Here is a 41,391-nt window from a genome sequence, read left to right on the forward strand (position 1 = left end):
ATCTCCAACTTTCTTTTTATATAAAAAAGAATAAAACTTACTCTTAGAGATGACTCACATTTTATTCACGCTGAGCTACTTATAGTTGAAAAGTATAGTTTTCGATGAAGAGGATAAAATGAAAGTAAAAACGCTATTAAGTCTATCTGTATTGTCTATTTCATTAAGCACTTTAAGCTTCCCCACCTTTGCAAACATACCAAAAGCAGTTGATAAAATTGATATAAATCAATATGTAGGTAAATGGTATGAAATTGCACATTTACCGATGTATTTTCAACGTCAATGTGTGAGTGATACCAGCGCTAAATATGCAATTAAAGCTGACAATACAATATCGGTACTTAATAGTTGTCGTACTGCTTCTGGAGAAATGAAAAGTTCAGAGGGCGTAGCCTATCCACAAAATCAGGGAAAAAGTCAGTTGAAAGTGAGCTTTTTACCAAAAGGATTACGTTGGTTACCATTTACCAAAGGCGATTATTGGGTATTGAGAGTTGATCCAGATTATAAAGTTGCTTTGGTTGGCGGACCATCAACAAAGTATTTATGGATACTTTCAAAAACTCCAACAATCGATGAAGCTACTTATCAATCCTATTTACAAACCGCCAAACAGCAAGGTTATGATTTAAGTAATTTAATTAAAACAACTCATACTTCACCATAATCGATTCAGTCAGGTGTGATTGTTCACATCTGACTTCGCTTTTCGCTTAGCAAGCTGTTTACATTTTTGGGAACAGAAGTTCACATCACCCCAGCTTCTTTCCCATTTTTTTCGCCATGTGAAAGGGCGTAAACAATAAGCACAAATTTTTTCAGGTAAATGAAGTTTCTTATGCATGATTAGAGTTCTTCGATACGTTTTTGTAGACCATCCGCATGAGTCAAAATTGTATTTTGATCATCTTGGCTAAGCTTATCCCATTGTTTATACATCATTGACATTCTGTGATTGGAGCTAAAGAAAACACGGTGTTTGGTTAAGAAATTCCAGTATAAGCTATTGAAAGGACAGCTATCTTGTTCAGTTTTGGTTTTGACATTGTAGTGGCAGTTCTGACAGTAGTTAGACATACGGTGAATATAGTTGCCTGAAGCTGCATAAGGTTTACTTGCCACGAGACCACCATCTGCAAACAAAACCATACCGTGAGTATTAGGTAACTGCACCCATTCAAAAGCATCTGCATAAACACTGAGATACCAATCATTCACTTGTTTAGGTGAAATACCATTTAATAAAGTAAAGTTCCCAATCACCATTAATCGTTGTATGTGATGGGCATAAGCATTTTCCAAAGAATTTCTTAAAGCTTCACGCAAACATAGTATTTTAGTTTCAGCTGTCCAGAAATAATGAGGAAGGTTACGATCTGCCTGTAACTCATTTAAATCAGGATAAGTTGGCATTTTTAACCAATATATTCCTCGAATAAATTCACGCCAACCTAAAATTTGACGGATGAAACCTTCAGCAGCGTTTAGCGGAACATGATGATCAAAGTATGCTTGTTGCGCAGCATCACAGGCTTCTTTTGGAGAAAGTAGACCACAATTTAGATAAGGAGAAAGCAGACTGTGAAAGAGATAATCCTTTCCACTAACCATTGCATCTTGATATTGGCCAAAATGAATTAATTGATAATCAATAAAATATTGGAGTGCTTCTAGGGCTTGTTGTCGAGTCGTTGCCCAGTTGAAATGATTGATCTGACCGATATGTTCTTTAAATTCTCTTTTAACTAATTCAATGACATCTAAGTCAATTTGGTCTCGATCAAACTCTAGAGTTGAGGGGATTGGATCATTCTTATTCCAAGCTTGTCTATTTTCGATATCATAATTCCATCTCCCACCGATTGGCTCATTACCATTCATTAAGTAACCGGTTTGTTGTCTTAGCTTTCGATAGAAAAATTCCATGCGTAAGGTTTTGGTATTTGAAGCCCAGTTGCGAAAGGCTTGGGGAGAACAGAAAAAACGATCGTCATTAAGGATTTGTACTGGGATTTGAAGTTGCTTAGACCATGTGGTTTCAATCGCTTGTTGTAATCGAAATTCACCACTTTCTGTGATGATCAATGCATCAGCTGGATTTTTTTCTAATTGTGCTTGGATAAAATCAATAAATCCTTGAGCAGCTTGTGTACGGTCAAATGTTTGATAACGAATCTTCCAACCTTGTGCTTTTAATGATTTTGCAAAATGGCGCATTGCACTGAAAATAAATGCGATTTTTTGAGGGTGGTGCTGCACATAGGTAGCTTCTTCAACCAACTCTGCCATCAAAATGAGATCTTGATCTTTATCAAGCACTTTTAGTGTGGCAATTTGCTCTGAAAGCTGATCTCCTAAGATTAAGCCGTACCGCATAAGCTCGTCACCAGTAGAAAATTTTAATATAGGTGCAGTACTGTAAAATCCTTGTGAATATAAGATCCTTGAATAACTTGTTGTTTAAAAATGATTCATTCAAACAATCGAATTTTAAAAATTCTGATTAAAGCTAAATAAATTATTTTTTGACTTAATATTAAATTAAGTTTTCTCGCATATTCTAAAAATGCAGCATGATAGTTCAAGCATGGCAACACCTTTGGCCACATCTCACGATGTGGTTTTTTTCGGCTACTTAATTTTACATAGAAATCTAATCCTTAGAAATTAACTCAATTTCGTATTTAATTTATATAACTATTAGAAAATTAGGGATTACTCAATCTTTCTTTTTTAGTGTATCTTTATTAAGCGATATGTTTGCAAGAATATATCGAATTCTGAGGATGAGGTCGTTTCATTGGTGATGATACAAAAATACCGATATGCTTTGGCCATATGCGTTGGCTTATTTAGCCACACACAAGCATTTGCGGTGGATAAAGTTACAGTATATGCAGCTGCAAGTTTAACCAATGCGATCAATGAATTAGATGTGATCTATGAGCAGAAAAATAAAGTTCAAATCCAAACATCTTATGCAGGTTCATCAACTTTAGCCAAACAAATTGAAGCAGGTGCGCCAGCTGATATTTTTATATCAGCAGATGTTCAATGGATGGATTATTTGCAAAAAAAACAGTTGGTATCGGCAAATGATCGCGTGAATTTATTGGGTAATCGTTTGGTAGTGATTGCTCCCAAAGCTCGTCCAATCAAATTAAAAATGGATAAAAGTTTTGATTTCACTAGGGTTGCTCAAGGTAAATGGTGTACAGGTGATACCAAGAGTGTACCTGTTGGGAAATATGCAAAGCAGGCTTTGACGTCGATCGGCTGGCGGGATAAGGTTTCAACTCGTCTAGTGGAAACAGAAGATGTACGTGCAGCCTTAAACTTTGTGGCACATGGTGAATGTCAGTTAGGGATTGTTTACGCTACTGATGCAGCGATCAGCAAAAATGTCATCATCGTTGGAACATTTCCAGAAAAAACACACCAAGCTATTATTTATCCAATAGGTTTAGTAAAGAAGAATACAGAGTCAATGAATTTCTATAAGTTTTTACAAAGCAGTCAGGCAACAAAAGTATTTAAAAAATATGGTTTTAGCGTACTTAAGTAATTAAATGATGATTCTGACTCCTGAAGAACTTGAGGTGTTGCTACTGTCATCTAAAGTGGCAGCAGCATGTCTGATTGTGAGTTTAATTCCAGCAATTTTGATTGCTTGGATTTTAGCTAGGAAAGAGTTCTGTGGTAAATCACTATTTGAAACACTGGTTTTCTTACCTTTAGTGTTACCACCAGTTGTACCTGGTTATTTGTTACTTCAAATTTTTGGCAATCGAGGCATCATAGGACAATATCTAGCACCACTAGGATTGGAGTTTGCGTTTAATTGGAAAGGGGCTGTGTTGGCATCTGCGGTAATGGGCTTTCCTTTACTCGTACAATCAATTCGATTGGCGATTGAACTAGTGGATCAGCGTTTAGAAATGGCTGCAAAAACTTTAGGGGCTTCTGCATTCGGCACGTTTATGCAGGTAACTTTGCCACTTGCAAGTAGCGGAATTTTGGTGGGAAGTATTTTATGTTTTTGCCGAAGTTTAGGTGAGTTTGGCGCAACGATTACCTTCGTGGGGAATATTGCCAGTGAAACTCGTACTTTGCCTTTAGCCATGTATAGTTTGATGCAGCAACCTGATACTGAAGCAGCAGTTTGGCGTTTAATTATCTTATCCTTATCCGTAGCTTTCTTTGCTTTATGGTTTGCGCAATGGTTCAATCGTTATCAGAAAAATAAACGTGGTCGTTAAGCATGATTGATTGTCATATCCAACTTACCCAAGGACAATTTTCTCTAGATCAACGCTTTCAATCTGATCAGTCTGTGATTGGTTTATTTGGCGCTTCAGGTTCAGGAAAAACCACGATTTTGCATAGTATTGCTGGGTTGATTAAACCTCAATCAGGTTGGATTAAAATACAGAATCAAACATGGTTTGATCGGGCACAGAACATTAACCTGAGTACACAACAGCGTCGGATTGGTTTGGTATTTCAGGATGCACAGTTATTTCCTCATAAAAATGTAATGCAGAATCTACTGTTTGGCTTCAAACATATTCGCCCCGAGCAGCGACAGTTTGAACTCGACTATATTGTTGAATTGCTTAAATTGGAGCATTTAACTGAAAGGATGCCGATTAAGCTCTCAGGAGGGGAAAAACAACGTGTTGCTCTTGGTCGTGCCTTACTGTACTCACCACAATTATTATTATTAGATGAACCACTTTCTGCTCTTGATTCCGCGCACAAAAAAGAAATTATTCCTTTCTTTCAAAAAATCAAAGTAGAGCTCAAAATTCCGATGCTGTATGTGAGTCATGATAAATCAGAAATCGAACAACTCACTCACGAGATTTGGTATCTATAAATAACGTTGTAATAAAGCAAGAAACTTTTGTATTTCTTCTTCATTAATATGTTCAGCATCCTTTAGTACGTGTTCTTTTAAGTGTTGTTCAATTAATTGATTCATTAAACCATTTACAGCACCTTTAACCGCGGCGACTTGCTGTAAAACTTCGATACATGAACTCTCTGGATCGGTTAATGATTTTTCAACCGCGGTAATTTGTCCTTGAATGCGCTTCACTCGATTTAGAATTTTTTTGTCATGGTGTAGATGAGACATACATTTTTCCTGAAAAAATATATACTGAGGGGGAGTATATTTTAAAGTTAAAGCAAATGCAGCATACTAGCCTAGAAAGACGCCATTCTCATCAATTTGATCAGGGAAATCCTTTAGCCCAGAAAAAGATTTTGATCGCCACAATTTTGACCGCTGTGATGATGATCTTAGAAATCTTAGGGGGATGGATTTTTAATTCGATGGCGTTACTGGCTAATGGTTGGCATATGAGTTCCCACATGCTAGCACTAGGTTTGGCTTATTTTGCTTATCGAATGGCTCGACAGTATGCAAGTGACTCCCGATTTAGTTTTGGAACATGGAAAATAGAAATTTTAGCGGGCTATAGCAGTGCTATTTTATTGATGGTCGTTGCGCTACTGATGGGGATTCAGTCGATTGAACGATTATTTAATCCCGTTACGATTCATTTCAATGAAGCGATTCCAATCGCGGTTGTAGGTTTAGTTATAAACCTAGTTTGTGCATGGTTATTACATGATGGTGGACATGAGCATCACCATCATCATTCACATGATCACCATCACGATGATCATCAGCATACACACGATCACCATCATCACCATGATTTAAATCAAAAAGCCGCATTTTTGCATGTAGTGGCAGATGCTGTGACTTCAGTGCTCGCAATTATTGCTTTATTTGCTGCAAAATATTTTAGCTGGAATTTTCTAGATGCCTTGCTTGGAATTATTGGTGCATTACTGGTTGCCAAATGGTCTTGGGGATTAATTCAAGAAACAGGTAAAACCTTATTAGATGCTGAAATGGGGCACCCCGTGGTACAAGAAATAAAGGATGTAATTGCTCAACTTCCACAGGTAGAAATCACAGACCTACATGTATGGAAAGTTGGTAAAGGCAAATTCTCTTGTATTTTAGGATTGGAAACATCGATAGCTGATTTGACTCCTGATCAAGTCAAACGTGAGCTATCCATACATGAAGAAATTGTACATGCCTCAGTTGAAATTCATCATATTTAATATTTCTGAGACTGAAGCTAGAGTCGAATAATTCAACTCTAGCTCAATAGTTTAAACAAAGAGATATAGGATCAAACCACAAACTGCTGAAGCAAAGATCACGTAAAGAACATTAATCTGAAATTTAAAGAGTGCGATCATCGCTGCAACGGTAATGATTGCCGCTTCGTAATTAAATGCATGATCAAAACCATTTGGCCATAGCACGTGATAGCTAAAGAATAGAGCAAGATTAAGAATGACACCTACAACAGCAGCGGTGATCGCAGTGAGTGGTGCGGTAAACTTAAGCTCGTTATGTGTAGATTCAATTAGTGGTGCGCCAGCGAAAATAAAAACGAAGGAAAAGAGAAATGTAAACCAAGTAACAATTACTGCACCCACGGCACCTGCAAGAAACAAATGCTCAGTTCCGAGTAAAGCTTGATTAAAACCACCCAAGAAGCCCACAAATGCGACAACCATAATTAATGGGCCAGGTGTACTTTCTCCGAGAGCCAATCCATCAATCATTTGAGTGGGGTTTAACCATCCGTAATAATTTACTGCACCTTGGTAGACATAAGGCAGCACAGCATATGCTCCACCAAAGGTAAGCAAGGCTGCTTTAGTAAAGAACCATGCCATTTGAGTATAAGCGTGTTGCCAGCCTAGGCTGAAGGTCAACAGTAAGATCGGAATACACCATAAAAATGCTGCGATAAGAACAATTTTAGCGAGATTCGCCCAGCGAAAAATAGCATGGGCTGGTGGTGGTGTATTGTCATCAATCAGTGCTGCACCATAATTTTTTTGATTACTTTGATGAGATGCTTGCTGACTAAATAAATGTGGCTGCTTTTTACTGAGTAAATATCCAAGTATTGCGGCACTGAATACAATCAATGGAAATGGGATATTAAAGAAAAATATTGCGATAAATGCAGCGGCTGCAATAAGCCATAAGAATTTATTCTTCAGTGAACGACTACCTATACGATAAGTTGCATGAAAGACAATTGCCGTGACTGCTGGTTTAATTCCATAAAATAAACCTGCAATAATTGGGACATCTCCAAACTGTACATAAATCCATGACAAGGCAATCAGGATAAACAACGAGGGTAGTACAAATAGAATGCCTGCTACTAAACCACCTAAAGTACGGTGCATTAACCAACCGATGTAGATGGCAAGTTGCTGAGCTTCAGGTCCAGGCAACAACATACAATAGTTGAGTGCATGTAAAAATCGTTTTTCAGAGATCCAGCGCTTTTGTTCAACTAGCTCCTGATGCATCACTGCAATTTGACCTGCGGGTCCACCAAAACTAATAAATCCAAGTTTTAGCCAAAATAAAAAGGCTTGCCAAAAAGGAACGTGGTCAGGTGCGGTTGTTGCATCAGATGGTTGCATAATCATTCTCAAATAGAGCGTTTATTTTTTGAATATCGCGAGTTTATTGCACATCATATGAAGGTGATGATTCTAGATGAATCCAATTTATTTCTTTATATATTTTATTGATTTGATAATTCAAATTGATGACTTTTCTTAAATTTATTTCACGTCTAAAGATCAAAGGATCTAGCTTATATATCTTTAAATTGCATAAACAACGCATTTTTTCTTATTTTTAATCATAAAGTGTGACGCATACCATAAGCCTATATTATTGAAAGATCATCTAATTATGGGCATCAAGAACACCAAGCCATTGATTGTAACAGCGATCGTCCTTGTGGCGATTGTTGCTTTTATTATCTTTCAAAATCAAAAAGATGCTGCACCATCTCAGTCTAAAAATAACAAAGCTGTTGTGATTGCCTATCAAACAGGTGTGGATCCGACCAAGGTTGCACAGGCAAATGGAGCATATGAACGTGATACTAATCAAGCAATTCAATGGCGTAAATTTGATGCTGGTTCAGATGTAGTTAATGCATTGGCTTCGGGTGATGTTGTGATCGGCAATATCGGTTCTAGCCCTCTAGCTGCTGCTGCAAGTCGTGATTTACCAATAGAAGTCTTTCTGGTGACGGCTAAATTAGGCGGTTCTGAGGCACTAGTGGTCAGCAACAAATCAGGCATTAACAATCCGCAAGATTTGATTGGTAAAACCATTGCTGTGCCATTCGTTTCAACCACGCATTATAGCTTATTGTCAGCACTCAAGCATTGGAATATTGCGGATAACCAAGTCAAGATTATTAACTTACGTCCACCAGTAATCACAGCAGCTTGGGAGCGTGGTGATATTGATGCGACCTATGTTTGGGAACCTGCCTTAAGCAAAGTTAAAGCGACTGGTCATGTCTTAACAGACTCGAAACAAGTCGGCGAGTGGGGCGCACCAACCTATGATTTATGGGTGGTTCGTAAAGATTTCGCTGAAAAAATCCTGAGTTCTTAAAAGCCTTCGTGAGAACCAGCTTAAAGCAAATTGAAAGCTATAACCAAGATCCTAAAGCATTTGAGCAAAATGCTGACAATATTCAGAAAATCGCACAATTGACGGGTTCTGATGCCAAAGATATTCCATTGCTTCTTTCAGGAAATATATACCTTGATCGTCAGCAGCAACAAGCCACTTTATCGGGTGAATTTGCAGAGAACATTTTCGATACAGCCACTTTCTTAAAAAGCCAAGGCAAGGTGGATCAAGTAAAACCTGACTATCAAGCCAATGTCACCACTCAATTCTTACAACCATAGGAGATCGAAATGAGCGTATTAGCTGCTGAGCATCTTCATTTAACTTTTCCAAACCAGACCGTGCCTGTATTGCAAGATATTAATCTCAAAATTGAAGAGGGCACTTTGACGGTAATTTTGGGTGAGTCTGGTTGTGGAAAAATCACATTACTGAATATTTTGGCTGGTTTTCAAAAACCAAGTTCAGGACAGATCAAACTTGATGATGAAGTATTAACGACACCTGATGCTCGCCGTGCAGTGGTGTTCCAAGATCATGCGCTATTACCATGGTTAAATGTCTCTGAAAATATTGGTTTTGCTTTACAACTTAAGGGTTTAAAAGAACAACATATTCATCAGCAAGTTGAATCCATCCTGAAGATAGTAGGTTTGAGCCATGTTGCACAAGCCAATATTTGGGAACTGTCAGGTGGTATGAAACAGCGCGTTGGTATTGCACGTGCCTTGATCAGCCATGCAGCCTTTATTTTATTAGATGAACCTTTTGCTGCGCTGGATGCATTTACCCGTGAAACCATGCAGCAGTTGGTGTTGGATTTATGGATTCAACAAAATAAATCTTTTTTCCTCATCACCCATGACATTGAAGAAGCGTTATTACTCAGCAATCAACTGGTATTGATGACAGCTCGTCCAGGAAAGATCGTTGAAACTTTAAAACTAGATTTTGCAGAGCGTTATAAGCAAGGCGAATCGATTCGTACAATTAAATCCGATCCAAAATTTATTCAATTACGTGAGCAATTGTTTGAACGCCTACGTGTACAGAAACAAGCAGGGTATGAGGTGACTGTATGACGGGACAAGCAAAAAATACAGCCTTTGAGCTAAGTAACACAGCAGAGTTTGCACAAATTGACCCGAAAAAATCAGCTTCAAGACAAAATGCTGTAGGTGATTTTCTCGCGCGTCATCGTAGTTTGGTGCTGAGTTTATCGAGCGTTATCAGTGTGCTGGTGATCTGGTATTTGATCACTGCTTTAAAAATTGTTCCAAGTTTGTTTTTGCCAAGCCCACAAGCGGTATGGCAGAAGTTTCTCGAAGTCAGTCAACAAGGCTTTATGAAAGCGACTTTATGGCAACATTTAGCCGCCAGTATTTCTCGTGTCTTATTGGCTTTAGTTGCTGCAATTGCAATTGGTGTGCCTTTAGGTTTATGGATGGGTTTGAACAAATGGGTGCGCGCGGTACTTGATCCTTTGGTTGAGCTGTTACGTCCGATACCACCTCTAGCCTATTTGCCATTATTGGTGATTTGGTTTGGGATTGGTGAAACCACTAAAGTGCTTTTGATTTTCTTTTCCATCCTTGCACCAGTTATTATCAGTAGCACTCATGGCGTAATCAGTCATCAGCTCAATCGTGAGCGTGCAGCCTTATCTTTAGGCGCAAGCCAATCGCAAGTGTTTTGGCATGTGATTCTGCCGACGGCCTTACCGCATATCTTAACGGGTATTCGTATTGGTTTAGGTGTGGGCTGGTCGACTCTAGTGGCTTCGGAATTAGTTGCAGCAGATCGTGGTATTGGTTTTATGGTGCAGTCAGCAGCTCAATTCTTGATTACCGATACTGTGGTTCTCGGCATTATTGTTATTGCGATCGTTGCAGTGAGTTTTGAGTTGGTTACAGAAGCAACTCTCTCCTTGGTATGGTCAACAGTTATAAGTGTGAGTAGTAGAAGATGACGTTAAATATTGAAGTTATTAAACCAACCATTGGTGCAATTATTCACGATGTTGATTTAAATACGGTTGATGAAAATACCACACAACAAATTCAACAGGCTTTGCTGGATCATCATGTAATTTTCTTCCGCAATCAGCAGCTTGCACCTCAGGCTCAAGCTGAACTTGCACGTGGCTTTGGCTCTTTACATATTCATCCTATTTTCCCGACAGTAGAAAATGTGCCTGAAATTATTGTTCTAGACAGTTGGAAGCAAGATTTACGTGACAACGAGCTTTGGCATACTGATGTGACTTTCAGTCAAAATCCGCCATTAGGGTGTGTCTTGCAAGCCATCAAGATTCCACCTGTAGGTGGTGATACATTGTGCTCGAGTGGGGTAGCCGCATTTGCTGCATTGGATCAAAGCTTGCAACAAAAGTTAAAAGGTTTAACGGCCACACACGATATTCGTCAGTCTTTCCCGATTGAACGTTTTGCGCATAATGATGTTGAGCGTAAGAAATTGGAGGAAACCTTCAAACGTAATCCACCCGTTGTTCATCCTGTGGTGAGAACCCATCCTGTGACAGGACAGCCGATTTTGTTTGTGAGCGAAGGTTTCACCACACGTATTAATGAGCTAGATGAATCAGAAAGTGCTGAGTTATTGCAATATCTATTCGCCCACGCGACTCATGAGCAGTTTCATTTACGTTGGCAATGGCAAGAAGGCGATGTGGCGATTTGGGATAATCGTTGCACACAGCATAAGGCTTTATTTGATTATGGTGATGCGCATCGAATTATGCACCGCGCCACCATTAATGGTGATGCACCGTTTTATCAAGCTGCAAGTTAATTAATAAATTTAAAAAATGAAAAAACCTTGTGCAAAATCACAAGGTTTTTTTTCGAAGCTTTGTTTATTACTGTTTGACGATCAACACAGGGATATGTGATTCGGTCAATACAGCACGTGCTACGCTACCGAGTAATAAACGTTTAACGCCAGTACGACCATGAGAACCCATAATAATTAAGTCAGCGCCGACTTCCTCTGCGACAAAGATAATCCCTTCGCTTGCAGGACCATGATGTATTTTGGTGGTTACTTGAATTCCATCACGGGTAAATGACTGAGCGATATCTTGCAACTGTGTTTTAGCATGCGCCTCTGCTTGCATAAAATGCTCTGTAATTGCGGGTGCAACTTGATAGAAATCCACGCCCACATATGGATCAACCGCAACAACACTCAATACCGTGACCTTTGCCCCAGATAATTTAGCTAAAGACAGTGCATGCTCAACGGCTGCATAAGAAATTGGAGAGTCATCAACTGCAACTAAAATATTTTGATAAGACATATTTGCTCCTTATTGTTTATCGTTGTAAAAAGATAAAGTTATATTATGTTGATAGCATATTGAACGTCGTCTAGCAAATTAGATCATGATCAAAAATGTATGATAAAACTGAAAATATTGCTCCAATACAGTAAATTCTACAGCAAAATAGAGATATAACAAAATATCGGTATTTTTGTAATTTACTTTAAAACTCACATGACTGTTTGCTTCTTTTTATTAATCAAACTTTAACCTAAAGGAATCTCAGTGTTACTCAATTTAGAAGCATTTAAACAGCAGAAGTTTGATCAGGTTGCTGCGAAAATCATGGCTGACCCTGATCAATATCTGGGATTTGATTCTGTTTCCGATTTTTATAAAGCAGAATGGTTGGATGAGTTTCCGCAAGGTACGACGTGGTCTGCGACGGGCTTAGATGATGGGGCAGAGCAATTTTACGCTATCATAGAGTATGGGCGACACTATCTATATATCAGTCGAACTGAAAAGGTCACTGTAAAACTTGGCATGCGACATGACTACAATAAAAATAATTAATCCGAGCAGTCATCTATTTTAGAGTGAACAGCCTTTGCGATTTTTATCTCAATGTTATACTTCCGAGTAGAGATGAAATCCCAAATAAAACGAAACGGAAATTTTAAAATGGCGCATCAATTTACGGTTAATGAAACAATTCACGGTGTTTCAATTGAAGATTTTACACGATTAGTTGCTCAAACCTCATTGCATGAAGCGGTGTGTAAACGTATCCCTGGCGATAACCTCGAAATTCTTGAATCAAATGTAAATGGTGATATTTATACTTTGCGTCGTGAATATAATCTTGACGTCAGCATTCCAGATGTTGCTAAAAAATTATTAAAAAATGCATTCCGCTTAAAACGTTCAGATATCACTAATCTTAAAAATCTAACTTCGACTGTAGAACTTGGCGCAAACCTTCCTTTAGAGGCAAAAGCTGAACGTAAAGTTACAGGTAATAGTGAAAAAGTAGATATTTCATTGACTTGGAATGTGAAAGTAAAAGTACCTTTGATTGGCGGTATGCTTGAAAAGCACGCTGAAGGCGAAATTCGTAAATTTAGCAAACTTGAAATTGAAATCGTAGAAGATGAATTAAAGAAACAACTTTAATTTAAGCTGAAAATAAAACTCCCCTGAATCGACTGATCTAAAGAAGAAAGGTTTGATGAAGGGGAGTTTTTTTATTGTCTAGAAGCGCAGAAAATAAGGAACTATGGAAAGTATTAGCCCAATCATACTGATCATAGTTGTACTCTCAATAAAATAAGTAAATAGCATAAGCAATAAGCCACAGATCAGAGGCACAGTCATTTTCTGCCTCTTACCATATATAAAATAGCCTAAGCCAATCGAACTAAAAAGAATACTCAAATAAAGTGGTAGTGCATTCATGCCAATTCCCTATGCTTTTTTATTAGAAAATATTATGACAAGATTCTTAAATGAAAATGATAGAAGCCAAATTCATTATCCAATAGTATCAATCTAAGTTCGATTTAAAAATTATAAGGTTCTGTGATGAGTGTAATTTTGCCAGTAGCGCAACGCGGTGAAGAGATTTTAAAAATTAAAGCAGCTTTAGTCTCAGATGCAGAGTTTAATAGTGAATGGTTGTTGCAACTGGCTTCTGCGATGCATGCAACGATGTTGGAGCGTAATGGTGTTGGAATTGCTGCACCACAGGTTTATATCTCCAAGCGTATAATTATCGTGGCATCTCGTCCCAATCCTCGTTATCCCGATGCGCCTGAAATGGATGCTGTGGTGATGGTTAATCCTGAGATTTTGGAGTTTTCTCAAGCGACTTGTTTGGGGGAAGAGGGATGTTTAAGTGTTCCTGATGAGCGTGGGCAAGTGCAACGAGCACAGAGTATCAAAGTCCGTTATCACACTTTACAAGGTGAGGTGATTGAAACAACATTTGATGGTTTTCCTGCACGTATTGTTCAACATGAAGTTGATCATTTAGATGGTGTGTTGTTTGTAGAGCGTTTGAGTGCTTAGAAGTTAAATTAATAATGAAGCCTTACAATAAAAACTTAAAACTTCCATCACGAGATTTACGAAGCAACATGACTGATGCAGAACAATTGCTATGGTCAAGATTGCGCCGTAAACAGATTTTAGGATTACAGTTCTATCGACAGAAACCTTTATTAAATTATATTGTGGATTTTTATTGTCCAGCAGTGAATTTAGTTATTGAATGTGATGGTGGACAACACTATACCCAAGATGGGTTGGAAGCAGACAGAAGTCGAGACCGTGCTTTAAACGAGCTTGAACTTGTGACATTAAGGTTTAGTAATCATCTGATTTTGACCGAAATAGATGCAGTAGTAGAGCAGGTTTATTGTATTGCTGAGCAAAGATTAGAATCTCCCTTTGATAAAAGGGGACTTTAGTGTGAATTGGATGAATACCGCGGATTCGTGCTACTCCCTCCTTTTTAAAGGAGGGTTGGGGAGGATTTATTGAAAAAATAGGTCGATATAATTATTTGTAATATATTGAATTCACTATGTTAAGGAAATTAAAGGTGGTTATTTAAATGTTGATTTGTAAAATGTGTATTGAAAAGAAATTACCACCTTATAAATATAGAAAAAATGATTTTGAGCTTAGCTTTTGTGAAGAATGCCAGAGTGAAACTCAACATTTAGATTATGAAATTTTTAAAAATAAATTATTCGATGTGATATCTACTAACTATAAATTTTTAAGTGATCTACCTTATAGATCTGGCTGGTTTTATGAAGGAAATCAGGAAGATGGAGTAAGTGATTTTTATAATCTTATTGAATGGCTTGAGCTAGATGAAGAACTAACAGAAAAATTAGCTGAGGATGGTTATAAGCAGTTTGGTAATGAGTTATTGGTAATGTATGACGACTCCTTAGAAGAATATGAGGGGTGTAATAAAGAATTTGAGTGGGAACGCATTCAAAAAAGCTTTAAACATGAATTTAGATTTTTTAATACCAAACTAAAGGATTTTTTAGATCATACATTTGAATACTTGCTAGATAACCGAAATATCAATCAATCACTTTTGAATATTATCCCAGTAAATACTATTTTATATCGTGGTAGAAGTTTTGATAGCCTTAAAGATCTAATGAAAGAAGTTAATAAGGATAATTTAACAATAGAAGTGGAAACAGAAAATGAAATAATAGCAAAAAATATTAGGGATAAATTTGGGTTAGTACCTTCATTCTTAGCTAGTGATCAACGAATGACACCTTTTGGGATATCTGCTCTATATTTATCTACAGAGAAAATGGCATGTGTCGCTGAAATTAGAGCTTTAGTTGGACAATATGTAGGTATTGCACAATTTTCTAATAGAATAGAACTGAAATTATTAAATCTAAATAAATTAGCAGAGGGTTTGTATCCTCATCATTTAGATGAAAACTATTTAGAAAAACTAGATGTTTATGTATTTTTCAAAAAACTCATAGCAAGTGTATCTAAGCCAAAACTTGAGAGTGGAAAATTTGATTATTTGATAAGCCAATACTTTTTTGAATACTTGAGAGTGAAATTTGGAGATCAGATTCAGGGGATATTTTTGAAATCAGTTCAATTACCTACAGCAGATAATATCATCTTATTTCCAGAGGTTACAGATGAAGGAATTGATAGTTCTTTTTCAGCAGGAAATAATAACATTTATTTTTCATGGAATAAGGAATCAAGGTCTGGTTTAAGTATTTCACAAGTTAAATCAATAGCAATTACAACTGAGATTGAATATATCTCTCATCCAAGAATGAAAAAATCAACTTACTGGATTTAATCCCTCCCAACCTCCCTTTGAAAAGGGAGGAGCAGTCACGAAACTAATTGAATCAAATGACATCCCCCTCTTTTAAAAGAGGGGTTAGGGGAGATTATTTAAACAATTGAATCATCTAAATTCGGCGCTAACCAGCGTTTCGCTTCATCGAGAGTCCAACCTTTACGCTTTGCATAATCTTCAAGCTGATCTTGAGAGATTTTGCCAACGTTAAAGTATTCACTTTGAGGATGTGAATAATAGAAACCACTTACTGATGAAGGCGGCATCATGGCAAAGTGTTCAGTCAACTTCGTACCAATCTTCGCTTCTGAACCTAACCAATCAAATAATACTGCTTTTTCAGAGTGTTCAGGACAAGCAGGGTAACCTGGAGCAGGACGAATACCGACATATTTTTCTTTGATCAGTTCTTCATTACTCAACGTTTCATCTGCTTTATAGCCCCAGAACTCTTTACGGATACGTTCATGTAAATGTTCAGCGAAAGCTTCTGCAAAACGATCCGCTAAAGACTGAATCAGAATCGCTGAATAGTCATCACCTTTGGCTTTATATTCATTTGCCAATTCTTCTGCACCAAAGATCGACACCGTAAAACCACCGAGATAATCTTCAGGTTGTTCAGAAGGCTTAATATAATCCGCCAAAGACAAGTTTGGTTTACCTGTCACTTTGTCTGATTGCTGACGTACGTGCTCAAAGGTATGAGTGCGATTTTGACCTGATTCATCAAATACGCTGACGGTATCTGCACCAGTACGCTGAGCAGGGTATAAGCCAAATACAGCACGGGCATCGAAACGTTTATTTTCAATGATGTCTTTCAGCATCGCTTGCGCTTGATTATAAAGATCAGTCGCTGCTTCACCGACCACTTCATCTTCTAAGATTTTCGGGAATTTACCCGCCAAACTCCAAGAGATAAAGAATGGTGTCCAGTCAAAATATTCAACTAAGGTTTCAAGCGGATAATTCTTAATAACTTGTGTACCCAAAGCATTTGGTTTTGGTGGTACATAGTTATTATCAATTTTAAAACCGTTTTCGACTGATTCTGCATAACTCAATTTTGCAGCTTTCGGTTGCTTATTTGCTAAGCGTTCACGAATCTTGGCATATTCAGCACGATGCTCTGCAATAAAGTTACCGCGCATTTCAGGAGAAAGTAGGGTGGTTGCGACACCCACTGCACGTGAAGCATCCGCGACGTAAATTACAGCATCATTTGAATATTGAGGATCAATTTTAACTGCGGTATGTGCTTTTGATGTGGTTGCACCGCCGATCAATAAAGGAATATTAAAACCTTTACGTTGCATTTCTTTCGCAACAAAGACCATTTCATCCAAAGAAGGGGTGATCAAACCTGACAAACCAATGATGTCACATTTCTCATCTATTGCCGTTTGCAGAATTTTTTCTGCAGGTACCATTACGCCGAGGTCAACGATGTCATAACCATTACAACCCAAGACAACACCCACAATATTTTTACCAATATCGTGTACGTCACCTTTAACCGTTGCCATCAGGACTTTACCTTTAGATTGTCCTTCTGACTTCTCAGCTTCAATGTATGGGTTGAGCCATGCTACAGCTTGTTTCATGACGCGTGCAGATTTAACGACTTGAGGAAGGAACATTTTTCCTGAACCAAACAGGTCACCGACCACGTTCATGCCGTCCATTAATGGGCCTTCGATCACATCAAGCGGACGTTTTGATTTTAAACGTGCCTCTTCAGTATCTTGATCGATATACGTGGTAATACCTTTAACTAAAGCGTATTCAAGACGTTTTTCGACAGACTCATTACGCCATTCAAGATTTTCAGCTTCTTTGGTAGCACCCGCTTGACCACGATATTTTTCAGCAACTTCTAGGAGTTTTTCAGTTGCTGCTTGACCTGTCTCACCTTGATTTTGGTTAAGTACAACATCCTCAACAGCATCTTTCAGCTCTTTATTGATATCGTCATAAATCGCCATCTGACCAGCGTTTACGATACCCATAGTCATGCCTTGTTTGATGGCATGATAGAGGAATACTGAGTGAATCGCTTCGCGTACAGGTTCATTACCACGGAATGAGAACGAAACGTTAGAAACACCACCTGAAATCATGGCATGTGGTAAGTTTTGTTTGATCCAACCAGTCGCTTCAATAAAGTCTACGGCATAGTTATTGTGTTCTTCGATCCCTGTTGCCACTGCAAACACGTTTGGATCGAAAATAATATCTTCAGCTGGATAGCCAACTTCATTGACTAAAATGTCATAAGAGCGTTTACAAATTTCACGCTTACGTTCAGCGGTATCTGCCTGACCAACTTCGTCAAAAGCCATGACAATAACTGCTGCACCGTACTGACGGCAAAGGCGAGCTTTTTCGACAAACTCGTCATAACCTTCTTTTAAGGAAATCGAGTTTACAACGGGTTTACCTTGAACACATTTTAGACCTGCTTCAATGATTTCCCATTTCGATGAGTCAATCATGATTGGCACACGAGAAATATCAGGTTCTGAAGCGACAAGGTTCAGGAAATGCACCATCGCACCTTGCGAATCGAGCATCCCTTCATCCATGTTGATATCAATGATCTGTGCACCAGCTTCAACCTGTTGCTGAGCGACTTCTAGAGCTTCTGCAAAGTTTTCTTCACGGATGAGACGAAGGAATTTTTTTGAACCTGTGACGTTGGTACGTTCACCGACATTGACGAATAGAGAATCATCATAAATGTTAAATGGTTCTAAACCACTTAAACGGCAGGCTGGTTTGGTTTCAGGAATTTGACGTGGCTTGATATCTTTAACTGCGTTATAGATCGCACGGATATGATCTGGTGTGGTACCACAGCAACCACCTGTAATATTGATTAAACCACTTTCAGCAAATTCTTTGATGAACGCTGCTGTTTGTTCAGGCGTTTCGTCATATTCACCAAAGGCATTTGGTAAACCTGCGTTTGGATGGGCAGAAACAAAGGTATCAGCTACATCAGCAATGGTTTTAACGTGTGGACGCATCGCGTCTGCACCGAGCGCACAGTTAAAACCAATTGACAGCAAATCACCATGACGCACTGAGTTCCAGAATGCTTCAGCAGTTTGACCTGTCAATGTACGACCTGAGGCATCTGTGATCGTACCTGAAATCATTAACGGAAGTTCATAACCGATTTGCTTAAACACTTCCTTAACCGCAAAGATTGCCGCTTTACAGTTCAATGTATCGAAAACTGTTTCGATTAATAGAATGTCAGCACCACCTTCAATTAAGGCGTGTGTTGCTTCGATATAATTTTCTTTGAGTTCATCGAAAGTAATATTACGGAATGCTGGATCATTGACGTTCGGTGAGATCGAACATGTACGTGATGTCGGGCCGAGCACACCTGCCACGAATCGTGGTTTATCTGGGGTAGAGTATTTATCACACGCCGCTCTCGCGAGACGTGCTGCTTCACGGTTGATCTCAGGTACAAGATCTTCCATGTGATAATCTGACATTGAAACACGTGTACCATTGAAGCTGTTGGTTTCAATAATGTCTGCACCAGCATCCAAATAAGCTTCATGGATACCCTGAATAATCTGCGGTTGAGTCAGTACTAAAAGGTCATTATTACCTTTGAGATCAGAAGCCCAATCTGCGAAACGTTCACCACGATAATCTTCTTCTTCTAATTTATGGCGTTGAATCATGGTTCCCATTGCACCATCAATAATCAAGATGCGTTGGGCGAGAAGAGATTTTAGGGTGGCAAGCGTGGACATAAGGAACCCCAGTATATGGCAAATATAAAAAGCTGAGGCATTGTAACAGAAGCGAACAGAAAGCGCGTATTTTCAACAACACAGAGCGCTGATTCTTGAGTTCAATTTTGATGTGTCACAAAAACTTCATTAATTTGTAATAATTATGAGGAATAATGCTCCAAAAACCAGCGAATGAACTGAAATATGACAAATTGATATCATATTTTGTAGCATTTGTTGCAAAATCAGACAAACAGTTTTTAAGACTTTTTGTTTTTATATCATATTGTATTTAAAGGGATATTTAATTTAATAGACTAAAGATTAGAACAAAAAACATCACAAAATGAGCTGAAATGATGAAATATCAGCTTTATATGACATCTCTTTGTCATATAATTGTCATAATTTAATTAAACAATACAGGGGATTTTTTTATCCTCTAACCGTCTACATGAATTCTAATATTCCTCCTGTTTCGGATTCACCGCTTGCCAACTCTTCGGCAAAATCGACGAATGTACATGTACCTACACCGAAATTCTTTATGCCGGTGTTTTTGACGATCATTGTTTCAACACTTATATATATTGGATTTCAGGTGAGTGCTGATTTAGCGCATGTACCACCTTTGAGTTTATATTCAGTTATTCTTTTGTCTACGGCATTATTCATTGCCTTAGGTTTTGAGTTTGTAAATGGTTTTCACGATACAGCGAATGCTGTAGCAACCGTAATTTACACCAATGCCTTACCTGCACCTGTTGCAGTGATGTGGGCTGGCTTCTGTAACTTTCTTGGAGTTATGGTGGCAAGTGGAGCAGTTGCTTACGGAATTATTGCATTACTTCCAGTTGAAATGATCATGAATGTTGGCAGTGGTGCTGGCTTTGCTATGGTTTTTGCACTGTTGATTGCAGCGATTCTGTGGAACTTAGGAACTTGGTTCTTAGGTATTCCTGCATCAAGTTCTCATACTTTGATCGGTTCGATCTTGGGTGTTGGGATCATGAATCACTTGTTAAATGCATCAACTGGCGCAACCAGTGGCATTGATATGGATCAAGTCATCAAAGTCGGAAAGGCATTGTTATTTTCACCTTTGATCGGTTTTGCATTTGCAGCAATTGTATTCTTACTGGTTAAAACAATCTTTAAGCGCCAATTGGAATTGTTCCAACCTCCTGTTGGTAACAAACCACCACCACCACTTATTCGTGCGATTTTAATCTTTACCTGTACGGGTGTAAGTTTTGCGCACGGTTCAAATGATGGTCAAAAAGGCATGGGCTTAATCATGTTGATTTTGATTGGTTTAGTTCCTTTGGCTTATTCATTGAATAAAAACTTAGATGCTCAACATCTACAATCATTCGAACAGCTTTCGGCTCAAACAGCGACCGTGTTGAATGTCAATCAGAATGAATTATCTGATGAAAAAGCTCGCGAAGTTCTGACGAAATTTATTCAAACCAAAGAGCAAACCCCAGAAGTTGTTCCTGCTCTTGCTAGCATGACCTCTCATTTGGGTGATCGTGTAGCGACTTATGGCAACTTAAAGGATATTCCTGAAGCTGCTGTGAGTGAAATTCGTAATGACATGTATTTAAGTACAACGACATTTAAACGTTTAGATAAAGCAAATGCTTTACCTGAAATGAATAAAGACCAAGAAAAATTGGTAAAAGAATATCGTAGTAACTTAGATTCGTTCTTACAATACATTCCAAACTGGGTGAAGGTCGCAGTTGCGCTTGCTCTTGGTTTAGGTACGATGGTGGGTTGGAAACGTATCGTGATCACAGTGGGTGAGCGTATCGGTAAAAACCACATGACTTATGGTCAAGGTATGTCAGCGGAATTAGTTGCGATGAGTACGATTGCTGCTGCTGATGGTTTAGGTATGCCTGTATCAACAACACACGTTTTAAACAGTGCGGTTGCAGGTACGATGGTGGCAAATAAATCAGGTTTGAATTTTGCAACAGTTCGTACCATACTTTCAGCTTGGGTATTTACCTTACCTGCAACGATCTGTTTGTCAGGTGGTTTGTACTGGGTATTCCTACAGTTTGTGTCTTAAGTATAGTTAGAATATTTAGAACAGAAATAAAAGCTTTGCTTCGGCAAGGCTTTTTTATTGCATGAATCTTTGAGCTGATTGCACTATTAGTATATCTGTTGCTAAGCAAAGGCTTAGTCACCTGAACCAATAGATTGTTTTAAACATTGATTTCAGCTCTTTTTTTTTACGTTGTAACTAGGGTCTGTTGACATTTACTGTCCATAATTAAACCTATAAAGGTAGCCATAAAAATATACAGGCTAAGGCAACAGCACTTTGATAATTTCTTTTGAGCTTGTCATATCGAGTAGCTATCCCTCTAAATTGTTTTAATCTACAAAACATATTTTCAACTAAATGCCTGATTTTATATAAATACCAGTCCATATGATCATTGTTCGATTGGCTATTTATTTTCTTTGGTATATTCGCTTTTGTTCCTGTTTTTCTGATCTGCTCACGCAGTGGTTCTGAATCATAGCCTTTATCTGCGCATACCACTTCTGTCTCTTTTAAATCTAATGTTGCTATTAAATCAGGTGCAACTTTGATGTCATGTGTAGTGCCATCGGTAATCATGAAATCAATAGGATTGCCATGTGAATCAACAATCAAATGTATTTTTGAGGAGTTTCCTCCTACACTTTTAGAAATGGATTGATTCGCTATACCGGCAGAATGTTGATGAGCACGTACGTGAGAGGCATCAATAAAAATCCACTCCATATCGGGGCATGATGCTAATAATTTGAATAATCTAAGCAACTTACCGCTGCTTGACCAACGATTAAAACGTTTGAAAATAGAGTTTGATTGACCGAAATAGGAAGGAATATCTCGCCACGGACAACCTGTTCTAATTCTATAGAGAATAGCTTCAATAAAATTACGTAAATTTGAGTTGTGATGAATAGATAAATTACGCAAAATAGTTTTCAACTTTTGCCAGTGTTGATCTGTCAGCATGGTACGAGGCATAGCGAATAGTAAAATTGGGTTTGGCGATTTGATTTTACTACTTCGCTATTTTTTTAAGCTAAAAGTGTCAACACACCCTAGTCATTTTTAGCTTTGCACTAAACTATCCATAAAATTTAAATCAACAGCATGTGCATCAAAAAAATTATGAAAGTGAAGGCTATTCCCCAAATGTGGAATATGTTTCCTGATAAATATTAATTATTATGAAGATGCCTATATGTTTGGTTATCCTTATTGTAAACAACGTTTTACTTAAATTTCGTTTACACTCCGCCATTCTCAGAAATCGAGAGTGGCTTTTTTTATTTCTCATAAAATTGCACCAATAAAAAAAGGAGCTATTGAATAGCTCCTTTTTTAAATGATATTAGCAATTATGCTTGTTGGATTCCTGCCACAACCCAATCTTGTTGCGAGCCAACAGGTTTAACAAAGTGCCAAATTTCAGTAAATGGTTGTGGCAAGCTATTTAAATCTTCACTTACCGTACCGGTGAAACGAACGCTAACCACATATTGTCCATTTTCAGTTGTGCTTTCAGCAACCATCGCATTAAGATTGCTAAACTCAGCCACATCTTGGTCTTGGTTAGCCATGATGTCGCTATACATTGAGTTATAAAGCTCAGGAGTCAAGTAACGACGAATTTCTTCGATATTGCTTGCGCTATTTACTGATTGAATGTGATTGAAGCGTTGGCGTGCAATACGAAGGAAAGCAGCAGGTTCAGTCCCATCAGGTAATTGGTTGCCACTGCTCATTGATGCACCACCAAACGGTGCCTGAGTCGCAACGCCACCACCAACTGATTGACCAAAAATATTGGTGTTGTCACCAGCCGTTTGACGCATAGTTGGTTGTGGGCTTACAGGACGGCCAAAGTTGTTTTGACCGTTATTATTTGGAGCATATGGATTAGCTGTGGCTAATTTTTTTTTTGCACCGAATTTACGGAATACAAAGAATGCAACTGCAGCAGCTAGGAGTACCCATAACCAACCTGGAATACCACCTTTTTCCTCTTCTTGCGCAGCTTGCTGCTCAGCAGAAGTAGGATTGTTGTCATCTGCCAATGCATTTGCAGCAACTGCACCTACAGCAGCACCTGCTACACCAGCAGCAACCATAGAACCTACGCCTGGACCTGATTTTTGAGTCGTCGTAGTTTTAGTTGTAGGTTGTTGGTACGATTGAGTAGTAGTTGGCTGAGATTGAGTCGTCGTTGTTGAACGAGACATACCATGACTTTTGCCACCGCCCGCACGTTTAGCTTCTGCAATTGGTGCTGCGACCAAAGTTGCCATCAATAAAGCTGCCATCAAGCCACGCTGGTGTACTTGCATCGAAAATTCCTATTTAATTCCAATATGTAAGTGTATTTATGAAGGTATTCGTTGATAATTTCAACTAAAAAAGTATGTTTTTTTATGTCAGTTCATCACTAAGCTGCATTGCTTCAGTCAATGCTTCATGTAAACGAGCTACAGCAATGATTTGAACACCATCAATACTTTTTTGTGGCGCATTTGCTCTTGGTAAAATCACATATTTAAAACCATGTTTTGCCGCTTCTTTTAAGCGTTCCTGACCATTCGGAACAGGGCGTATTTCTCCCGATAAACCAACTTCACCAAAAACAGCTAGTTGTTGTGGTAATGCTTTACCACGCAAACTTGAAGCGCAGGCGAGTAATACCGCTAGATCTGAACCAGTTTCCGTGATCTTTAATCCACCTACGACATTGACATAAACATCTTGTCCCGCGGTTTGAACACCACCATGTCGATGCATTACCGCAAGTAGCATGTTCAGACGATTTTGTTCAAGTCCTAATGCAACACGCCGAGGTTGAGCATGTGCATCATCAACAAGAGCTTGAACTTCGACGAGTAATGGGCGAGTGCCTTCACGGCTAATCATCACAATTGAACCCGGAATGGCTTCATCATAACGACTGAGGAAAATAGCGGAGGGATTGGCGACTTCTCGTAGCCCTTTATCGGTCATGCCAAAGACACCTAGCTCGTTGACTGCTCCAAAACGGTTTTTCACGGCACGAATCATACGATATCGAGAATCCGACTGACCTTCGAAATACAGTACGCAATCTACCATATGTTCAAGCACACGTGGTCCAGCTAAAGCACCTTCTTTAGTTACATGCCCCACGATAAATAACGCTGTTCCGCTATTTTTTGCAAAACGTGTGAGCAGGGCGGCTGATTCACGGATTTGTGAGACACCACCTGGTGCAGATTGTAAGGTTTCTGTATATAAGGTCTGAATCGAGTCTAAAATCGCAACGGCTGGTCTTTCTTGAGCCAATACTTCACAGATTCTTTCCACACAGGTTTCAGCCATTACTTTGAGTTGGTCAGTAGGTAAATCTAATCGCTGCGCACGTAAAGCGACTTGTGATAATGATTCTTCACCTGTGACATAAAGCGCGGAACTTTTAGCTGCTGCCATATGAGTAGCTGTTTGCAATAAGATGGTAGATTTTCCGATACCAGGGTCACCACCGATTAAAACGACTGATCCAGTCACTAAACCGCCACCGAGTACGCGATCAAATTCGCCAATCCCAGTAGGTAGACGAGTTTCATGTGAAACGGAAATTTTATTTAGAGTTGTGATGCTCGCTGCTTGACCTGCATAACCGCCTCCCATCTTTGATTGCGCTCTGTGGGATACGATTGGCTCTATGCGAACTTCTATGAGGCTATTCCATTCTCCACATTCAGAGCATTGTCCTGCCCATTTTGGATGATCGGCGCCACATTGTTCACATCGATAGACAGTTTTAATTTTTGCCATATATAAAATTGAAAATTTGCGATAAATTAGTTAAAAAGTAGAGTAATTACGGAAAAGATCAATATCGTTCATTTTCTTGATAAGGAATTAAGAGTAAACGGTGTTTTCGTAATTGACTGGTTAAAGGGAAGTGCTCAGAAAAATAACACGATATAAGACTTTTACAAGTAAGATATAGTAGGTTTTTGAGTCGAAAAATTCTTTAAATTCACTTTTTCCACGGAAGGTCTTTGAGCATTTGCTCATTTGTTGTCATAAGAATTATATTGAATGGCATAAATATTGCTGATGCTCAGACAAATGAAAATGTATCAATTGATATATTTTTAAATTATACAAAAGGTTGGTGTTCATGAGTGCAGCAGAAATTGTTGATTGGATAAATAGTATTATTTGGAGCAAAGCTCTGATCTATTTATGTTTAGGTGCAGGTTTATTTTTCTCCGTCCTAACAAGGTTTGTTCAAGTTCGTCAGATCAAAGATATGATAAGGCTCCTCATTAAAGGAGGCTCATCAGCACAAGGTATTTCTTCGTTTCAAGCACTCGCTGTTTCACTGTCAGGTCGTGTTGGTGTAGGTAATATTGCAGGCGTTGCTGCCGCAATTGGTTTTGGTGGACCAGGTGCAGTCTTCTGGATGTGGGTCGTTGCCTTTCTAGGAGCAAGTACCGCATATGTTGAATCAACCTTGGGTCAAATCTATAAAGTTGAATATCAAGGTCAATATCGTGGTGGACCTGCATTCTATTTTGACCGTGGTCTAGGTCAACGTTGGTTAGGGATTCTATTTGCAATCGCAGCAATTATTTCATGTGGTTTATTCTTACCAGGTATTCAAGCAAATGCGGTTGGTAACGCATTCACTCAAATTACTGGTGAAGGTGCGATTGTATTTGGAAACGTCGGTACTTATAAGCTTTTAGCTTTAGTTGTGATTGTGGCATTACTTGCGGTCATTATCTTTGGTGGTATTAAACGAATTGCAAAATTTGCTGAATTCGTGGTGCCATTTATGGCGGCTGGCTATATTTTGATGGCTTTAATTATTGTCTTCATCAACATTGATAAGTTACCTGGTGTGATTTCCTTAATTTTTGCTGACGCCTTTTCTCCTATGGCAGGTCTGGGTGCTGCAATTGGTTGGGGGGTAAAACGTGGTGTTTATTCGAATGAAGCAGGACAGGGTACAGGACCACATGCCGCTGCCGCAGCTGAGGTACAGCATCCTGCGCAACAAGGTTTAGTACAAGCATTCTCGATTTATGTAGATACTTTATTCGTGTGTTCAGCAACTGCGTTTATGATTTTGATCACGGGCATGTATAACGTTCAAGGTACATTAGAAGCTGGTCAATTTATTGTACAAAACGTTGCTGCTACAGCTGAAATTGGTTCGCCAGCATTTACACAAATGGCTGTGAGCACGGTATTTGGTGGTTTTGGACAAATCTTTGTTGCGTTAGCTGTATTCTTCTTCGCATTTACAACGATTGTTGCCTATTACTATATCGCTGAAACCAACATTACTTATTTAAGTTATATTACCAAAACTCCATCTTTATTATTTATCACCAAATGCTTCATCATTCTTTCTGTTTCATATGGCGTAATCAGTGCGACGGGCTATATTTGGGGAATTGGTGATATCGGTGTGGGCTTAATGGCTTGGATTAACATCATTGGTATTATTGTGACTTACTTCATTTGGAAACCAACGATTAAAGCATTAAGAGATTATGAACAGCAGCAAAAAGCGGGTGTTAAAGAGTTTACTTTTGATCCAGTAAAACTTGGTATTCGTAATGCTACGTTCTGGGAAGATCGTATTAAGAATAAACAAAAGTAATATCATAATAAATTAAAGTAAAAATCTAGATATAAAGGCAGCCTTCAGAGGCTGCTTTTTTATTGCCTAATTTTTAAGCTATTGAAAAATATGGAGTCAAAAAAGTGCATTGAGTTGGTACATCCTTGTGCGTATGATCAGGCCCATTTGTATTTAACTTGAAATGTTGAGTTGTACAGACAGAAAATTGGTTAGCTAAAACATCATCAAAACAATTTACAGTGCAAGAAGATGCCATTAAATGGTGCGAATTGTCATTTTGATTTGATCATTAGCTAATGAACGAAAGATACTGGAGAGTTTTTGTAAAAATGTCGAATCAAAATTTAGGTGAGGTCAACGAGCAAAGTGGGCTTCACCGTAGTCTATCTAATCGACATCTTCAACTGATTGCAATTGGTGGCGCAATTGGAACAGGATTGTTTATGGGTTCAGGTAAAACGATTAGTTTAGCTGGCCCATCAATTCTATTTATTTATATGTTGATTGGTTTGATGGTGTTCTTTGTCATGCGTGCATTGGGCGAATTATTGCTTTCAAACCTAAACTATAAATCATTTATTGATTTATCAACTGACTTGATTGGTCCGTGGGCAGGTTATTTCGTTGGCTGGACGTATTGGCTATGTTGGGTCACGATTGGTATTGCTGACCTGTCCGCGATCATTTATTACCTCGAATTTTTTAATGGTGGACAGTCATTTACGCCTTTAGGTGGTTTGTTGATTAGTACCATTGCCATAGCATTCGTATTGGGTCTGAATCTCGTTACCGTGAAGTTATTTGGTGAAATGGAATTCTGGTTTGCAATGGTGAAAATCACAGCGATTATTGTATTAATCCTTGTAGGTTTATGGATGATTTTCACTGGGTTTACCAATACATCGGGAACAGTAGCCAGCGTTTCAAACTTATGGTCGCATGGCGGGTTTTTCCCTAAAGGCTTCGAAGGGTTCCTTGCAGGATTCCAAATTGCAATTTTTGCATTTGTTGGGGTAGAGCTTGTCGGAACCACGGCTGCTGAAACTCAAGACCCTCAGCGAAACTTACCCAAAGCGATTAACTCGATCCCAATACGTATTATCATTTTCTATGTCTTGGCTCTTTTTGTCGTCATGAGTGTCACGCCTTGGGATCAGATCAATCCTAAAGTCAGCCCATTTGTGAATATTTTCTCTCAGGCTGGTATTGCATCTGCTGCAATTATTATGAATTTGGTGGTGTTATCTTCGGTAATGTCATCTATGAACAGTGGGGTATTCTCAACGAGTCGTATGCTTTTTGGTTTATCAACAGATAAACAAGCACCTCGACTATTTGCAGGTTTGTCTAAAGCCGCTGTTCCAGCAAACGCATTGATTTTCTCAGCGATCTGTATTTTCATCGGCGCATTGATTCAGTTTGTATATAAGTTACAAAGCGGAACTAACGATGAAGTAACAGCATTTGTTTTGGCAACGACCTTATCTACAATTTTGTTTATTTGCGTTTGGATCATCATTATGTGGAGTTATATGAACTACCGCAAACGATCTCCTGAACTTCATGAGCAGTCAATTTTTAAATTGCCAGCTGGTGTGGTGACATGCTGGATCGTGATTATTTTCTTCTTATGTACGATTGGCGTTTTGGCATTGGATGAAGATACTCGAAAATCTCTGATTGTCAGTCCAATTTGGTTCATTATTCTGATCATTGGTTATTTCTTTGCAAAGAAAAAATAAGATCAACCGTGATATATGAAAACGTCAGCTTATGTTGGCGTTTTTTTATGTTTGGACTTTAGCCAATTTGAGGTTCACGCTATACTGCTCCGAATTGTAAAAATTAGGTGCTCAGATGCTTAAAGTCATTTGTTCGATCAGTTTATTGTTTAGCAGTATTGTATTAACAGCGTGTGGTCAATCTGGTGCTTTACAGTTACCGTCTGATCCAAACCATGATAAAAGAGCAAAGTATTTGCTTTACAAAAACGATGCATCGCAATCTCAAAGCTCATCTGATCAAAAGGATGATGATACTCAAGTTGAAAACTCAACATCATCATCACAGTAGTCAAAACCATCTCACCTTAAGTTTGTAAATAAGGACATCTTCATGAGTTTCACTCGCATTAATGGCGTATTGCATGCTGAGCAATGTTCACTTGATCAGCTCGCGCAGCAATTCGGCACGCCACTCTATGTTTATTCCAAAGCAACTTTGGAAAAACATTATCTAGATATGGATCGTGCTTTTGATTTTATTGATCATCAAATCTGTTTTGCGGTGAAATCAAACTCAAACTTAGCTGTTCTTAATGTATTGGCAAAACTAGGTGCTGGTTTTGATATTGTGACTGGTGGAGAGCTTGCCCGTGTTCTTGCAGCTGGTGGTAATCCAGCGAAGATCGTTTTTTCAGGCTTGGGTAAGTCAGAAGCAGACATTGAAAAAGCATTAGATGTTGGCATCGCTTGTTTCAATGTTGAATCTTATGCTGAACTTGATCGTATTCAGAAAGTTGCAGCTAAACTTGGAAAAAAAGCTCCGATTTCATTGCGTGTCAATCCAGATGTTGATGCAAAGACGCATCCTTATATTTCAACAGGCTTGAAAGAAAATAAATTCGGTATCCCAAGCGATACAGTGTATGAAACTTATCAATACGCGGCGTCTTTACCAAACTTAGAAATTGTCGGGATCGACTGTCATATTGGATCACAGTTGACTGAGACCAAGCCATTCGTTGATGCGCTTGATCGTGTGGTTTTAATGATTGAAGAGTTGAAAAAGTTAGGTATCAACCTCAAACATATTGATATTGGTGGTGGTTTAGGTGTGCGCTATAAAGATGAAACACCACCAACCGTTGCTGAATATGCAAATGCGATGCGCCCTGTATTAGAAAAACTAGGTTTGAAAGTTTATATGGAGCCTGGTCGTAGTATTTCTGCAAATGCAGGTGCATTATTAACAAAGGTTGATTTGTTGAAACCAACGAATCATCGAAATTTTGCAATTATTGACGCTGCAATGAACGATTTGATTCGTCCTGCTTTATATGAAGCATGGATGGATATTCAATCTGTTGCCCCACATTCAGATGTTGAAGTAAAAACATGGGATTTAGTCGGTGCGATCTGTGAAACAGGTGATTTCTTGGGGAAACAGCGTGATTTAGCGCTGCAAGAAAATGATGTCTTAGCGGTATTGGGTGCTGGAGCTTATGGTTTTGTAATGAGCTCAAACTATAATACACGTGGTCGTGCTGCTGAAGTGATGGTCAGTGGTGATCAAGCTTATTTAATACGTGAGCGTGAAACCATCGAATCACTTTGGGAAAAAGAACGTTTATTGCCTGAGGAGTAAATTGGATGTATTTAGAATTTACCAAAATGCATGGTTTGGGCAATGATTTTATGGTTGTTGACCTTGTCACCCAACGCGCTTATTTAGATACAGTCACGATTCAGCGTTTAGCTGATCGTCATTTTGGCGTGGGCTTTGATCAGTTACTTATCGTTGAACCGCCTGATTTTCCAGATGCTGACTTTAAATACCGTATTTTTAACGCAGATGGTTCTGAAGTTGAACAGTGTGGTAATGGTGTGCGTTGTTTCGCTCGATTTGTACATGAGCGCCAACTGACGACTAAAACCAAGATTCGTGTGCAAACAAAAGCAGGTATTGTAGAGCCTGAATTGGGAGCAAATGGTTGGGTACGTGTCAATATGGGTCCTCCGAAGTTTCTTCCAGCTGAGATTCCATTCCTAACGGATGAACACGAAGACACTGAAGGTCTTTACAAACTGGGTCTTGCTGATAATAAAAGCATCAACATTGATGTCGTTAACATGGGAAATCCTCATGCGGTTACGATCGTGCCAGATGTATTAACGGCTGATGTTGCAGGAATCGGTCCTCAAGTTGAATCACATGCTCGTTTTCCAGCAAGAGTAAATGCTGGTTTTATGCAAATCGTTGATGAAAAACATATTCGCTTACGTGTGTTTGAACGTGGTGTAGGTGAGACTTTAGCTTGTGGTACAGGTGCTTGTGCCGCAGCGGTAAGTGGTATGCGCCGAGGTTTACTCGCTAATGAAGTTGAAGTTCAGTTAGCGGGTGGGAAATTGCATATAGCTTGGCGCGAGGGCGATGTGGTGTGGATGACAGGTCCAACAACACATGTTTATGATGCGCGTCTGGATTTAAGATATTTCCAAAGCTAAATTGAGTGGTAAATAAACACCTTGCACTTAGTAGGGTGTTTATCTCTAAGAATAATAAGTCTCAAGGATAATAATGAATAACTTGGTTTTTCTTCCAGGCGCTTCAGGTAATACACAATTTTGGTATCCTTTAATTGCACAACTACCCAAAACTTACACAAAGCAAGTGATTGCCTATCCAAGTTTCCATGGTGTGGCTGCACATCCTGATATAAATAGTTTTGATGATTTGAGTGATTATGTTGTTGAGCAGATTCAACAACCTTCAATCTTAATTGCACAGTCAATGGGTGGAATCTTTGCGATCAAAGCTGCACTAGAAAAAACCTCTTTAATAAAAGGTTTAATCTTGATTGCAACCTCGGGTGGGGTCAATTTAGATCAGTTTCAGGTTCAAGATTGGCGTGAATTTTATCAGCAAGAATACGTAGAATATCCGAACTGGTTTATCACAGCCAGCATCAATTACGAGGAATTCATATCCTCGATAGATATCAAAACCTTATTGATTTGGGGTGATCATGATCCAATTAGCCCTTTTGAGGTAGGTAAGTATCTAAATCATTTAATTGAAAAATCTGATTTATATATTGTCGAGGGTGGTGATCATCAGTTGGCAGAAAAATGTGCCAATGAAGTCGCGTTGCAAATTAATAATTTTTTAGAAACTATTTAGCTTTATGTCGAGTGTGTTCCATAAACACGCTATTGGATTGATTATCTTTTACTAAATGCTAGTTTTAAGGCAAACAGTATAAAAATACTGCCAGTAATACGATCCATATACTTAATAAACTTTGGTCGTTTTAAGTAAGCAGAGATTGATTGCATCGCAGAAATTAAAATGATAGACCAAATAATCCCAATCACAACATGGATCATGACTAAGCCCATCGTCCAAATCACAGGAGAAGCAGTGTGTGGAATAAATTGAGGAAGAAAGGAGAGGTAAAAGACACCTACTTTAGGATTAAGTAAGTTTCCCAAAAATCCTTTAACAAACCAATTTTGAGTATTCGTCGTATCATTTATATCTGCAAGTTGAGTTCGTGGTTTCAATAGTAAATTTACACCAAGCCAAGCTAAGTAAGCTGCTCCCATCCATTTCAGCATGTTAAATGCCAAATCAGAAGTCATTAAAAGCGCACCTAATCCACAAGCAACAACTACACCCCAAACAATACAGCCTAGCGTGATACCCAAAGCTGCTTGAAAGGCTTTAGCTTTTCCTTCAATAGTCGCTGTGCGAATAATTAAAGTTGTATCCAATCCAGGTGTAATGGTGAGTAAAGTGATTGCAATCAGGTAAGGGATCAGAAGAGTAAGCATTATATAAAGCCACCGCTCGAAACTTGAAATTTATTGTATTACATCAATTGTTCATCTTCGATGCTTGTATAATCTTTAATGAATAAAAATTTGTTAAACTACGCTATAAATAGCACATGCAAACAAGAGAATATAGCTTGGAAGCTCCTGAAAAACTGCTATCAATGTGGTTAAAAGAACGAATTATTCAAAATCAGTCAGAACATACGATTGAAGCTTATCAACGTGATCTTACTGATTTTTTTAACTTTTGTGACAGCAAGAGTTTAGCATTATACGATATTGAAGCATCTGACTTACGCGAATATTTGGCAAATCGTGTTGAAAAAGATCAGTTAAGTTCAAGCAGTTTGCAGCGTCATTTGACCTCAATACGCCAGTTCATGAAGTGGGCTGAACAAGGACAATATTTACAACAAAATCCATCAGAAGATTTTAAGTTAAAAAGACAGCCTAGACCCTTACCAGGTATGGTCGATATTGAAACTGTACATCAAATTTTAGACCAAGCTCCACCAGATAAACCAATTGAACAGCAGTTGTGGTTTCGTGACAAAGCGATACTGGAATTACTTTATTCCAGTGGACTGCGGCTCGCTGAATTACAAGGTTTGATGATTAAAGATATCGACTTCAATCGTCAATTGTTAAGAATTACAGGTAAAGGCAATAAGACTCGAATCGTTCCGTTTGGTCAGAAAGCGAAAGATAGTCTAATTGAATGGCTGAAAATTTATCGAATCTGGCAAGGTGAATTTAACTTAGATAGTGCTGTTTTTATCTCACAACGTGGTAATCGACTTACCCCTCGACAAATTGAGAATCGGGTCAAGCTACAAGCACAAAGAGCAGGAGTGAATGTTGATTTACACCCTCATTTGTTGAGACATTGTTTTGCCAGTCATATGTTATCTGCAAGTGGTGATCTAAGGTCAGTGCAAGAAATGTTAGGACATAGCAATTTGTCTACTACACAAATTTATACACATGTTGATTTTGATCAATTGGCAAGAGTTTATGATCAAACCCATCCACGGGCTCAAAAAGACTAAATTTGGTTATATTATGTTGCAAAGTTGGGTGATTAATAAGCGACGATTAAAATGTGATGAGAGTGAATCATGTCGGTTTTGGGTTCTTACTTTATTGCCAATATTTTTTGAAGCCTAAAAGGGGATTTGATTTGCTCGAAATGATCCGTTACAGATCCATCAAATTTAAAAAATAGTCGATATTTAGGTTGTTGAATTATATTAAAATATTAAAAAAATCAAAGCCTAATGAATATCCTATTAAATGCACAGCAATTCAATTACATCAACAACTACAAATAAGTGAACTGAGCGTTTCATCTTTTTTATACCCCGAGCAGAAATTGTGACTTGACCGAAATGCCAAATACATTGCAAGATAGGGCACCTAAAAAATTTCGATCGAAGAGTTAGAATACTCTTCACTACATTTACTTGCTTAGAACAGCCGAGGATTACATGAAGGCTCTTGTCGCTGTAAAACGTGTGGTTGATGCCAACGTTAAAGTTCGTGTTAAGCCGGACAATAGTGGGGTTGACCTTACTAACGTTAAAATGTCAATCAACCCATTCTGTGAAATCGCAGTGGAAGAAGCGGTTCGCTTAAAAGAAAAAGGAACAGTTTCTGAAATCGTTGTTGTTTCAGTGGGTCCTAAAGATGCTCAAGAACAAATCCGTTCTGCAATGGCTTTAGGTGCTGACCGTGGTATTTTAGTTGAAACTGCTGATGAAATTGGTGCTCTAGAAGTTGCTAAAATCCTCAAAGGCGTTGTTGATGCTGAGAAACCAGAACTTATTCTTCTTGGTAAACAAGCAATTGATGACGACTCTAACCAAGTAGGTCAAATGCTTGGTGCTTTACTTGGTGCTGGTCAAGGTACTTTCGCATCTGAAGTTAAAGTTGACGGCGGTAAAGTTCAAGTTACTCGTGAAATCGACGGTGGTTTACAAACTGTTGAGCTTGCACTTCCTGCAATCATCACAACTGACTTACGTTTGAATGAGCCACGTTATGCTGCTCTTCCAAACATTATGAAAGCTCGTAAGAAGCCGCTTGATACTAAATCTCCTGCTGATTATGGCGTTGCAACTGGTACTAAACTTAAAACTGTTAAAGTTGAAGCACCTGCTGAACGTAAAGCTGGCGTACAAGTGAAGTCTGTAGACGAGCTTGTTGAAAAATTGAAAAACGAAGCGAAAGTGATCTAATACAGAAGGATACAATCATGAGTATTTTAGTTATCGCTGATCACAACAACCAGACACTTAACGGTGCAACTTTAAACGTTGTTGCGGCAGCTCAAAAAATCGGTGGTGATATTACTGTATTAGTAGCTGGTTCTGGCGCTCAAGCAGTTGCTGATGCTGCTGCTAAAGTTGCTGGTGTGAGCAAAGTATTACTTGCTGACAATGCTGCTTATGCAAACCAATTGGCTGAAAACGTAGCTGCTTTAGTTGCGGATTTAGCGAAAGGTTACAAATACGTATTAGCTGCTTCTACAACAACTGGTAAGAACATTCTTCCACGTGTTGCTGCACTTCTTGATGTAAGCATGATCACAGATATCATTTCTGTAGAATCTGCAAATACATTTAAACGCCCAATCTACGCTGGTAACGCGATTGCAACTGTTCAATCAGATGAAGCAATTATCGTTGGTACAGTTCGTGGTACAGCGTTTGATGCTGTAGCTGCTGAAGGTGGTTCTGCTGCTGTTGAAGCTGTTGCTGAAGCGAAAGATGCTGGTATTTCTAAGTTTGTAAGCGAAGAAATCGTGAAACTTGATCGTCCAGAATTAACTGCTGCGCGCATCGTTGTTTCTGGTGGTCGTGGTGTAGGTTCTGGTGAGAACTACCATAAAGTACTTGACCCATTAGCTGACAAGCTTGGTGCTGCACAAGGTGCATCACGTGCAGCAGTTGATGCTGGTTTCGTACCTAACGACTTCCAAGTTGGTCAAACTGGTAAAATCGTTGCGCCTGATCTATACATGGCGATCGGTATCTCTGGTGCGATCCAGCACTTAGCTGGTATGAAAGATTCTAAAGTTATTGTTGCTATCAACAAAGACGAAGAAGCACCAATCAACAGCGTTGCTGACTACTGGTTAGTTGGTGATTTGAACACTGTTGTACCAGAATTGGTATCTAAACTTTAATTCACTGAATTAAAGTTTAAAGCGCTCTTGCGCAGGCGGTTAAAGCGATGCTTTACTGCTCTGCTCAGGAGCGCTTTTTTATGTTAAAAATTATAATAAAAATGGATCTAATTAATGAGTTATAGTTTTAAAAAATATTTTTTGATGTTGCCAAATTATAACGCTTGGGCGAATCAAAAATTATTCTTTGTTTTAAAAGACTTAAATGAAGACCAAATCAATCAAAATTGTGGGGCTTATTTTGAGTCATTGTTTCGTACAGTAAATCATATATTGGTCGCTGATATTTTATGGTTCGAGCGTATTCATGGGGTAGTGCAGTCTCAGTATGCTTTAGATGAGATTGTTCATGCAGACTTAGATTCGCATCACTAATACGAGATTCCTTAAAGATCAAAGCATGATTGCATTCGTGCAGCAGCTTAATGATGAAGCCTTTCATGGTACCATTTCTTACACACGACACGGACAGCGCCATACTGAGCCTCTTATTGGAGTGCTCGCGCATGTCTTTAATCATCAGACCCATCACCGTGGTCAGCTGCATAGCATGATTTTTCAAATAACAGGCATTTCATTAGCATTGGATTTAATATATTTCCAAAGAGAGCAAGTGGATTTATATCGCTAATTACATAAAAATGATTATAAATTTTAATTCGTAATCGACGTGAAGTAATGATTTTAAGATTAAAATTTTATGATGTTTTTGCTCGTATTTTAGCCACCACATTAAAAAAATATTGTTGAAAGTTCACAATCAAAAAATATTTTTTAACTTACTAATTCTAATCAATTTTTTATTGTAAAAAAATGCTATTTTCAATGGGTTTAACTCCCTGTTAGTTGGTTGTTTATGCTATAATTTTTCGCTGTATTTTTTATTTTTAGTTCAATCTTTTTGAGCTAAATTTTTGCAAGATTGAAGACATAAAAACAGGTAGATGTTTCTATCTGTAAACAAGGAGTATGCATGAGCGTATCGGAAATCAGACCGATTGCCATTGAGGACGAACTCAAGCATTCATATTTAGATTATGCAATGAGCGTAATCGTATCTCGTGCATTGCCAGATGTGAGAGACGGTCTCAAACCTGTTCATCGTCGCGTATTATTCGCAATGCACGAATTGGGCAATGATTATAACAAAGCGTATAAAAAATCTGCTCGTGTGGTGGGTGATGTAATCGGTAAATATCACCCTCATGGTGATAGTGCAGTCTATGAAACGATTGTTCGTATGGCGCAAGATTTTAGCTTGCGTTATATGTTGGTCGATGGTCAAGGTAACTTTGGTTCTGTCGATGGCGATAGTGCGGCGGCAATGCGTTATACCGAAGTTCGCATGCAAAAGCTTACCCATGAAATTTTGGCCGACTTAGAAAAAGACACGGTTGATTGGGAAGATAACTACGACGGTTCTGAGCGTATTCCGCAAGTGATGCCTACTCGTATTCCTAATCTTTTGATCAATGGTACAACAGGTATTGCAGTAGGTATGGCGACCAATATGGCGCCGCATAATATGACTGAGGTCGTCAATGCTTGTTTAGCCTATGCCAATAATCCGAATATTTCTATTGAAGGATTGATGGAGCATATTACTGGTCCTGACTTCCCAACTGGCGGTATTATTTACGGCAAATCAGGTATTGTAGATGCTTATCGTACGGGTAAAGGTCGTCTTCATATCCGTGGTAAGTATCATTTCGAAGAAGATCAGAAAACGGGTCGTACGACTATCGTCTTTACTGAAATTCCATATCAGGTCAATAAAGCAAAAACGATTGAGCGTATAGCTGAACTAGTTAAAGAAAAGAAACTTGAAGGAATTTCTGAACTTCGAGATGAGTCTGATAAGGAAGGGATGCGTATTGCAATTGATTTGAAGCGTGGCGAAAACGCGGAAGTCATTGTAAATAATTTATTCTTACACACCCAACTGCAAAACTCTTTCAGCATCAATTTGGTCTGCCTAGATAATGGTCAGCCAAAATTGATGAATCTTAAAGATATTATTGCGGCATTTATCCGTCACCGCCAAGAAGTTGTGACACGCCGCACCATGTATGAGCTTCGCAAAGCACGTGAACGTGGGCATATCTTAGAAGGTTTGACTGTTGCATTAGCGAATATTGATGCCATTATTGAAACCATTAAGACTTCTGCCAATCCTAGTGAAGCACGTGAGCGTTTACAGGCTGGTGAATGGGCTGGTGGTGGTGTTGTCGCACTTCTAGAAAAAGCTGGCGCTATTTCAGTTCGTCCAGATGAAATTGAAGGGGAAGATCCCGCACGTCCATTTGGTCTGTCAGGAGATATTTATCGTTTATCACCAACACAGGTGAATGCGATTCTTGAATTACGTTTACATCGTTTGACGGGTCTTGAACAAGATAAGTTGCACGCTGAATATACTGAGATTTTAGGTCAAATTGCTGAATTAACAGCGATTTTAAATGACTTTAATTTATTGATGAACGTAATTCGTGAAGAGCTTGCTTTAATCCTGCAACAGTATGGTGATGCACGTCGTACAGAAATCGTTGAATCTGGTGTTGATTTCTGTCGTGAAGACTTAATCCCTGAAGAACAAGTGGTACTCACTGTTTCTCAAACAGGTTATGCAAAAACGCAACCACTTTCGGATTATCAAGCTCAACGTCGTGGTGGTCGTGGTAAATCAGCAACCTCAATGAAAGATGATGACATTATTCAGCATTTGATTGTTGCATCAAACCACGCGACAGTATTGTGCTTTACCAATGTTGGTAAAGTTTATCGCTTGAGAGTGTTTGAGGTACCTCAAGCCTCTCGTGGTGCTAAAGGACGTCCGATGGTGAACTTGTTACCATTGGAAGCGAATGAAACAATTACCGCGATCTTACCGTTGACTGAGTTCCCTGAAAATCACTATGTGTTTATGGCTACGGCATCAGGTACGGTTAAACGCGTTGAGTTAGAACAGTTTAGTAATGTTCGCTCTAATGGCTTACGTGCTATTGAGTTAAACGAAGAAGATACCTTGATCGGTGTTGCGATTACGGATGGTAATCAGCAGATCATGTTGTTCTCAAATGAAGGTAAAGCGATTCGTTTTGCTGAGACAGATGTTCGAGCAATGGGACGTACTGCGAAAGGTGTACGCGGTATGCGTGTTAGTTTTGCAAGTAACACGATCGACGTAGAAGATGCTGAAGTTGAAAATGATGACAGCGATGATAATGACGATTCTTCTGATTCAAATGTTGTAAGCCGTATTGTTTCACTTGTTGTTGTTCCTGAAACGGGTGAAGTGTTATGTGCTTGTGCAAATGGATATGGTAAGCGTACTCCAGTGGATGACTTCCCGACCAAGAAACGTGGTGGTAAGGGTGTTATTGCGATTAAAACGAGTGAGCGTAATGGTGAGTTAATCAGTGCTGTATCGATTGATCAAACCAAAGAGCTGATGTTGATTTCTGATGGTGGTACTTTGGTTCGTACACGTGCAGCAGAAGTGGCAACCACAGGTCGTAACGCACAAGGTGTTCGTCTGATTCGACTGAGTGACGCTGAAACATTAGTTGGTGTTGTATCTATTGAAGCTGTAGAAGAAGACGAAGAGTTAGAGACTATAGAGCAATCAGTAGAAAATACTGAGCTTGATGCAGTAAATTCTGAGGAAGCTTTAGTAGAACCTAAAGATGATACTCCAGAAGCTTAAGTGATAAGTTGTTAAAAAAGGAAGCTAATTAGCTTCCTTTTTTATTGGCTTTAGCATGACTAAACGATAATAAGAGCAAGCCAACAAGATTCCACCAAGAGTTGCTAAATAAATCAGTTTAGGTATCACGATTGCTGTAGGTACACCCATCTGATTTAATTGCACAAACATTTGAACACCATGTGTAGATGGAAGAATCCAAGCTAAATATTGCATCCATTCAGGCATAGCGGCATGTGGCCAAGCAGTACCTGTTAATAAGAAAAGAGGAACTGAGGTGACAACAATTAAATGTCCTACACGTTCAGGCATATCTACTAAAGATCCAACCAGCATCGCTAGACCGATAATACAACTTACATAAACTGGCGTTGCAAGCAGCATTCCCCAGAAATTTCCACCATGAGGATAGTCATAAAGCCAAAATGTAAAACCGAAGAGATATAAACAACCAAGACAACCTATTGTGAGAATTGCTGTAGAAGTTGCCCAAAATTCGATTGGTTTTGCAATCCAACCTGATTCACGATAGCTCGCAATCAACATAGCGAGACCTAATAACAGTGTCTGATGAATGATTAAACTCGCAACAGCGGGAAAAATATAACTTCCATATCCAGATAATGTATTAAAGAGCGGAATTTGATGAATAGAAAGTTCTGGTTTAAAAGGAGTTGCATCACCGAATTTTTCCAAAAATTCTTGCAAGGTTGCTTCAATAGAACCTGCTAAACCTATGCCGACTTCTTTCGTTTGAATGAAATAAGCTGTACTTAAATATAGACCTATGCCTCCCATTTCACCACGTGTGATGCTATTGGTCAGATTGTCGGGTAAAAGTAAAATACCTTCTGCTTGCTGATTTTGAACTAATTTTTTTGCCTCTAAGAAATTATCAGTTACTGTCATGATTTTCACATGAGGACTATTTGAAACTTGGCTAATGATTTTCGAACTTAAAACACTTTGCTCTTCATCTACGATAACAATCGGAATATCTTCCGCTGTTTGTGCTTTATAAGCAGTTGGATAAAAAAAACTATATAAAATGACAGCAGCAATGAGTGTAGTGAAGATTGAGGTATTTGCTGCAATATTTTTAAAGGTTTGCAGATAATAATTTAAAAATGTTTTCATACGCATTGCTCCTGAGTCAATTTTCGAAGTAAGCGAATACTCACAAAGAAGAACAATGCTGAGAAAGCAATTAAGATAGAAAGTGGAATAAGTGAAATTATTGGATCGCTGCCAATCACCCATTGTTCAGTTTGTAACTTTGCATAATGTGTATAGGGAATCAGCATTGACCAAATTTGAGTAAATACAGGTGCATTATTTAGGGGGAGGGTGATTCCTGAAAAACTAGGAGAAGAACCACCATACAGAGCTAAAAAGCCAAAGGTTTTTGCCAGATCTTGCGTCGCCAATACTACAGAACTACTAATGACGGCATAGGCGAAGTACAAGAAAAATTGAGCGGTAAGGATTAAACAGATGGAACCTGCTATGAAATAACCTCGGATATTCGATAGCCAAAACATCCAACACCAAGTCCAAAAGCAAAAAATGAGTACATAAACTAATAATTTACCGAGTAAAGTGTGGATTGCATTTCCACCAGTAACCCACTGATTGAATGTATTACGTTTAAATTCCTGTCCAACTGCAAAAGCAACGCAACAGCATAATAATAAATGCAAAACTGCTGGCACCATAAATGGCTCCAAGAACAGTTCATAACTCATATTAGGATTATATAAAGTGG

36 protein-coding genes and 3 pseudogenes are annotated in these 41,391 nt (G+C 38.7%); 26 read left to right on the plus strand and 13 right to left on the minus strand.

Annotated elements, in window-relative coordinates:
• Positions 1–118 precede the first annotated feature (118 nt).
• Complete coding sequence (locus tag IRT38_RS07970; protein ID WP_194597392.1) at positions 119–670, plus strand: lipocalin family protein; 552 nt, start codon at positions 119–121, stop codon at positions 668–670.
• A 9-nt stretch (positions 671–679) separates the two neighbouring features.
• On the opposite strand, the gene IRT38_RS07975 is transcribed toward IRT38_RS07970, so the two are convergent.
• Together IRT38_RS07975 and IRT38_RS07980 are read right to left on the minus strand one after the other, a co-directional pair.
• On the minus strand, positions 680–847 hold the full coding sequence (locus IRT38_RS07975; protein WP_005403050.1) for a DUF2256 domain-containing protein: 168 nt from the start codon (positions 845–847) through the stop codon (positions 680–682).
• Positions 848–849: 2 nt separating this feature from the next.
• On the minus strand, positions 850–2,379 hold the full coding sequence (locus IRT38_RS07980) for a cryptochrome/photolyase family protein (RefSeq protein ID WP_194597393.1): 1,530 nt from the start codon (positions 2,377–2,379) through the stop codon (positions 850–852).
• Positions 2,380–2,809: 430 nt separating this feature from the next.
• Between IRT38_RS07980 and modA the strand changes: the two genes are divergently transcribed.
• The 3 genes from modA to IRT38_RS07995 are packed head-to-tail and all read left to right on the plus strand — an operon-like array spanning position 2,810 to position 4,882.
• A complete protein-coding gene (gene modA / locus IRT38_RS07985; protein WP_194597414.1) occupies positions 2,810–3,568 on the plus strand; it encodes a molybdate ABC transporter substrate-binding protein in 759 nt (252 codons plus the stop codon).
• A gap of 4 nt (positions 3,569–3,572) precedes the next feature.
• Positions 3,573–4,262, plus strand: a complete 690-nt coding sequence (gene modB / locus IRT38_RS07990; protein WP_194597394.1) for a molybdate ABC transporter permease subunit — start codon at positions 3,573–3,575, stop codon at positions 4,260–4,262.
• A 2-nt stretch (positions 4,263–4,264) separates the two neighbouring features.
• The gene (locus IRT38_RS07995) at positions 4,265–4,882 is read left to right on the plus strand and encodes an ATP-binding cassette domain-containing protein (RefSeq protein ID WP_194597395.1); all 618 of its coding nucleotides are present in this window, start codon (positions 4,265–4,267) and stop codon (positions 4,880–4,882) included.
• Here the strand turns inward: IRT38_RS07995 and IRT38_RS08000 are convergent.
• Positions 4,877–5,143, minus strand: coding sequence for a metal/formaldehyde-sensitive transcriptional repressor (locus tag IRT38_RS08000; RefSeq protein WP_004952847.1), 267 nt, complete (start codon positions 5,141–5,143; stop codon positions 4,877–4,879). The two genes, IRT38_RS07995 and IRT38_RS08000, sit on opposite strands and share 6 nt — an antisense overlap.
• A gap of 56 nt (positions 5,144–5,199) precedes the next feature.
• Here IRT38_RS08000 and dmeF point away from each other — a divergent pair, with 56 nt between their 5' ends.
• Positions 5,200–6,150 carry a CDF family Co(II)/Ni(II) efflux transporter DmeF gene (dmeF, locus tag IRT38_RS08005; RefSeq protein WP_194597396.1) on the plus strand — a complete coding sequence of 317 codons (951 nt, stop codon included), beginning with the start codon at positions 5,200–5,202 and terminating at the stop codon, positions 6,148–6,150.
• Positions 6,151–6,201: 51 nt separating this feature from the next.
• On the opposite strand, the gene chrA is transcribed toward dmeF, so the two are convergent.
• Positions 6,202–7,545 (minus strand): chromate efflux transporter, encoded by a 1,344-nt coding sequence (gene chrA, locus IRT38_RS08010; RefSeq protein ID WP_194597397.1) that lies wholly within the window; start codon positions 7,543–7,545, stop codon positions 6,202–6,204.
• A gap of 259 nt (positions 7,546–7,804) precedes the next feature.
• On the opposite strand from chrA, the pseudogene tauA reads away from it, so the two are divergent.
• The 4 genes and pseudogenes from tauA (at position 7,805) to tauD (ending at position 11,374) form a co-directional block, all read left to right on the plus strand.
• Positions 7,805–8,844 (plus strand): annotated as a pseudogene (gene tauA, locus IRT38_RS08015) (taurine ABC transporter substrate-binding protein).
• 9 nt (positions 8,845–8,853) lie between these two features.
• The gene (locus tag IRT38_RS08020; RefSeq protein WP_194597398.1) at positions 8,854–9,645 is read left to right on the plus strand and encodes a taurine ABC transporter ATP-binding protein; all 792 of its coding nucleotides are present in this window, start codon (positions 8,854–8,856) and stop codon (positions 9,643–9,645) included.
• A pseudogene (gene tauC, locus IRT38_RS08025) lies at positions 9,642–10,512 on the plus strand (taurine ABC transporter permease TauC). Before IRT38_RS08020 ends, tauC begins: the two are co-directional and overlap by 4 nt.
• Positions 10,513–10,528: 16 nt before the next feature.
• Positions 10,529–11,374 carry a taurine dioxygenase gene (gene tauD / locus IRT38_RS08030; RefSeq protein ID WP_194597399.1) on the plus strand — a complete coding sequence of 282 codons (846 nt, stop codon included), beginning with the start codon at positions 10,529–10,531 and terminating at the stop codon, positions 11,372–11,374.
• A 67-nt stretch (positions 11,375–11,441) separates the two neighbouring features.
• Here tauD and IRT38_RS08035 read toward each other — a convergent pair whose 3' ends face one another.
• Entirely contained in the window at positions 11,442–11,882 is a 441-nt protein-coding gene (locus IRT38_RS08035; RefSeq protein ID WP_004913714.1) for a universal stress protein, read from the minus strand.
• 249 nt (positions 11,883–12,131) lie between these two features.
• Here IRT38_RS08035 and IRT38_RS08040 point away from each other — a divergent pair, with 249 nt between their 5' ends.
• Entirely contained in the window at positions 12,132–12,422 is a 291-nt protein-coding gene (locus IRT38_RS08040) for a hypothetical protein (protein WP_004913710.1), read from the plus strand.
• A 108-nt stretch (positions 12,423–12,530) separates the two neighbouring features.
• A complete protein-coding gene (locus IRT38_RS08045) occupies positions 12,531–13,022 on the plus strand; it encodes a DUF2505 family protein (RefSeq protein ID WP_194597400.1) in 492 nt (163 codons plus the stop codon).
• 78 nt (positions 13,023–13,100) lie between these two features.
• Here the strand turns inward: IRT38_RS08045 and IRT38_RS08050 are convergent, their stop codons facing one another.
• Positions 13,101–13,304 (minus strand): amino acid transport protein, encoded by a 204-nt coding sequence (locus tag IRT38_RS08050; protein WP_194597401.1) that lies wholly within the window; start codon positions 13,302–13,304, stop codon positions 13,101–13,103.
• Between the two features lie 126 nt (positions 13,305–13,430).
• Between IRT38_RS08050 and def the strand changes: the two genes are divergently transcribed.
• The 3 genes from def to IRT38_RS08065 all read left to right on the plus strand — a co-directional run bounded on the left by def (position 13,431) and on the right by IRT38_RS08065 (position 15,717).
• Positions 13,431–13,916 (plus strand): peptide deformylase, encoded by a 486-nt coding sequence (gene def, locus IRT38_RS08055; protein WP_130575367.1) that lies wholly within the window; start codon positions 13,431–13,433, stop codon positions 13,914–13,916.
• Positions 13,917–13,930: 14 nt separating this feature from the next.
• Positions 13,931–14,317, plus strand: a complete 387-nt coding sequence (locus IRT38_RS08060; protein WP_017397291.1) for an endonuclease domain-containing protein — start codon at positions 13,931–13,933, stop codon at positions 14,315–14,317.
• Positions 14,318–14,463: 146 nt separating this feature from the next.
• Positions 14,464–15,717 carry an RES domain-containing protein gene (locus IRT38_RS08065; protein ID WP_194597402.1) on the plus strand — a complete coding sequence of 418 codons (1,254 nt, stop codon included), beginning with the start codon at positions 14,464–14,466 and terminating at the stop codon, positions 15,715–15,717.
• Positions 15,718–15,815: 98 nt separating this feature from the next.
• Here IRT38_RS08065 and metH read toward each other — a convergent pair whose 3' ends face one another.
• On the minus strand, positions 15,816–19,502 hold the full coding sequence (gene metH / locus IRT38_RS08070) for a methionine synthase (RefSeq protein ID WP_194597403.1): 3,687 nt from the start codon (positions 19,500–19,502) through the stop codon (positions 15,816–15,818).
• A 436-nt stretch (positions 19,503–19,938) separates the two neighbouring features.
• Between metH and IRT38_RS08075 the strand changes: the two genes are divergently transcribed.
• Positions 19,939–21,567 (plus strand): inorganic phosphate transporter, encoded by a 1,629-nt coding sequence (locus IRT38_RS08075; RefSeq protein WP_194597404.1) that lies wholly within the window; start codon positions 19,939–19,941, stop codon positions 21,565–21,567.
• A 213-nt stretch (positions 21,568–21,780) separates the two neighbouring features.
• Here IRT38_RS08075 and IRT38_RS08080 read toward each other — a convergent pair whose 3' ends face one another.
• From IRT38_RS08080 to radA, 3 genes are all read right to left on the minus strand, one after another.
• Entirely contained in the window at positions 21,781–22,527 is a 747-nt protein-coding gene (locus IRT38_RS08080) for an IS5 family transposase (RefSeq protein ID WP_194597405.1), read from the minus strand.
• Between the two features lie 377 nt (positions 22,528–22,904).
• Complete coding sequence (locus IRT38_RS08085; protein WP_194597406.1) at positions 22,905–23,873, minus strand: Tim44 domain-containing protein; 969 nt, start codon at positions 23,871–23,873, stop codon at positions 22,905–22,907.
• Between the two features lie 82 nt (positions 23,874–23,955).
• Positions 23,956–25,347, minus strand: a complete 1,392-nt coding sequence (radA, locus tag IRT38_RS08090; protein WP_194597407.1) for a DNA repair protein RadA — start codon at positions 25,345–25,347, stop codon at positions 23,956–23,958.
• Positions 25,348–25,699: 352 nt separating this feature from the next.
• On the opposite strand from radA, the gene IRT38_RS08095 reads away from it, so the two are divergent.
• From IRT38_RS08095 to IRT38_RS08120, 6 genes are all read left to right on the plus strand, one after another.
• Complete coding sequence (locus IRT38_RS08095) at positions 25,700–27,193, plus strand: alanine/glycine:cation symporter family protein (protein ID WP_004952886.1); 1,494 nt, start codon at positions 25,700–25,702, stop codon at positions 27,191–27,193.
• A gap of 311 nt (positions 27,194–27,504) precedes the next feature.
• A complete protein-coding gene (locus IRT38_RS08100) occupies positions 27,505–28,917 on the plus strand; it encodes an amino acid permease (protein ID WP_194597408.1) in 1,413 nt (470 codons plus the stop codon).
• 115 nt (positions 28,918–29,032) lie between these two features.
• On the plus strand, positions 29,033–29,248 hold the full coding sequence (gene lptM / locus IRT38_RS08105; protein ID WP_004913686.1) for an LPS translocon maturation chaperone LptM: 216 nt from the start codon (positions 29,033–29,035) through the stop codon (positions 29,246–29,248).
• 42 nt (positions 29,249–29,290) lie between these two features.
• A complete protein-coding gene (gene lysA, locus IRT38_RS08110) occupies positions 29,291–30,541 on the plus strand; it encodes a diaminopimelate decarboxylase (RefSeq protein ID WP_004913684.1) in 1,251 nt (416 codons plus the stop codon).
• Between the two features lie 5 nt (positions 30,542–30,546).
• A complete protein-coding gene (dapF, locus tag IRT38_RS08115; RefSeq protein ID WP_004913683.1) occupies positions 30,547–31,401 on the plus strand; it encodes a diaminopimelate epimerase in 855 nt (284 codons plus the stop codon).
• Positions 31,402–31,474: 73 nt separating this feature from the next.
• Positions 31,475–32,077, plus strand: coding sequence for an alpha/beta fold hydrolase (locus IRT38_RS08120; RefSeq protein WP_194597409.1), 603 nt, complete (start codon positions 31,475–31,477; stop codon positions 32,075–32,077).
• A gap of 41 nt (positions 32,078–32,118) precedes the next feature.
• On the opposite strand, the gene IRT38_RS08125 is transcribed toward IRT38_RS08120, so the two are convergent.
• The gene (locus IRT38_RS08125; protein WP_194597410.1) at positions 32,119–32,730 is read right to left on the minus strand and encodes a LysE family translocator; all 612 of its coding nucleotides are present in this window, start codon (positions 32,728–32,730) and stop codon (positions 32,119–32,121) included.
• Between the two features lie 164 nt (positions 32,731–32,894).
• Between IRT38_RS08125 and xerA the strand changes: the two genes are divergently transcribed.
• From xerA to gyrA, 5 genes and pseudogenes are all read left to right on the plus strand, one after another.
• Positions 32,895–33,782, plus strand: coding sequence for a site-specific tyrosine recombinase/integron integrase (gene xerA, locus IRT38_RS08130; protein WP_164546276.1), 888 nt, complete (start codon positions 32,895–32,897; stop codon positions 33,780–33,782).
• Between the two features lie 438 nt (positions 33,783–34,220).
• A complete protein-coding gene (locus IRT38_RS08135; RefSeq protein WP_004952901.1) occupies positions 34,221–34,970 on the plus strand; it encodes an electron transfer flavoprotein subunit beta/FixA family protein in 750 nt (249 codons plus the stop codon).
• Between the two features lie 17 nt (positions 34,971–34,987).
• A complete protein-coding gene (locus tag IRT38_RS08140) occupies positions 34,988–35,920 on the plus strand; it encodes an electron transfer flavoprotein subunit alpha/FixB family protein (protein ID WP_004952903.1) in 933 nt (310 codons plus the stop codon).
• A gap of 114 nt (positions 35,921–36,034) precedes the next feature.
• A pseudogene (locus IRT38_RS17645) lies at positions 36,035–36,551 on the plus strand (DinB family protein).
• 342 nt (positions 36,552–36,893) lie between these two features.
• A complete protein-coding gene (gyrA, locus tag IRT38_RS08150) occupies positions 36,894–39,626 on the plus strand; it encodes a DNA gyrase subunit A (RefSeq protein WP_194597411.1) in 2,733 nt (910 codons plus the stop codon).
• 24 nt (positions 39,627–39,650) lie between these two features.
• Here the strand turns inward: gyrA and IRT38_RS08155 are convergent, their stop codons facing one another.
• Both IRT38_RS08155 and IRT38_RS08160 read right to left on the minus strand, forming a co-directional pair.
• Complete coding sequence (locus tag IRT38_RS08155) at positions 39,651–40,763, minus strand: ABC transporter permease (protein WP_194597412.1); 1,113 nt, start codon at positions 40,761–40,763, stop codon at positions 39,651–39,653.
• Positions 40,760–41,391 (minus strand): ABC transporter permease (locus tag IRT38_RS08160; protein WP_194597413.1); only part of this gene is annotated, 632 nt, incomplete at its 5' end. The genes IRT38_RS08155 and IRT38_RS08160, both read right to left, overlap by 4 nt.

The sequence above is a fragment of the Acinetobacter sp. SK-43 genome (assembly GCF_015351505.1).
In the GTDB taxonomy this organism is placed as follows: Bacteria; Pseudomonadota; Gammaproteobacteria; order Pseudomonadales; family Moraxellaceae; genus Acinetobacter; species Acinetobacter junii.

What these genes read in the sequence shown, in the direction of transcription:
- IRT38_RS07970 (WP_194597392.1), top strand. Translation starts at nt 119, where the DNA reads ATGAAAGTAAAAACGCTATTAAGTCTATCTGTATTGTCTATTTCATTA.
- IRT38_RS07975 (WP_005403050.1), bottom strand. Translation starts at nt 847, where the DNA reads ATGCATAAGAAACTTCATTTACCTGAAAAAATTTGTGCTTATTGTTTA.
- IRT38_RS07980 (WP_194597393.1), bottom strand. Translation starts at nt 2,379, where the DNA reads ATGCGGTACGGCTTAATCTTAGGAGATCAGCTTTCAGAGCAAATTGCC.
- modA (WP_194597414.1), top strand. Translation starts at nt 2,810, where the DNA reads ATGATACAAAAATACCGATATGCTTTGGCCATATGCGTTGGCTTATTT.
- modB (WP_194597394.1), top strand. Translation starts at nt 3,573, where the DNA reads ATGATGATTCTGACTCCTGAAGAACTTGAGGTGTTGCTACTGTCATCT.
- IRT38_RS07995 (WP_194597395.1), top strand. Translation starts at nt 4,265, where the DNA reads ATGATTGATTGTCATATCCAACTTACCCAAGGACAATTTTCTCTAGAT.
- IRT38_RS08000 (WP_004952847.1), bottom strand. Translation starts at nt 5,143, where the DNA reads ATGTCTCATCTACACCATGACAAAAAAATTCTAAATCGAGTGAAGCGC.
- dmeF (WP_194597396.1), top strand. Translation starts at nt 5,200, where the DNA reads ATGCAGCATACTAGCCTAGAAAGACGCCATTCTCATCAATTTGATCAG.
- chrA (WP_194597397.1), bottom strand. Translation starts at nt 7,545, where the DNA reads ATGCAACCATCTGATGCAACAACCGCACCTGACCACGTTCCTTTTTGG.
- IRT38_RS08020 (WP_194597398.1), top strand. Translation starts at nt 8,854, where the DNA reads ATGAGCGTATTAGCTGCTGAGCATCTTCATTTAACTTTTCCAAACCAG.
- tauD (WP_194597399.1), top strand. Translation starts at nt 10,529, where the DNA reads ATGACGTTAAATATTGAAGTTATTAAACCAACCATTGGTGCAATTATT.
- IRT38_RS08035 (WP_004913714.1), bottom strand. Translation starts at nt 11,882, where the DNA reads ATGTCTTATCAAAATATTTTAGTTGCAGTTGATGACTCTCCAATTTCT.
- IRT38_RS08045 (WP_194597400.1), top strand. Translation starts at nt 12,531, where the DNA reads ATGGCGCATCAATTTACGGTTAATGAAACAATTCACGGTGTTTCAATT.
- IRT38_RS08050 (WP_194597401.1), bottom strand. Translation starts at nt 13,304, where the DNA reads ATGAATGCACTACCACTTTATTTGAGTATTCTTTTTAGTTCGATTGGC.
- def (WP_130575367.1), top strand. Translation starts at nt 13,431, where the DNA reads ATGAGTGTAATTTTGCCAGTAGCGCAACGCGGTGAAGAGATTTTAAAA.
- IRT38_RS08060 (WP_017397291.1), top strand. Translation starts at nt 13,931, where the DNA reads ATGAAGCCTTACAATAAAAACTTAAAACTTCCATCACGAGATTTACGA.
- IRT38_RS08065 (WP_194597402.1), top strand. Translation starts at nt 14,464, where the DNA reads ATGTTGATTTGTAAAATGTGTATTGAAAAGAAATTACCACCTTATAAA.
- metH (WP_194597403.1), bottom strand. Translation starts at nt 19,502, where the DNA reads ATGTCCACGCTTGCCACCCTAAAATCTCTTCTCGCCCAACGCATCTTG.
- IRT38_RS08075 (WP_194597404.1), top strand. Translation starts at nt 19,939, where the DNA reads ATGAATTCTAATATTCCTCCTGTTTCGGATTCACCGCTTGCCAACTCT.
- IRT38_RS08080 (WP_194597405.1), bottom strand. Translation starts at nt 22,527, where the DNA reads ATGCCTCGTACCATGCTGACAGATCAACACTGGCAAAAGTTGAAAACT.
- IRT38_RS08085 (WP_194597406.1), bottom strand. Translation starts at nt 23,873, where the DNA reads ATGCAAGTACACCAGCGTGGCTTGATGGCAGCTTTATTGATGGCAACT.
- radA (WP_194597407.1), bottom strand. Translation starts at nt 25,347, where the DNA reads ATGGCAAAAATTAAAACTGTCTATCGATGTGAACAATGTGGCGCCGAT.
- IRT38_RS08095 (WP_004952886.1), top strand. Translation starts at nt 25,700, where the DNA reads ATGAGTGCAGCAGAAATTGTTGATTGGATAAATAGTATTATTTGGAGC.
- IRT38_RS08100 (WP_194597408.1), top strand. Translation starts at nt 27,505, where the DNA reads ATGTCGAATCAAAATTTAGGTGAGGTCAACGAGCAAAGTGGGCTTCAC.
- lptM (WP_004913686.1), top strand. Translation starts at nt 29,033, where the DNA reads ATGCTTAAAGTCATTTGTTCGATCAGTTTATTGTTTAGCAGTATTGTA.
- lysA (WP_004913684.1), top strand. Translation starts at nt 29,291, where the DNA reads ATGAGTTTCACTCGCATTAATGGCGTATTGCATGCTGAGCAATGTTCA.
- dapF (WP_004913683.1), top strand. Translation starts at nt 30,547, where the DNA reads ATGTATTTAGAATTTACCAAAATGCATGGTTTGGGCAATGATTTTATG.
- IRT38_RS08120 (WP_194597409.1), top strand. Translation starts at nt 31,475, where the DNA reads ATGAATAACTTGGTTTTTCTTCCAGGCGCTTCAGGTAATACACAATTT.
- IRT38_RS08125 (WP_194597410.1), bottom strand. Translation starts at nt 32,730, where the DNA reads ATGCTTACTCTTCTGATCCCTTACCTGATTGCAATCACTTTACTCACC.
- xerA (WP_164546276.1), top strand. Translation starts at nt 32,895, where the DNA reads ATGTGGTTAAAAGAACGAATTATTCAAAATCAGTCAGAACATACGATT.
- IRT38_RS08135 (WP_004952901.1), top strand. Translation starts at nt 34,221, where the DNA reads ATGAAGGCTCTTGTCGCTGTAAAACGTGTGGTTGATGCCAACGTTAAA.
- IRT38_RS08140 (WP_004952903.1), top strand. Translation starts at nt 34,988, where the DNA reads ATGAGTATTTTAGTTATCGCTGATCACAACAACCAGACACTTAACGGT.
- gyrA (WP_194597411.1), top strand. Translation starts at nt 36,894, where the DNA reads ATGAGCGTATCGGAAATCAGACCGATTGCCATTGAGGACGAACTCAAG.
- IRT38_RS08155 (WP_194597412.1), bottom strand. Translation starts at nt 40,763, where the DNA reads ATGAAAACATTTTTAAATTATTATCTGCAAACCTTTAAAAATATTGCA.